Raw genomic sequence first — 57671 nt, 5'->3', positions numbered from 1 at the left:
TGTTCGCAACGACAAAGCTATGAACTTCTAGCGTTTGTGATCCATTTTCGCGGTTTCCATCTTCAAATGGCGCATCCATCGCAACAGTCAACGTCTGCGTCTCTTCCGCCACCACCGCATTAAAAAAGCCCGTTAAGTAGGCCAATTGTCCAAAGGTGTTTTTCTCTTCTCGCTGCGCATGCTCGATCATTTTCTGCTCTAGGCCAATACCTAGGACTAACAATATAAGCCTCTGATTACACTCAGCCGTATCAATACGTTGGCAGTGACCTGCTAGCAATGCTTCACACGCTTTTTCGACTGGTGAGAATTTTGCGCCAACTCCATAGAGCACATGACATAACGCATTGGCGGTTCCGAGCGGAACAATACCGAGTTTGATATCGGTACCTACCAGCTGGCTCGCCACTTCCGTCACTGTGCCATCGCCACCCGCTACGATAATTTGCTTAGCACCACTTTCTTTTGCCTGCAGCGTGAGCTGCTCAGCGCTGAGATTTGTGGTGGTTTGATGAATACTCAAGCGATATTTTTTGGTTAGTTCACGAATCAAGTGCTGTTCGTTTTCCTCCCATTTTCCGCCACCTGCAACAGGGTTAACCACCATCCAAGTGGACTGATCCAGACACAGTACGCCTTTTTCACTTATCGCTCGTAACGTTTTGATCTGCAATTTATTCAATCTCGCGGTACTGCGCACGTCATTGATTTTTTTCATCACAGATTCAACCGTCAGCGACGGATCTTTGCTCAGTAGATACGCCGCAACAACAAACACCGATCGACCACGCCCTAACGCACAATGCACAACCACAGCTCGCGAGCACGAGATTTGCGTATCAATCCAGTTAATCGCATGGCGAAGGCGCTCTAGCGTTGGGGCTTTGTGGTCGAGTACCGGAATCGAAAGGTAATGAAACTGCTTGTCGGTCATCGCACTTTCAAGCCCAGCAAACTCTGCGGTGACATCGACAATACAAGAGATGTCATTGGATTCGAGAAAATCTAAGTCACTCTGAAATAGCCGACGGGAGAGGTATAAATTATCGCTGACTTTTTGGATTGGAGGCACAGTATCGCGCCGTCTTTCCCAGGCATTATACGCTCTAGCGCCCAGCAAAAAGGGGATGAATGCCCAGCGGATCCACCTGACAATCTTACCGTCTTGGTTTTTTCTAAAAATGGAGGGAATGTCGAAAACGTAGGCTACGCTGACTAATGCTAAAGAAAGAGATACCCACAAGAACAACAGGCTAACCATGATTTGGGGAATATAAATAGCGGCCAATAAACTGATCAGAGCGCCAAGAATATAATATTTGATGATAAACATTCGCTCTCCTTGCCTTCAGCGAGTGCGCTTTTTAGTGAAAGTGAGAATAAGCTGGTTCTAGTTTAGGCTAACTAGCTTGGTAAACGCTTTGATTGGGCCCCTTCCCGTGCCGAAATGGCACGAAAAGGACCAATACTCCACCTAACTAGCCATTTCTTCGACGTAGCTATCCGCTAGTTTCATTTTCTGCTGATCGGTCATCACCTTACCGGCCAATTGGAAAAAACGATGCTCTTCTTCTTCGAGGTGGTGCAATACTTTGTGACGCAAAGTTTTCATGAGGTTGAGCCATCCTGGCGAGCTCATGTCGGTTGCATCAAGCTGTGCAATCACTTTATCAATCTCGTGGTGCTCTGCGATGCCATGACGAGTAAGATCGATGGTTTTATCACTCTCGATTAAAGGCGCGTAGAAAAAGCGCTCTTCTGCGGCGGCGTGCTGTTCGAGTTCATCCTTAAGATTGTGATAAAACTCTTCGCGTGCAGGGGAATCTCCAGACGTTTCCATCAGAGCATCGAGTAAAAGGCGTTGCTTTTCATGACTCTCTTTTAGTACATCAAATATGTTTTTCATCTTTGACTCCTCATCTGATTGTAAACACTTGGGATAAAAGGAAGGGCGGTGATTGACCGCCCTTCTCTTACATTGCTGTGAACAAAAAGCTGACCTGACTCGACTAACAATCTTGGTCTTCTGCGTTCAAGTTCTCTTTAATATTTTCACACTCATCTTCAATCGCATTTTGAGTTTCTTCGGCGGCTTCATCTATCTTCTTGCCTGCCTGTTCCATTGGCCCTTCTTCACTACAAGCAGCCAGTGCGAACACCAAACCAAATACTGCGGCGATACGGTAAATTAATGACGTAAGTCGCATGAAATCTCCTATCTATTTACGTTTTTTCTTCCTAGCAGAACAATCACTATTGATACAATTAATGACAATAGGAATAGGTAAAATATCACTTGCGCGATAGAGGCCGCCGCCCCTGCAATACCAGTAAAACCTAGTAGTGCAGAAACCAGTGCCAAAGCCAGAAAAATAAACATCCAACGAACCATAGTGTTACCTCCTAATAAAATTGGGTTAGGTCACTCGGCTCGTTATTATTGAACCACTTCTAGCTTATCAATCACCTTATTTACATCATTGGTATTATTTGCAATTGAAAGTGCAAGATCATGCTCCGCATCTGAATTAACCTTACCTGCCAACGTTACCGTTTTACGTTCCGTCGTTACATCAATGTCCGTACCACTTACATTGGTATCCATCAGTAGGCGCGTTTTAACTATAGTCGTGATTTTAGAGTCGGTCAGTGTGGCTAATGCCTCTGAATCGGTTTCTTTCTTACCTTCATTCACCACTGACAATTCGTTGTTTACTTTTTTCACACCATCAAGACCTGTTACAAGCTCTTCGGCAAGCGATTTTTCAAGGTCATTGTTTACCGAACCAGAAAGGGTAACTACCTGATTTTCAACATCGGTGTTGATATCAAAAGAGTTAAGGTTACTGTTTAGCAGCAGCGTAGTTTCGGCTTTACCATCTAGCCAAGCGTCCATGGATTCTTTTTCCCATTTATCACTCGCTAAGACTGCTGTAGATGAAGTAGCAAGAACTGACGTAAGTACAATTTTAGCTGCGATGTTATTCATGGTAATTCTCCTTTATTGACGTTGTATTTCCATAGGAGCAAACCATGTGCCAAGTTTGTAACTTATTATTTTTAAAGGAATAATAAAAACAAGAGGTAAAAATAAGACGAACAAAAAAATATAAGCATGAATTATTTACACAGAAGAAATGTAATTTTTAATCGTTAATAATTTCGCAATCAATTACATAATACGCCAACAAAAGATGAGACATTATTTCTTCGACTTCACTTAATCGCAGAATTATTATTTAAAGCGTGAGACACCCGAATAAAGAAGCAATATTTATCAGAATTATTACTGATATATACCAAGAGAGGATCAACGACATTAAAATAGCCTACAGCCCCTTAAATCTATGCTGACAATATTTTGTCTTGTGCACTTAGAATAATCCACGTACATTGTTTCTGTCATAGTAAAGAGGACATTTCTATGTCGTTGCCAAGCCTGTTTCTACGAATACAAGACCCGACACTTAAAGATGCTATTGCCTCTTGCCAGGAACTGAACAAATTTCGTCTGCATAATACCGATGCCGCAGATAGTTGGATTGAAGGTTTCCTACAACTCAAGCCGGAAGTTGCGATTGTTGAAGTCGCCCACTTTACTAGCGCAGATTACCAGCGCCTTTCTAATATCGAAGACATCTACGATATGGACTTGATCATAATTAGCTCTGGTGCTCCAAACGAAAATTTGGATAAGCTAATGAACTTAGGTGCAATTTTTCACTACAGAAAACCCGTCGATATTGCCATTTTGACGGACACCCTAAGCGAAGTCAGCCAGTACTATCAGCAAAAACAAGATCAAGGACGTAAAGTGTCCACTAGCGATCTCGACCAATTTGGCCTTTTGGTGGGGTCCTCATCGCCAATGCATCAGCTCTATCGCATGATCCGACGCGTCGCAAAAACAGAAGCCAACGTCCTCATTGTCGGTGAAAGCGGCTCGGGTAAAGAGTTAGTCGCACAGACCATTCATTTAGCTAGCGATCGCAAGCAACAACCCTTTATCGCGATTAACTGTGGTGCGATTAGCCCAGAATTGGTCGATAGTGAACTGTTTGGCCATGAAAAAGGCGCCTTTACCGGAGCGAATAAAACTCACCAAGGTGTATTTAAACAGGCAGAAGGCGGCACGCTGTTTTTAGATGAAATCACCGAGATGCCTATCGAGCATCAAGTGAAGCTATTGCGTGTTTTGGAAACCGGAGAGTATCGCCCAGTGGGCAGTAATACGGTGCATATCGCCAACACTCGCATCATTGCCGCCACCAACCGTGATCCTAAAGTCGCCATTGAAGAGCAGTTCCTGCGTGAAGATCTGTTTTTCCGCTTATCGCACTTTCCATTAACGATACCGCCGCTGCGAGAGCGAGGCGGTGACATCGTCGGTCTGGCTAAGCACTTTATCGCGCACCGCAACGCAAATGAGGCTAAAACCAAAACCATTCTTGATTCTGCCATCCAAAAAATCGCCGTGCACGATTGGCCAGGTAATGTCCGTGAGCTCAAACACACGATCGAGCGTGCATTTATTTTGGCTGATGACACCATCCGAGATGAACACCTGATATTCGATACGCCACCATTGGAAACAGGCACCAGCATCGAAGACCTTGTTCCAGCGGGCGTTTCGCTAGAAGAGCTAGAAAAAGCCGCTATTCTCAATACCCTTGAAGAGAATCAAGGCAATAAAACGGAATCAGCGCAGGAGTTAGGCATTAGCGTTAAAACGCTCTACAACAAACTCGAAAAGTATCAAGACGAGTAACTAGCTGTGGAACTACAAAAAAGAGCACGGAATACGATTCAGTGCTCTTTTTTTATCTTATCTTTTATGCGGATGTGTAGCGTTTGATTACACCCACTGACCCGCGACAAAGCCGCTCGACCAGCACCACTGAAAATTGTAGCCCCCTAACCAGCCAGTCACGTCCATGACTTCACCAATGAAGTACAGCCCTTTGATGTCTTTGCATTCCATGGTTTTCGAAGATAAGTGATCGGTATCCACACCGCCTAGTGTCACTTCCGCGGTTCGGTAGCCTTCAGTGCCATTAGGGGCGATATCCCAATGTTCTAAGCGCGCCACAATCGCCGCAAGCTCCTTTTGATTGAACTGCTTTAGCGGTTTATCGACCAGTTCTTTACGTTCAATCAAGACTTCAACCAAGCGCTTTGGTAGCACTTTAGCGAGCGTATTTTTGAGCGACTGATTCGGGTGCTTTTCACGGCTGCGTTCTAATAACTCGGCAACATCATCATTTGGCACCAGATTAATCGACACCTTTTGCCCCGCTCGCCAGAATGATGAAATCTGTAAAACGGCTGGGCCAGATAAGCCACGATGTGTGAACAACAGGGCTTCTTTGAACATGGTGCCATCTTCAGCTGTAATTTCCGCAGGTACCGCGATACCAGATAACTCAGCAAAGTCTTCTTTGTCTTCTTTATGCAACGTAAATGGCACCAGCCCTGCCGTAGTTGGGATAACTCGAAGACCAAATTGTTCCGCGACTTTATAGCCAAATGGTGTCGCCCCCAGTTTTGGCATCGACAAGCCACCTGTTGCGATAACTAAAGACTCACACTCAACAATCTCAGTGCCAGCATGCAAACGAAAGCCTTCATCGATTTTCTCAATTGAGTGAACATCGCATTGGTAACGCTGCTCGATATTCGGCATATCACATTCAGCCAGCAGCATCTTCACGATGTCTTTCGCCGTAAACGCATCGACACAAAACAGCTGACCGTGATCGCGCTCTTCAAATTCAATACCATGCTTACACACCATCGAGATAAAATCCCAGTTGGTGTATTGAGAAAGCGCCGACTTAACGAAATGCGGGTTTTGGCATAGGTAGTTGCTGGCTGAGACGTCGTAATTAGTGAAGTTACAACGGCCACCGCCTGAGATAAGGATTTTACGTCCTGGCTTTTTAGCATGATCGAGCACCAAAACACGGCGGCCTCGCTTGCCGGCTTCTGCAGCACACATCAAACCCGCTGCACCTGCGCCAATTACAACAACATCAAATTTCTTACTCATCGGTAGCTCTTAGACTGATTGGTATCGAATCGAAATAAAAAAGGATGTGCACATTGCACATCCTTGCTTTCTAGGCGCGACATTCTACCGACAAATCTCGAAGGGGAAAAGCGCTTAAACGGTAAGCGCTATGCATGCCCGTACAATCCTAGGAGATTAACTCACTAGATTATTGATTCTTTAAAGAATGAAGGCCGCGAGTAGGGTAACACCGAGCAAAGCGGTCGATAAAACAAATAGCTCACGCACCCTTTCGCACTTACCAGTAAAAATTTCATCGTGGTGATGGTGATATTCTTTACTTTTGATGTAGTGGAACAAACGCACCTGTTTGGTGACATTTCCATGGGTGGTAAAAAAGCCATTGCCATCAACTTGCTGATATAACAACGGATGCGCTTCACGCATGATGTAAATTAGAGAACGAAGAGCGGTGAGATACCGGATCATGTTGACTCCAGTTACCACCATTAGCGCAAATAAGATTGTGTCTCCACTGATCATCTTTTCCTCCCTACATCTTCAACAATGCTCAAGAGAAAAAGACGATCAATGCTTCGTCTTTACCCGCTACTTATAGCGTCAAAAAACGCGTTTACGCAGCTGGAGCATCCATGATTGAAGATGAACCTTCTTTCGCCATTTGTGCTAGATCTTTGTCGATGAAGAACAATGCTTTACCATCTTCACCTACCAATTCGATCTTATCTAAAATCCCTTTAAACAACTTCTCTTCTTCGTGCTGTTCAGACACGTACCACTGTAGGAAGTTAAACGTTGAGTAGTCTTGGCTAGTAAATGCAACATGTGCCAATTTATTGATTTTTTCCGTGATCATTTGCTCATGTTCGAAGGTCTCGCGGAAAACATCACCTAAGCTAGCAAAATCATGCTTTGGTGCATCAATAGCGCCCAAAATTGGCATTGAGCCAGTTTCACTTACGTAGGTGAATAGGCGTTGCATGTGCTCCATTTCTTCTACGGCGTGAGCGCGTAAAAATTCAGCCGCACCTTCAAAACCTTTGTCTTCACACCAAGCACTCATTTGTAAGTATAGATTGGATGAGAAAAATTCTAGGTTAATTTGCTCATTCAATTGTTCGACCATAGTTTGAGACAGCATGTTAACTCCTATTAATGTGCATGCAATATACCCAAGTAACCTCGAGATAAACGACGCCGCGAGATTGACTTGCTCTACATCAGAGGCAAGGTTTTACTTGAACTATAGTCAGTAACGGAGCGCTGAACTCCGCATCTCAAAGTCACTTGGGTATAACGCCACTATAACATGATTACTGAGACAAGACTTTGTACCTACGACACTGATATGAGATCACTTCAGCAAATTTTTTTGGGGGTTAGTGCTAATCTAAAACTATGACCTTACAAGGAGATAGCAATATGAGTTACAAACACATACTTGTGGCAGTCGACCTGTCAGACGACAGTAAAGTGTTGATTAAAAAAGCCGTATCACTGGCTAAACCTCTGGATGCGAAAGTCTCTTTTATTCACATCGACGTGAACTACGCAGAGCTCTACACCGGGCTTATCGACATCAATATGGCAGAAGCGCAACATCAAGCGATGGAAGCGTCGCGCACACAATTGGCGAATTTCGCAGAATATGCGCAATACCCAATAGCCCATACGTTGGTCGGTAGTGGCGATTTGAGTAATGAGCTGTGCGATACCATTCAAGATTACAGTATCGACTTGGTGGTTTGTGGTCATCACCAAGATTTCTGGAGCAAGATTCTGTCTTCGACTCGACAACTGATTAACTGCTCTCCAGTCGATATGCTGGTCGTACCGCTAAAAGACTGATTGGCGCGACGTTAAAACTTGGTTAGACTGCGGGCACATTTGTTGTTGATAAAGATTCTCATCCATGGCTTATCTATCCGCAGTTACCCTACTTTGGGCATTCTCATTTAGCCTGATCGGCGTTTACCTCGCTGGTCAGGTTGATTCTTGGTTCTCGGTGTTCATGCGCGTGGCACTGGCGAGTCTGGTTTTCATTCCCTTTTTAAAATTCCGCGGCGTTAGCAAATCCCTAATCGCGAAACTGATGACGGTCGGTGGCTTTCAGCTTGGTCTGATGTACTGCTTCTACTACCAATCTTTTTTGCTCCTTTCCGTGCCAGAAGTATTGCTGTTCACCGTATTCACACCCATTTACGTCACGCTGATCTATGACTTCTTGAAAGGTCGCTTTTCACCTTGGTATTTTGTTACCGCGGCGATTGCTGTATTTGGCGCAGCCTGGATTAAGTTTGCAGGCATTAATGAAGACTTCCTGCTGGGCTTTTTGGTCGTACAAGGAGCAAACCTCTGTTTTGCCATTGGTCAGGTAGGCTACAAATACATCATGGAAAGTGAGCCGGTTGATTTGCCACAACACACCGTGTTTGGTTACTTCTACTTAGGTGCGCTTTGTGTAGCAACCGTGGCTTTCGCTCTGATGGGCAACCTCGACAAACTACCCACCACCGCAACGCAATGGGGCATTCTGACGTACCTTGGTTTAATTGCTTCCGGTTTTGGTTACTTCGCGTGGAACAAAGGCGCAACCATGGTAAACGCAGGAGCACTTGCAGTAATGAACAACGCGTTAGTGCCAGCAGGTTTGATTGTGAACATTGTGATTTGGAACCGCGATGTTGACGTCATGCGACTCGCCATTGGCGGTGCGATCATCATGCTATCGCTATGGATTAACGAAACCTGGGTGAAAAAGCGCGTCGAAATGAGCTACGCCAAGAAGTAAAGCGACCGCTCCCAACACACATACCGACAATAAAAAACGCTCTCCAACTGGAGAGCGTTTTTTTGGATTAGATTAATGCACTTTCATTTGCGAACTTGCGCTCATCAACGCCTTGGGCGACGTTGGCAACAACACTTCTAGCTTGGCATTGCGCGCTTCAAGCTTGCGCTGACGCTTAAGTAACTTTTGTTGTTTTTTCGCTACTTTTAACAACTTCTTCTGCTGCTTGTAATGCTTTTTCAGTGCTTTTTTCGCTTTCTTAAGCGATTTTTTATCCGCTAAATCAAACCATACTGGTGCGTCGGTTCTTACTGGCTCCAGGGATTTTTCGGCTTGCTTTTTCTCTTTCACGCGCTCAACAACACGCTTCACAATCGCTGCTTTTTCGTTGCTTTGTTTTGTTGTCACAGGAATCGGTTGTACTGGCAGCGCTTCAGCCAATAAGCCACATGATTGTTGCTCGTTCAATGGCTTGTCTTGGCATTTTTGCGGCGGAATAGCGGCTGGCTTACACAGGGTATCTTTGGCCGCTGAAGAACGTGCGCAAGAGCGACAAACAAACTTTGGTGCGACAACTAAACGATGGATGTCGCCAAGCTCCGCCGCGATCTGTTTACGACTCATTTTACATAAGCGTTTAGCCATTCTACTACTCCAGCTTCCCAATTATCGACCGCATCACAACAAGTGAAATAATAATAATTCTTAGTTAGATATACAATCAGGGAGGAGAATTAGCAAGAGAAAACTATCAGTAACGATTCAGAAAGAGAGGCTTGATCACAGCACGATACACCGTACTGTGACAAGAAAAGTTGAGCGGTCAGGAAGTTATGCCATTGAGGCTTTAACGTAGACATCAAAGCGATTTTTTTTGGTTTCAATCGCCATAGTCGGCTTTTGCTCGTTCAGCCAGTTTGCATAGTCTGGGCGCTTCACCACCACGCGTTTTGTGGCTAACGCCATGGCAGGATCTAGCAAACCATCGGCGTCCAAATCGGCGCCAACCAACGATTGGAAAACGCGCATCTCTTTTTTTACGAGCGCCGATTTCTTCTTGTTTTCTGGGTGCGGATACATAGGGTCGAGATACACCACATCTGGCTGAACAAAGTCTTCATCTTGTGCCAGCTGTTCCAATGCATCATGACTGGAGGCATGGATCAGCGACATACGCTCTGATACCCAAGTTCCAATTTCAGGGTCTTGTTTCGCACGCGCTAAGCCGTCATCCAGCAACGCTGCGACTACCGGGTGTCGCTCCACCATCTGTACCTTACAGCCGAGCGAAGCCAAAACGAATGCGTCACGTCCCAGCCCCGCCGTGCCGTCTAGAACGGTTGGCGTTGCCCCTTTGTTCAAACCTGCGGCTTTTGCGATGGCTTGGCCCTTACCACCACCAAATTTTCGGCGATGTCCCACTGCGCCACCAATTAAATCGACAAAAATAGCGCCCAACTTTGGCTCATCCACTTTACGCAGCTCTAAACGCTCGGTGGTCAGCACCAAAGCAAAATCGCTCTCGTCAGTGTGAGAAAGCTGCCAGCGTGCAGCCAGTTCATCCAGATGAGGTTGTTGAGACGGGTCTTCACAGATCAATTGCAGTTGCAAAAGGAGGCTCCAATAAAAAATCGCGGTAACTGGCGCTGAGTGTATACCTAAGTTACCTCTCAATGCTAGGTTGAGCTTGATATGACAAGACTACTCAGCCGTCAGTCGCTCAACTAACTCAGAAAGCGGTTGAGGATGTCCAATACCGTAGCCTTGGCCATAATCCACACCAAGATCGATCAAATGCTGCATGACTTGTTCGTTTTCGACAAACTCCGCCACCGTCACTTTGCCTAGCTGTTTTGCCAGATCATTGATCGAGCGAACCATTACACGGTCCATTTCATTTACGTTGATATCTCGCACGAAAAGACCATCAATTTTCACGATATCAACAGGAAGTTTCTTTAAGTAACCAAATGAAGACAAGCCCGAACCGAAATCATCCAATGCAATCATACAACCCAACGCTTTGAGCTTGGTGAAGAGCTCAATGGCTTGCTCAAGATTACTCATCGCTGCTGTCTCGGTGATTTCTAGACAGATTTTTTCACACGGCATGGACGAACGTTCCAGTCGTTCCAATAAGAAATCGATAAATTCTTGATTCCCCATAGATTGACCTGAAAGGTTTATCGAACAACGGCCGAGTTTTTCAACCACCTCCGGGCGTTGCTCAAACCATTCTAGCGTTTGAGTAATGACCTGTTTATCAATCCAATGCGCAATGTTGTAGCGCTCGGAGGCAGGAATAAACAATGCAGGAGAAACATAATCACCATATCCATTGCGAATGCGCACTAAAATCTCAAAATACATCTGAGCATCGTGCTTTTGTAAGCTTTTGATCGGTTGAGCAAATAACTCTAAACGCTGATTCGACAATGCCTCATGCACCAGATTGACGCTCTGCATTTCCATCTGGCGACGTTGTAGCTCTTCGTTATCTAAGCTGAACAGATTGTAGCGGTTACGGCCTTGCTCCTTGGCGGCATGACACGCAGAGTCTGCTTGAGCATGCACCATTTGCGGCGTCTCTGCCGTATGGTCGATGATACGAATACCAATAGAACAACTGATGAACAAGCGTGTATCTTCCCAAATAAAGAGATGTTCACTCAACGTCGAGATGATCAGTTTAGCGATATTAATCGCGCCGTATTCGTCGCAATCTTTGAGTAGTACCGCAAACTCATCGCCTCCCATTCGAGCCAAGATGGAATTGTATGGCAACACTTCCTCTAACATGCTGGCGCAAAATTGAATCGCCGCGTCACCCGCATCATGCCCAACCGTATCATTGAGGACTTTTAGCTGATCTAAGTCGAGGTATAGCATGGCGTGGACGCGACGATGGCTGTCCACCTCACGCAGTGCGGTCTTGAGCTCTAGTTCAAAGTGGTTTCGGTTATAAGTCCCTGTCAGCAAGTCATAGCGCGCTTGATATTCCAATTTCTCGGAAAGCTGTTTGGTTTCTGTAATATCTTCACCCACAATCAATAGCTGATCAGATTCACTCAGTGGACGAATGTTCTCGCGTACCCAAACACGATGACCGTTTGCATGGCGATACTCGACTTCACGTCGCCAGACCCCATGCACCTGTTGATTGGGTTGCAATAGCACTTGGCGAGGAAACAGTACCTTGTCATCAAAATAAAACTCCCTTAGGCGGTGTCCGAGCATGTCCATCGGTTTGTAGCCGAGGAGTAGTTGAGCAAATCGATTCACTTCTTGAATGCGGTTATTGCAGTCGAGTGTCACCATCATGACGGGCTGTTGCTCATAATAGTTACGCAGGGTTGATTCGCGTTGATAGAGCTTATCTTCCATCAACTTACGACTAGTGATATCGCGCGCTTCAAACAAGTATTGCTTTTGATTTCCTACTTGCTGAGAAAAAGGCTTGAGTGAAATTTCCAACACCAATGTACCGTGCTCTTTACTCCAAATTTCAGCCTCAAACGTCGACACTTGATGGTGAGGCGCGTGGAAATACGCCTCAAGCAACGCTTGTGCTTTCTCACTCCAATTGGGATGAAACCAAAGTGGTCGGTCTAAACGCAGCCCTTGGTGATACAGCAAAGATTGCAGGTGATCGTTGCCCGATTTAAGTACACCGTTGGCATACAAAATGCCCATATACTGCATGCTCTGATCAAAAATCGATTCTAAGATGGCTTGGCTTTCTCGCGCGGCACTCTCGCTGCGACGCATCCGCTGTAAATAGTAACCCATCAACAAAATGACCACCGACATCACCACAAACAGGCTACCAAACAAGCGAATTTCTTTGGCAAAACGCTCAGAAAACTTCATCGGTTTATTAAAAAATACCGCAGAGACCTCTTGCTCAGCACCCAGCCCCCAGCGCACTACAGCTTGATAATCGAGCTTGATTTCAGAATCACTTTTCTTCACGGCTGGCAGAGCTTGGTCAGGGTTATCCAATACAAACTCAAGTATCTCAGCGCTCTCAATGCCATGCCGATAACCACTTTGGATCACGCCACCAACCGCACCATGCCCTAAGCCAATGTCGTGCACCATAAACAGCGGCGCATTTGAGGCTCTGTTAACGCCAATCCAGTCACGTTCACTGCCAACCACACCCTGTTTATCTCGGTAATAAGTCCAAAACAGGACGACTTTATCTTTATTCAGCTTCGCCACTTGTTGCTTTAAGTCAATGATACTGTCGGGAATAACTTGCACAATTTTGTCGCGATATTGCGGATGTTCATGTACAAAATCGTCGATTTGATAGCGTAATACCTCTCCCGTTACGGAATGGTCACTGACAATAAGAATTTGGGTGTAATCAGGGTGTAGGCGCTCTATGAGGGCTAAATTTGCCTCCAAATCGACATCTTCTGTTACTCCTGTTGCGTTCAGAGATTGGTGCAAAGAAGGATGATAATTGTTGATGCCGTTAAATATAACCGGGGTGTCTTTGATGATTGGTGCCAAACGCTGCATCAGTTCAAGCGCGTTGTTGTCGCTCACTAAAATGGCATCGAATCGTTCTGTGCTTAATTTCGTACGATATAAGGATTCAAGCTGAGCGAAAAACTGCTCACTCTGGTTACGTTTCGAGTCTAAATAGAGCACGCGCATATCCAGCGATCGATCACCCAATTGCTGCTCGATACCTCGCTGTATGGAATCCGTCCAGAAAAAACCTTGATGATAGGAGTGCACGACCAAAACTTTCGGATCTGAGGCCGCGGCAAACGCGCTCCAACATAGCGCGACAATAACCAGAAAACGCTGCACATTATCTCCATAGCTCGGAGTTAACCCGCAGTTACTCCTGCCAAACCTTGTGAATCCTATCCGCTATGAGTATAAAAGGGAGGTAAAACTCTATCCCTAACGGAAATAATAGTATGAATGCGAGCCTGCCGAAACTCGACGACCTTGACCGCGCAATATTAAAAACACTGATGGCTGACGCCAGAACGCCCTACGCAGAAATGGCAAAGCAGTTCGATGTCAGCCCTGCCACTATCCATGTGCGTATTGAGAAGATGAAATCGGCTGATATCATCGAAGGAACGGAGGTGATCGTAAACACCAAAAAGCTCGGCTACGATGTGTGCTGCTTCATTGGAATTAACCTAAACGCAGCTCGTGATTACCATTCCGCGCTAGAAAAACTCAACGCGCTCGACGAAGTCGTTGAAGCTTACTACACCACGGGCGCGTATAACATATTCGTCAAATTGATGTGCAAATCGATTGAAGAACTGCAATTTGTGCTGATTGATAAGCTGCAAGCCATTGATGAGGTTCAGTCTACGGAGACATTAATATCGCTGCAGAACCCAATTAACCGCAGTGTGAATCCGTGAATTTTTTATAAAAAATAGACAAAAAAGGCCAACCGAATGGTTGGCCTTAGTATTTTTGGAAAGACAGCGTGCGCTTACGCTGCAATACCAGAATGGCGCAATAGCGCATCAATTTGTGGTTCACGACCACGGAAGCGCTTAAACAGCTCCATTGGCTCTTCACTGCCACCCATTTCTAGGATGTTATTCAGGAAGCTTTGACCCGTTTCTTTGTTGAAGATGCCTTCTTCTTCAAAGCGAGAATACGCGTCTGACGACAGCACTTCAGCCCACAGATAGCTGTAGTAACCCGCGCTGTAACCACCAGCGAAGATGTGACCAAAGCTGTGCGAGAAGCGCGCCCACTCAACAGCTGGAACCACCGCGACTTTCTCTTTCACTTTCGCCAGCATTTCTAAAACGCGTGCACCCACTTCTGGGTCGTATTCGGTGTGCAGAGTAAAGTCGAACAAACCGAATTCTAGCTGACGCAAAATGCCCATCGCCGACTGGAAGTTCTTCGCCGCGAGCATCTTATCTAGCATCGCTTTTGGCAACGGCTCGCCTGTCTCATAGTGACCAGAAATAAACGCCAGTGCGTCTTCTTCCCAACACCAGTTTTCCAGGAACTGACTTGGCAATTCAACCGCATCCCAAGGTACGCCATTAATGCCTGATACCGCGCCAGTTTCTACTTGAGTCAGCATGTGGTGGATGCCGTGACCAAATTCATGGAAAAGTGTCACAACTTCATCGTGCGTAAACAGTGCTGGCTTGTCGCCCACTGGACGGTTGAAGTTACACGTTAGGTAAGCCACCGGCGTTTGCAGTTCGCCAGAGAGCGTAATACGACGACCACGACAGTCATCCATCCACGCGCCTCCACGTTTGTGCTCACGTGCGTAGAGATCTAAGTAGAAACTGCCACGCAGTGCGCCTTCAGCGTCAAAGATATCGAAGAAACGCACAGATTCGTGCCAAGTGTCCACGCCTTCGCGCTCAGTAACTGTCATGCCAAACACGCGGTTTAGCACTTCAAACAGACCACTGACAACCTTTGATTCTGGGAAGTACGGGCGCAGTTCTTCATCCGAGATTTGGAACAAGTGCTGCTTTTGTTTCTCGCTGTAGTAAGCAATATCCCACACATTCAATTCTTCAACGCCAAACTCACTTTTCGCAAACTGACGCAACTCTTCGACTTCACGTTCACCTTGTGGTTTCGCACGTGTCGCTAGGTCATTCAAGAAGCCCAACACTTGATCTGGCGTTTCGGCCATTTTCGTTGCTAACGATTTCTCGCTGTAAGTATTGAAACCCAACATGCGTGAAATTTCGTGACGCAGTCTCAGTTGCTCAGTAATGATTTCTGAGTTGTCCCACTTACCAGCATTTGGACCGCGATCAGAGGCGCGTGTCACATACGCTTCGTACACTTCTTTACGCAACTCTTGGTTGTCGCAGTACGTCATGACAGGTAGGTAAGATGGGATATCCAGCGTAATGAGGTAACCATCTAGCTCTTTTGCTTCTGCCGCGGCTTTTGCTGCTGCCAGCGCCGATTCTGGCATGCCAGCAAGGTCTTTCTCATCCGTGATGTGCTTGGTCCAACCCATGGTGGCATCCAGTACATTGTTAGAGAATTTAGAGCTGAGCTCAGACATGCGTTTGCTGATTTCGCCGTAACGGTGCTGCTCATCGGATGGCAAACCAATACCCGATAACTCAAAGTCTCGTAGCGCATCGGTGATGGTTTTTTGTTGAGCGCGAGTCAGCGTTGCGAATGCATCACTGGCTTTAATTGCTTTGTACGCTTCGTACAGGCCTTTGTGCTGACCAACCCAAGTGCCGTACTCTGACAAAATTGGCAAACAACTTTCGTACGCCTCACGCAGATCTTCGCTGTTCATCACGGAGTTCATGTGACCCACTGGCGACCAAATGCGGCTTAAGCGGTCATCCGCTTCTTCAATTGGCGCAATCACACTGTCCCAAGTTGGGTGAGCATTATCTTTTAGAACTTCATCGATTTTCGCTCGGCAGTCAGCAATCGCTTGTTCAACAGCAGGCTTGATGTGTTCTGGTTTAATTTGAGAAAACGGAGGTAAGTCCGTAAACGTCAGAAGAGGATTAGACATGAATAATTCCTTTTGTGTTTTGACTCTGTGATTGCCTGTCTATTTTGTGTAGATAGGCCAACTCAATGTACAGACGAGCCAGCAACATGGATTGGGGGAGCTCCGTTCCCTTTCTCTATGCTGCGATGACCATATAGTCAACGAGCGCTACTCTGTCCTTGAGTCTTGTTATACCTAAATGAGATTTCACACTCTTTGAGCACGAGAAACTCACCTAGTTCAATTCGATTACCAATAGTAAGTGTGGGTGACTTAAAGAAATTTCAATAGTGAGCCCCTATTAGAGGAACGGATTTGATTGGAAGTTCTACATCTTTAAGTTACTTGAGTATAATACCGCCATAGAGTGAAAATCACAGACCACACTCAACCAAAGAGTGTTTCGAGAGTTTAATTTGTTAAGTTACCGCCACAGCTTCCACGCCGGCAACCATGCCGACGTGGTCAAACACATCGTTCAAAGCCTCATTCTTGATGCGCTGAAACAAAAAGATAAGCCATTCGTTTATCACGATACCCACTCGGGTGTGGGCCGTTACGATCTGACTCACGAATGGTCTGAAAAAACGGGCGAATACAAGCAAGGCATCGCTCGTATTTGGGATAACCCAAACATTCCTGAAGATATCAAAAGCTACATCGATGCCATCAAAGTACTCAACAACGGCGAGAAGCTGCGTTACTACCCAGGCTCACCACGTGTAGCGCGCGCGCAAGTCCGCCCACAAGATCGCATGGTGCTGACGGAGCTGCACCCAGCCGATCATCCATTGTTGGAGCAAGAATTCCATCGCGATCGCCAAGTGAGCATCTTCAAAGAGGACGGGTTCCAGCGTCTAAAAGCCAGCTTGCCGCCACAAGAGCGTCGTGGTTTGGTACTAATTGACCCACCATACGAGCTCGCGAAAGAGTACCGCGATGTAGTGCGCGCGATTCATCAGAGCCATAAGCGTTGGGCAACCGGTATCTACGCGATTTGGTACCCAGTGGTAAACCGTCACGACATCGAAGATATGATCGAAGGCCTGGAAGCACTAGGCATTCGTAAAATTCTGCAAATCGAGTTAGGTGTCGCACCCGATACCAACGAGCGCGGCATGACGGCATCCGGCATGATTGTGATTAACCCGCCGTGGAAACTGGAAAGCCAGATGAAAGAGATTCTGCCATTCCTGCAAGACGCGATCGCACCAGCCACCGGCCACTGGAAAGTGGACTGGATTGTGCCAGAGTAAGCTAATCTGCACCGAAGCCTCTCAGCGCAACGACATTTTCGTTGCGCTTTTTTATACTCTCAACTTTGCCCTCTCATCGCGCTTATTCTTCTTTTTGTGCCTCTCATCGCTATTTGTCATAAGTAATGTCGCTTTTTCCCATTTAGGAATTCGTTACATTCGATTTATGATAGTGGGATAACGGTGGCATTGAGTTCGGGCAAGGTCATCCCAATCTATCTATGTACCAGATAAAATTTATAAGCTCTTGGAGAAAGTAATGGCGACTCATTTTGACTATATCTGTATCGGTGGCGGCAGTGGCGGCATCGCATCTGCAAACCGTGCGGCGATGTACGGCGCGAAAGTTGCGCTAATCGAAGCTCAAGACCTTGGCGGTACCTGTGTCAACGTAGGTTGTGTACCGAAGAAAGTGATGTGGCACGGCGCACAAATCGCAGAAGCAATGAACCTGTACGCAGAAGATTACGGTTTTGATGTCGACGTGAAAGGTTTCGACTGGAGCAAACTGGTTGAGAGCCGTCAGGCGTACATTGGTCGTATTCACCAATCTTACGATCGCGTTCTTGGCAACAACAAAGTAAACGTGATTAAAGGCTTTGCTAAGTTTGTTGACGAGAAAACCGTAGAAGTAAACGGTGAACATTATACTGCGGATCACATCCTGATCGCGGTGGGTGGTCGTCCTACTATTCCAAACATTCCAGGCGCTGAATACGGCATCGATTCAAACGGCTTCTTCGACCTAGCAGAGCAACCAAAACGCGTTGCGGTTGTCGGCGCTGGCTACATCGCAGTTGAAATTGCTGGCGTGCTGCACGCACTAGGTACAGAAACGCACCTGTTCGTACGTAAAGAGTCACCACTGCGTAGCTTCGATCCAATGATCATCGATACGTTGGTTGAAGTGATGGAAGCAGAAGGCCCAACACTGCACACCCATTCTGTACCAAAAGAAGTGGTAAAAGAAACCGATGGCAGCCTAACTCTGCACCTAGAAAACGGTGAGAGCCAAAACGTTGACCAACTGATTTGGGCAATCGGTCGTCACCCAGCAACAGACGCAATCAACCTAGCGTCAACCGGCGTGGCAACGAACGAAAAAGGCTACATCAAGGTAGACGAATACCAAGAAACCAACGTGAAAGGCATCTACTGTGTGGGTGACATCATGGAAGGCGGTATCGAGCTAACACCAGTAGCAGTGAAAGCGGGTCGTCAACTTTCTGAGCGTTTGTTCAACAATAAACCAAACGCGAAGATGGACTACGATTTGGTTCCAACTGTGGTATTTAGCCACCCACCAATCGGCACTATCGGTCTTACAACGCAAGAAGCGGAAGAGAAGTACGGCAAAGACAACATCAAAGTCTACACATCTGGCTTTACTGCGATGTACACCGCCGTTACTAAGCACCGTCAACCATGTAAGATGAAGCTTGTATGTGCGGGCGAAGAAGAAACGGTTGTTGGTCTGCACGGCATCGGTTTCACGGTAGATGAAATGATCCAAGGCTTCGGCGTAGCAATGAAGATGGGCGCAACCAAAGCAGACTTCGACTCTGTTGTGGCTATCCACCCAACGGGCTCAGAAGAATTCGTAACGATGCGTTAATTGCGCGCTAATCGCATTGCTGATTTCAGCGAATCATTCGAAAAGGTCACCTTAGGGTGACCTTTTTTGTTTGCCCATGCTTAACTCGCATTCTCCAATAACGTGCGAATAAACTCGGCTTTGATAGCACTCTCCTGCTTACCGTCATGAATCAGACACAAGTCTGCACGCAGTGACTCTTTCAGCTTGATAAAACGAATCCCATGCCAATGATGCTGAGAAAACGTCGACGGCACCAACGTCACGGTGTTGCTGTTTGCCACATACGCCATCAAGGTGCTTGGCTCCACCACTTGTTTGCCAATATGGGGTGAAAAGCCTTCTTGCAGACAGGCATTGATGATGAAGTTTGCCGAGGCAGAATTCGCCAAACTCATAAACGCAAACTCACACGTCTTTAAATCTTGGAGCCGCAGCAAAGATTTGCTGGCTAACTCATGTTGCTCCGACACCGCCACCACAAACACATCTTTGCCCAAAGACACCGACTGATACGGATAAATGTTGAGTGCATCGGCAAAACGTACAATGCCCACGTCGATTTTCTTCTCACTCAGATGCTTCTTTTGCGTCTCTGGGTTGAGGTCAAAAATGTCGGCGTGATAAGTGTCATGCTCAGCATGGAAGCCCTGCAACAGACGATCAAATCCGCCCCAAAATGCGCTACTTACCACACCAACTCGCAGGATATTTCTCTGGTTCAAACCCACTTGCTGCACTTGATTGAGCGAGACATCTAAGGTCTGAAAAATCAGTTGGCATTTGGACTCCAACAATCGCCCTGCCTCCGTCAGCATGACGTTTCTTGAATCACGCTCAAACAGTTTGACGTTAAGCACCTCTTCCAACTCTTTGATGCGATTGCTCAACGGCGAATTGGTAATATTGAGGTTCTCGGCGGCCTTAGTGAAATGCTTGGTTTGTGCGACCTCGTAAAAGTAACGCAGCATCTTCAGCGTCACGCGCTCAAATGGTTCTGACTTCATGCATTGAGTCCTAGCGAATTTCATCATCCTCTTTTTAAGGATGATAGTAGCGAATAAAGCAAAGATAACCAGCGCAGAAAGTCACACAATGGAATCAACACACAACCAGAAGGTGACTAACATGAATCACGATCCAGTAATCGGCGCGCTACAAACCATTCGCGAACGCAAACCAAACTTCCAACCTAAAGCGGCGTTTATTTTAGGCTCTGGCTTAGGCGTATTGGCAGACGAGCTACAAGACAAAGTGGTCATTCCATACGAAGAGCTCGAAGGCTTTCCGGTTAGCACCGTGCAAGGCCACTCTGGTGAGTTGGTACTTGGCACCATGGGCGGCGTAGACGTAGTGTGCATGAAAGGTCGCGGTCACTACTACGAACACGGCTCAATGAAGGTCATGACAACACCCGTACGAACCTTTAAAAAGCTGGGCTGTGAGTTTCTGCTCGTCACCAACGCGGCAGGCTCACTTCGCCCTGAGCGTATTGATGTCGGCTCTCTGGTGGTATTTCATGACCACATCAACACCATGCCTGAATCGCCAATGATCGGTCCGAATGATGAAGAGTACGGCCCGAGGTTCTTCAGCCTCGCCAATGCGTACGACAAAGGCCTGCGCGCAGAAGCGTTTGAAGTCGGCAAAGCCAATGGTATTCACCTCAATGAAGGCGTGTTTGTCTCTTACACAGGCCCCAACTTTGAGACCGCAGCTGAAATCCGCATGATGCAAATCATCGGTGGTGATGTGGTGGGCATGTCGGTCGTGCCAGAAGTGATTTCTGCGGCGCATTGCGGCTTACCCGTATTGGCAGTGTGTGCGATCACCAACATGGCAGAAGGCTTGGGAGATGTAGAATTGTCTCACGCCCAAACATTGAAGTGCGCGAAGCTAGCCGAAGCAGATTTTATTCGCTTTATTAAGCGCTTTATGAAGCATCACTTCTAAAGCCGTTTCATTCCAAAAAGCAAAAGGGTCATCAAGTAACTTGATGACCCTTTTTCGTATCACGTTTTCTAACGTTCGGGGGTATTTCGGAGCCGTTTGTGCGTTTTACTTAACTGCGCGCACCAATTCAGCAATGCCTTCCCAATCGCCGTTGTCCATCATTGCGGTTGGCACCATCCAAGTACCGCCACAAGCCACAACCGATTTCAGCGCTAGGTAATCTTCCACGTTGGATGGGCTTACACCACCTGTCGGCATGAATTCCACAGGGTAAACCGCCGTCAGTGCTTTCAGCATGTTTACGCCGCCTGATGGCTCAGCAGGGAAGAACTTCAACGTACGCAGACCCATTTCCATCGCTTGCTCAACCAAGCTTGGGTTGTTTACACCCGGTACGATAGTCACACCACGTTGCTGACAGTATTTCACTGTGGTTGGGTTGAAGCCTGGGCTAACGATAAAGTCCACGCCCGCTTCGATCGCGATATCCACTTGTTCTGTGGTCAGAACGGTGCCCGCGCCAATCAACAATTCTGGGTACGCTTCACGCATGATGCGAATCGATTCCGCCGCCGCTTCGGTGCGGAATGTCACTTCCGCACATGGTAAACCGTTTTCTACCAACACTTTTGCCAGTGGCAGAGCGTGTGCTACGTCGTTGATTGCGATAACTGGGACGATTTTGATTTCTCTTAATCGTTGTTCAAGTGTTGTCATGGGGAACCTCTAAAGAATAAAGCTTAATGTTGCGACGATAATAAACGCGATACCGCCAAGTAACGTTTCCATTACCGTCCAAGTTTTTAATGTGGTTTTCTCATCCATCTCAAGCAGACGAGATACCAACCAGAAACCAGAGTCATTGAAGTGAGACAGTACCGTTGCACCACCCGCAATCGCGATTACGATAAAGCAAAGGTCTAGTTCACTCAAACCTGTTGATGCAGCCACAACTGGCGCGATAAGAGCCGCCGTAGTGGTTAGCGCTACAGTTGCCGAGCCTTGAGCAACACGTAGACAGGTTGAAATCACAAACGCCGCCACAATCACAGGCATACCTGTATCTGTAAGAACGTCAGCCAGTGCATCACCGATGCCGCTTGAGCGCAGTACGCCGCCAAACATGCCACCAGCACCCGTTACTAGGATAACGCCACAGATTGGAGCCAATGACTCACCACACAATTTTTCTAGTTTTGCCATGCCGTAGTCTTTGGCAAACACAGCCAGACAGACAATCAAAGTAATCAGCAACGCGACTGGGGTTTTACCTAGCATACGTAGGAACTCAACCAGTGCCGTTTTGCCATCAATCAAACCTGCAACCGCCAGTGTGTTCAATACCGTATCCAAACAGATTAGCAGGACTGGCAGCACAAGGATGGTCATAACCGTGCCAAATTTTGGTGCGTTGCGCTCATCCACCATTGCTTCGCCATTAAAGAAGGCTTTAGATAGTGGGATATCGAATTTTTTGCCCGCGTACAAACCAAATAGGTAAGCGCCAAGGTACCAAGTTGGAATAGCAACCAAAATACCCACCACCAATAGCAGACCGATGTTTGCGCCAAGGAATTCTGCCGCTGCAACCGGACCTGGGTGTGGTGGAACAAACGCGTGCATAACCGCAAAAGCACCGGCAGCAGGCAACGCGTATTTAATTGGTGAGCCACCAAAACGAGCCGCCACACTTAGGATGATTGGCATCATCACTACAAGGCCAGCATCGAAGAAGATTGGGAAGCCAAACAGTAATGAAGCGACGCCCAAAGCAAATGGTGCGCGCTCTTTACCAAAGCGACCAATCAAAGTGTCTGCCAGCACTTTCGCACCGCCAGTCACTTCAAGAATTTTACCGATCATCGCACCAAGACCAACCAGCAATGCCACGGAAGCCAGTGTGCCACCGAAGCCGCCCATCATGGTCGATACGACTTTCTCAGAAGGAACGCCAGTGGCGATTGCTGTGCCTAAACTCACCATAGTAAGGGAAGCAAAAGCATGGACTTTCAGTTTAATGATCAGAACGAGTAACGCTGCAATGGCAAGGCCTGCAATCGTCAGTAGGAACGTAGGATCTGGGGCTTGGGTTAATTGCTCCATAGGTTCACCTTTAAGAATTATTGTTTGTGTTATGGTTCACATTTATTTCAGTTACCGGTAACATGTTACCGATAACATGAATAAGATAAACCCATATTTTAAAGTGAATTCAAAAATTGAGATCACGCGCAAATTTGGTTATGAGGATAAGTTATGGCTGGTAGTAGTGTCATCGTTATGGGCGTTTGTGCTAGTGGTAAAAGCACAATTGGTGAGCATCTAGCGAAAAAGCTAGGGCGTAAATTCATTGATGGTGATGATCTTCATCCACGAGCGAACATTCAGAAAATGGCATCGGGCCAGCCTCTGAACGATGATGATCGCAAGCCATGGCTAGAACGCATTCGTGATGCGGCGTACAGCCTAGAAAGCAAAAACGAACACGGCATTATTGTCTGTTCAGCACTGAAAAAGATTTACCGCGATCAGATCCGCGAAGGCAACGACAACGTGACCTTCCTGTTCCTTGATGGCGATATGGAGTTGATCCTTAATCGCATGCGTATGCGCAAAGGCCACTTCATGAAAGAAAACATGGTGAAGAGCCAATTCGAGACGCTAGAGCGCCCAGACAACGAGCCTCAAACTCTGATCATCAGTATCGACGGAGACATCAGCGACGTGGTGGAACGCTCTGCCGCTGAGCTAATCAAAATGCAAGCGATCGAGGTGGCGTAATGACTCACTCTGTTGTTCTTGAGGTCACACAACGTTTGACCGAGCGCAGCCGTGAAGCGCGCGCTGCGTTTCTTGCTCGCACCGAAGTGCAAGCCGAAGCTGGCAAAGGCCGTGTTGGTTTATCTTGTGGTAACTTAGCCCATGCAGTCGCCGCTTCTTGCTCTTCTGAAAAGAAAAATATTCTCGATTTTACTCATGCCAATGTCGCGCTGATCAGCGCCTACAACGACATGTTGAGCGCCCACCAGCCGTACCAAGACTACCCAGCGCAAATCAAACAAGTGCTGGCGGACTACGGCCATACGGCGCAAGTCGCAGGTTGTGTGCCAGCGATGTGCGATGGGGTGACTCAAGGTCAAGCAGGCATGGATATGTCGCTGTTTTCGCGAGACTTAATTGCGCAATCAACGGCGTTGTCTTTGAGCCACAATGTCTTTGATGCCACATTGCTGCTTGGCATCTGTGACAAAATCGCCCCGGGGCAACTGATGGGCGCGCTGTCTTACGCGCACCTGCCGACTGCGTTTGTACCAGCGGGTCTGATGGCAACAGGCATCAGCAACGAAGAGAAAGTCGACGTGCGCCAAAAATACGCAGCGGGTGAAGTCGGCAAAGACGCTCTGCTGGATATGGAGTGTCGCGCTTACCACTCTGCGGGTACGTGTACGTTTTACGGCACCGCCAACACCAACCAGTTGGTGTTCGAAGCCATGGGCTTGATGCTGCCAGGTTCGGCATTCATCCATCCCCATACCCAACTGCGTAAAGCGTTAACCGATCACGCGGCTCTGAAAATCGCCTCAATGACGGCGGGTTCTGCACACTTCCGTCCGTTGGCAGAAGTGGTCACAGAAAAGAGCTTGGTCAACGGCATCATCGCTCTACTCGCATCTGGCGGCAGTACCAATCACACCATTCATATGATCGCCGTGGCGCGTGCTGCTGGCATCTTGCTCACGTGGCAAGACATCAGCGATCTGTCGGATGTGGTTCCTTTGTTAGCTCGCGTTTACCCGAACGGCCCAGCCGATATGAACGCGTTCCAAGATGCGGGTGGCGTGCCAGCGTTATTGTACCGCTTGAACGAATCCGAGCTTTTGCATCGCGATGTGAAACCCGTATTTGGTGAATTTGAAGACCAAATGACGCTACCGAGTCTTGTCGATGGACAACTGACTTGGACACCGTGCCAAGGCAGCCAAGACGGTGACGTGATCGCCAAACCGGAGGCCACTTTCCAAGACACTGGCGGCACTCGCGTACTGACTGGCAACTTGGGTAAAGCAGTGGTGAAAGTCTCTGCGGTGAAAGAAGATCAGCGCATCATCGAAGCGCCTGCGAGCGTATTCCAATGCCAACACGAAGTGGAAGCGGCGTACAAACGCGGTGAGCTAAACCAAGATTGCATCGTTGTGGTCACACACAACGGCCCAGCGGCAAACGGCATGCCTGAACTGCACAAGCTGATGCCCATTTTAGGTAACGTGCAAAAAGCGGGCTTTAAAGTGGCGCTGGTTACTGACGGTCGTTTATCTGGCGCGTCAGGTAAAATTCCGTCTGCGATTCATGTTTCTCCAGAAGCCATTCGTGGTGGCGCGATTGGTTTGGTGCGCAACGGTGATTTGATTCGCCTGGATTGCCAAACGGGCGAACTGAACAACTTAAGCGATACCACTGGTCGCGAGTTGATTCATTTCGACACCGAATCTACCCAACAAACATGGGGACGAGGCTTGTTTAGCGTGATCCGCCAAAACGTCTCTAGCGCAGAAGAAGGCGCAAGCTTCATTGTTTAAGGCGAGAAGAAAGACTCGTCATTTCGACAAGCCTAAGCAAGATCAGGAATTTAATATCAACGTGCTGTGAAGCCAGAGAAAACACCTCTGCCACAGCACTTTTTTGTTGGTAGATTCTGAATCACGCTCGTCCCTCGCTGTTCAGAATGACGAGATGTGGGATTGGTCATTTTTCTTTTTTAATAAACGAATTAGTCCGTCATTCCGACGAGCCTAGGCGAGATCAGGAATCTACTATCAACGTGCTGTGAAGCCAGAGAAAACACCTCTGCCACAGCACTTTTTGTTGGTAGGTTCTGAACCTTGCTCGTCCCTCGCGGTTCAGAATGACGAGATGTGGGATTGGTCATTTTTCTTTTTCAATAAACGAATTAGTCCGTCATTCCGACGAGCCTAAGCGAGATCAGGAATCTACTATCAAGGTGCTGTAAAGCTAGAGAAAACAACTCTGTCACAGCACTTTTTGTTGGTAGATTCTGAATCACGCTCGTCCCTCGCTGTTCAGAATGAAGATATCTGGGGTTCAGAGGATTGCATTAAGCGGTTTTCATCACCACGACCGCAGCAATCACCACAAAGATACCAAACCAGCCGATTGGCTTGAGTTTCTGTTTAAACAGCAAGGTTCCACCCACTGCGGTACCCAAGATACCGATCGCGCCCCAAGAGGCGTAAGCAATGGCTAAGTCGATCTCTTTAACCGCTTGCGCCAACAGCGTGAACGCAGCCAGTACCAACACAATCGCGGTAATGCCCCAGCCTTTGTATTTAAAGCCGTGAGAACGTGTGAGCGCCATGTTCGCCACGATGTCGACCAAGGCAGCCATCACGACAAATCCAAATGACATCGTAAAAAATTGACTCATGATTCACACCTTACACTTGTAGAAAATGAACGTTCTTTTGCCAGTTTATCGGCGTTTTTCTTGGTGTTAGATTGACCGTGTGACTCCCCTAAAGTCACACAAACGATGCCGATGACAGCTAACATCAAACCAAGCAGCTCTTGGGTATTTAAGTCAGAATCAAACAACACGATTGAAACGACCGTGATCAATGAGATACCCAACCCTTCCCAAACAGCGTATGCCACGCCGATAGAAATCTTTTTCGCTGCAATCGAGAGGAAGTAGTACGACACCGCAATCAATACGTACATCACGATGTAGCCCAACCATCCATGACCTTGTCCGATAAAAGACATGGTGCTGGTGCCTGCTACTTCGGCAACGATGGCGAGCAATAAAAATAGACGTGCAACTAGCATGATGAATCCTCCATCAGAAATTAAAAAACTGCATAACGGAGAATGGTGAATGTCACGCATCTGTATCGACATTCAAAAAGTTAAAAAGATAAAAATGAGCCACTTCTCCTGACTATTTGAGATAAGGTTAGCGCTGGGTAGGAAAAAGGGACAGGTAATTGAGATATTCATTTTTGAATATCTTAAGAAGTAAGTTGTCGATGTAATCACACAATATTGGCAAGGTTAAAGCATCTACTCTCTCATTCAGCCGATGCCATAAGGTCACGTCATTGCGTAAAAATCAGCGGCGTCTTCAGGGTTTGGCGAACCACTTTATGTAAGTGTCGGTGCAAAGGATGGTTGCGATTGGTTTGTAAGAAACCACCAGAGACGACAAACTGGCTAAACTCACGGTTGACCAAAGGCATCGCGTAAGAGTCCAGCTCCGGCATCAATACTGCTGAGCTTTGGCTGGCATACATAATCGCGTCGGTTTCTTGCAACATTTGGCACGCCACACGCAAATTATAGGATTTAAGTAACACCACAGGCTCATAGCCCATACGACGATATTCGGACTCCACGGTACAAAGTGGTTTATACGAGGCGGGCGCAGGCAGAGACACCAGAGGCAGTTTGGAGACCGTGTCCCAATCATTGCTGACTTTCGACAAAGTCGGGTGGTTTTTACGTGCCAAAATCACCCGTTTTTCAACAAACAACGGACGCATATAAATGTCTTTCGACAGCTCGGTCTCTTGGTCGAGAATGCAGTAATCGTGCTCGCCCTCTAACATTTCATCGTGCGAGTAACTGTTCCAACTGGAAAAGGCAAAGTGCGCTTTGGGAAAGGCTCGATGGCAGCCAGTTAGCAATCGCTGCCCTTGCTCATCCATCAAATAAGGGTCAGTCACAATCGCGATCTGCCCTTGGTATTGCAGTGGGTCGAACACTTCAAACTCTTGCACCACTTTTTCCAGTGGTGCAATCATGTTGTCGAACTCGGCGGCGAGGCGTATCGCCATCGGTGACGGCTCAACCCCATGCGCTTTACGCACAAACAGCGGGTCATCAAACACTTGTTTGAGCTTCATCACGCCGCGACTGGCGCTCGGTTGAGAAATGCCCAGCTGCATCGCGGCCAGCTTGATGCTGCGGTTTTCCACCACTGCCTTTAATAAACGCATTAAGTTGAGATCCAATGCATCCAGCTGATGTGCCATACCCTAACCTGCCAATACCATTGATGAGCGAATACAGAGAGCGGTTAACTGCGAGTTAAACACTCTCTCCTGAGGTAATTTGATACCCCATATCAACCACTTTTTCTTCTTGCGCTTCACCTTTCAGACGCCCGATCAAAAGCTCTGCGCTCTTTTCACCGATTTTGAAACGCGGCGTATCGACACTAGTCAGTTTCGGGCTGATGGTTTGACCGATATCCAGCGCGTTATAGCCCACAACCGCCAACTGCTGCGGAACTTGAATGCCACGTTGTTGCGCGCTCAGCATGGTCCCTATCGCGATGTCATCGTTGGTACAGAATACGCCATCAAGCGTTGGGTGAGTTTCTAGCGCGCGTTCAAGCAAATCATGCGCTAAAGAGAAGCTAGAGTGATCACCCGTTAATACGTGCTTAGGCTCTAGCCCTGCTTCCGTCATCGCGCGATCATAACCTTGCATACGCAGCTTGGTTCGCGTATCCAAACGCGCCCCAAAATAAACGATTGTACGCTTACCTGAATCTAGCATCTGCTTAACCGCCGTGTACGAGGCATCTTCATGATCTAGCCCAACCGCCATATCAATCGGCTTTGGTGGTAGTTCCATGGTTTCCACTACAGGGATCCCTGCATTTTTTATCATTTGCAATGTACGCGGCGTGTGATGGCTTTCAGTTAGAATAAGTCCATCGACCTGATAAGAGAGTAATGACGCGATCTTGCGTTCTTCTTCAAGCTCATCGTAGCTAAAATGCGCTAAAAGCGTCTCATAGCCATTGGCTTTGGTCACCATCTCGATGCCCTGAACAAAGGAAGCAAAAATTTGGTTGGACAATGAGGGCAGTAAAATACCAATGGCTTTACTGGACGACTTTGACAACATAGCGGGGGCGCGGTTTTCGATGTATCCCATCTCTTCAATCGCAGTCGCAATCTTGGCCCGAGTCTTTTCTGCCACCGATTCAGGGTTACGCATATAACGTGAAACCGTCATCTTCGTGACGCCAACTTGGTCTGCGACATCCTGCAATGTCGTGCGAGTTTTCTTATTCTGTTGAGCCATAAATATGTGATTTATCAGTAATGTTACAAGTAACATTATGACGAATAGACTCTCTGTCGACAAGCTCAGTGAAAATAATTCGCAAAATCATGACGTTATTATTCTATTAGCCACCAAATTGCGTTTCATACATTGTGAGTCAAAGCCGAATAAATAAATGACATTTATATCAAAGTTCTTATAAAATGCCGTACCTAAAAGAATAAGACATTAGGCACAGTGCAGTTAGGCTCTAGCGAAACCCAGATTTACTATCACTTGCTTGATCTGGACGACTCCCAAAAGCAGCAATACCTCCAAGCATTGCAACAAAGTCAACCTGAGCTGTATCAACAACTCGTTCCTCTTTTAGCCCACGAGACACCAGAAGAACAACTAACGCAGTTACTTTACTTTGGTGCTCACCAGGCTACGAACCGAGACGTCGATCTAAGCGGAGAAGTCATCAGTAAGTATCGCCTAACTCATGAGTTGGGTCGCGGTGGCATGGGTGTCGTTTACGCCGCCCTACGTGCAGATGAAACGTTCGAACAAGATCTGGCCATCAAGTTTATTCAAAGCAATTTGAGTAATGTGCTGGGACAACGTGCACTCTTCGATGAGGCACAACTGCTCGCGCGCCTAAACCATCCATACATAGCGAAAGTGTTTGATGGCGGCCTTCATCAAGATTCAGTTTACATCGTGATGGAGCGGGTATTTGGTCAAACCTTAGATGAATACCTGTCAGAAAATAAGCTGGAAAAGACAGAAAAACTGCTGCTGTTTAAGCAGATTTGTCAGGCGATGGAGCACGCCCACCAGCATCATGTTTTGCATGCCGATCTAAAACCAGAAAATATACTGATTGATCGTAGCAAACGACCCAAACTGCTCGACTTCAACTTGACTCAAAAAGCGCACTCCACCCGAGAGGGAGCACCCTCGGCACTGATTGCGTTTAGCCAAAATTTTGCCAGCCCTGAGCAGCAGGCAGGACAAGTACTGACAGAGCAAAGCGATGTTTATTCATTGGGCAAAATCCTCGCGTTGATGTTTCCGTCACCAGCGGTTTGGTCTGATGTGTATTGGGTGATAAGACGGGCGACGCGTCCAGCCACCCAAGTGCGATACCCAGATGTGCGAGCGCTACGCATTGATATCGAGCGAATTATCGAATGTCGCCCTATCGAGCAGAAAAAACACTGGCCTTTGTATAGCGCCTTTCGCTTGGTGCAACGGCGCCCTCTTGCTTCTGCATTGTCAGGCATCATCGTGCTATCAGGTGTGCTATTTGGCAGCGCCATGATGCAAAAGAATATCCAACTGCAACAAGAGAAGAAGATTGCAGAAGATATGATGTACGAAATGACTCGCCTTATCTTCCACGCGAAGGGGCAGAATGTCGAACACCTCTCAGTGAGCTCCATGATGGAGTTAACACGAAGGCGGATACTCTCTAATCCAGATATCCCCAAACACATAAAACAAAAAATGTTGTTGGCGATGATGACACCGGTGCCAAAGAAGCACCTAACTACTCCAATGAGTTGTCAGCCAAATTGTGCGTCTGAGGACAGCACCAACCAATGAGGCTTAAAACAAGATGTATACACGTTCAGTGGTATTTTGGCTGTCTGCACTGACGGCTACCTCCACGTTAGCAGCAGACACTTCTGCTGCTACTTCACACCCGCCCACTTCAACCTTGAGGCAAGGCTACTTTATCGATGCGCCAGTGACTGGCTTGTATTACAAAACCAGTTCCAATATCACTGGCGTTACCCAACAAGGGGCATTTCACTACCAACCTGGTGATGTGATTAGCTTCTTCCTTGGCAACGATGATAAAGGTTATCTGCTGACAACCTTATCGAGCCAAGAAGTGCTTACACCGACGATGGCAACAACCAAACCCAGTCGTAGCATCAATATGACGCGCCTGCTGCTCTCTCTCGACAGCACGCCTGAGAATCGTAAGGAAATTGTCTTAGCCAACCGCGTGTTGTCTGATGCTCGCTTTCAAAACCAGCTCAAGGGCCTTGACCTCAATTATCTGGATGACGCCAAACGTCACCTCAATCTCGACTGGGTATCTGTCGATGAGGCAATCGAGCACCTAAACGAAAGCCAGCAGTACATTGAAAAAAACTTTGCCTCAGATGAGATCATCTTTGAACCTCGCGGCATGACGTTCAAAAACATCGTGATCAAAAAGAAAGATTGGCAAGGCCGAGCTTGTGCTTACGACTTACGTTATCAACATCATCCTAAATATCGCCCTCCGTTTGGTGAAACTCGATTCACCATCACCAAAGATTCATTGATTGAGCATCCAAGCATTGGCGATCATTTTCAAGGTTGCTTCCTCTCGATGAAGCGCCCTATCACGGAAGACATTGTCGAGCCGATAAGCAAATTTGCGGATTGGTTTAATATCGTCGGTTGCTCAATCACTGGATGCACCCGCAACGATTTGAATGGCTTCTCTCTTGAAGACTTTGATGATGAAGGCGACTGGAAATACCGCTCCGTTGCACTCAACTTTGATCCCAGTACTGAGCTACTGATGGAAAAAGTACAAGGCCTTGGGCGTAAAAAAAACATCCACCACCACAATCGTACAGAAATGCTGTGGTTTACCTACCCCAACACGAACGAACACGACATCGACTACCTCGGGGTATGGCAGCAGACCCAATACCACCAGCAGTCCATGACACAATCGTGCCTATTGATGCGCCACCAACAAGTCATGCGACTGCCGCACAATGCAGACACCTGTCCAACCGACGCAAGCCTATACACCCAAGATGTCACCCAAGAGTATGCGGACATGTGGTGGGTCAACAATGACGAACCCAAAGCCGAGCTTGCGCAAATGAATGTCATGGTACGTTGGTCAACGACCCCTGCCGAAATCAATTACACCACTTGGGAATATCTGCCCGCTGGCGCAACTTGGGAACAAGGCATTTTATATCGCTATCAACAAGATGTTCTCCGCAACCGAGACGGCTCTGATCGCATTGAAACCCATACCATTTCTGAATTTGTCAAAGTGAGCGAGGATGTATAACCATGGCAACAGCAGTAGCACTGACACAAATCATTCAACAATGGCAATCTGGTGATAAACAAGCTGAGAGTGAGCTCTACCAATTTGCGTATTTGCAGTTACGTAAGATCGCCCAACACGAGCGTGAACGAAACGCGGAAAAGTACGGCACCGACAACAAAGTATTGGCCGATAGCGTCAACAGCACCACAGCATTAATTCATGATGCTTACCTGAAGATGTCCAACTGCGACATGAGTGAAATTGAAACAAAACGTGATTTCTTTTTGATGGCTGCCAAAATGATGCGTCAAATCTTGATCGATAACGCACGCTCTCACCAAGCACAAAAGCGTCAACACATAACATTGATGAGAGATGAAGAAGATCGCTTCGAACAATTGATCATCATGGATAAAGCTCTGGATAACTTCAGTAGCCGTTACCCACGCCAATCAAGAGCACTCAAACTCAAGTATTTAATGGGAATGAAAAACCAAGAAATCAGTGAACTACTCGAGTGCAGCGCGAGCTTAATAGAGAAAGACCTAAAATTCTCTCGCAGTTGGTTGCAATCACGAATGGCGCACGCGTAATGATAAGCAAAAAGTTTTGGATAATCGGCGCCATCTGCGTTGGTTTGCTCGGCGTATACTGCATGTCAGACGAAACCAGCTTAGCATCCGCGGCGAACTCATCAGACAGCACGAGCCAATCAACCGAGCGAACACATCGGCAATATGAACGCACATCTTTAGTTGAAGTAAAGCAAGCGTTGACAGGTTCTGCGTTGGGGAACGCCCACACAAAAGACGGTGATGACGCCTTCAATTCTGCCATTTTAGGACAACCAGGGCCAGTTACGAATCCATTTCATACTACAGAAGACGGCTCTTTTTACGACTCGTCTGTGGGCTATGAAGACAGCCGCTCAAAAGAGGATCCTTCAGAGAATAATAAACCCATCATCAACCTCACGGTGGAACAACAGCTACAAACCATTATTTATGCTTGGGAGCTCAACCAAAACTCTCCGATTAGCTATTCGCTCAATCTTAACCAACTGTTTGAAGACCCGGATGGTGATCTCCTCACCACTCGGATTTGGCTCGAAAACGCCAATGGATTAAGGGTGCTAAACCAAGGACAAATGATGGTGCTAGGTGCACCAGAGAACATTAAAACCACCACATACCTGGCGGTAGCGGCGCGTGATGATTACCACGGCGACAGCGACCATGCGTGGGTCACAACACGTTTTGAGTTGCCTGTTGTCACTCCAGGTCACAATGACACGGAACACCCGTTAATTGGCGACACTGTCTATCGCTTGGAGACGACGCAAAACCTTGGCGGTACCGCGTACGCGTATGAAGTGGTGTATTGCGAAGCGTTTCAGTTTGAGGATGACGAGGTACGTTATGCCGCCTCAAACAACAAACACCAGTGTCCTGAAAAGGGAGACTTAAAAAAGGTGGGTGAGTACAAAATCAGTGATGACTCGTTGATTGTTTATGTCCACGGCGTACGCCAAATTTGGACCACCAAAAAGGTATACGCATCTCAGGTTCATAAAGAGACTCAGAACTATTTCACCACCGTATTTGATGGCAAACAATTCGAAAGCTACACCATGCAAAAAAACAAGCAATCGATGGAAAAACGCATCAATGTCCACACTGGTGAGTACGAATATCAAGGAACGTTGTTTGACTACCTCTTTCCCATTTCAGGAGGAGGTTATATAAACGGGACTGCCAGCAACTACATATTTGATAGAAGTGTTCAGGGTAATGAACCTGTGCACAAACTGGACTCTGATCTTAATATGAAATCAAACCAACATTACCTATTTTGTCATGATTATTTATTTTACTGGTACAGCTCTATCGTAGCGGGGCGAGGAGAGTTTGCCGATATTATCTCTAGCTCAATGGATTTTGACGGCATAACTCCAATACATTGTGCTGAATGGCCAGATGATTACTGGCAACGAACATTTATGTTTTACAACCTTGAATACACAGATTACGACATATTCATTCCAGGCGAAGTCTACAGTTATGTGCTTAAACCTCACCCTCAATTTGCTGATCGCGTTGAGGAATTTAAGATCAACATGATTTATCACGCCCCTGTCCTTAGCGAGACCCAATAAACCTTTCTTTACAGGTGGTTATTTTGACAAAACAATCATCCCCAAAATAAAACTGGAACCGTGATCAAATTATCAATTTTCCATCATAGACAAAAAATAGAAATAAATTTTACGGGTTTTGTGCGGTTTTTCGTGCCTTGTTTTCTCCTCGTTAAAGTCCTACAAAGTGACTCATTTATCAGCTAACTAAACTTTCGTTTTAGTTTTGGCGATTCAAAACAACAGATAACTAACCTTTGAAAAAGGAACATTCAGAATGAAAAAAATGAGTTTGCTAGCAGCGTCAGTGGCTATAGCACTTACTGGTTGTGGCGGTGGTTCAGGTAGCGACAACACATCAACAGCACAAAGTGGCCTAGAGATCACTGCCATTGATGGTTACTTGAAAAATGCCGCTGTATGGGTAGATACCAACGAGAACTTGGTTCTAGACACCGGTGAAGATACGAAACTGGATGTGGTGACCAACGAATACGGCAAGTTTACCCTTCCTGAAGAGTACAAATCGCAAACGGTCTTTATTCAAGCTGTCGCAGGTCAAACGGAAGATACGACTCGCGGTATCGTAACAGAGACCTTCTCGCTGGCGTCTACGTCAGGTTCAAGCGTTGTGAACCCAATGACCAACATGGTGGTTAGCAAGGTTGCTAAGCAGCTAGCCAGCGATCCAACATTGGACGTTGTAGCGGCGAAGAAAGCGGCAAAAGAAGAAGTGGTTGCCAAGTTAACTCAATCAGGCCTTAACGTAGACGCTTCGATGATTTTTGGCGACTACATCGCAAAAGCAGACGAATCGAAAGAAGCTCAAGCGCTAAATGCAATCGGTGAAGCGCTGGTTGATAACGCTGATATCGATGTTGAAAAGCAGCTTGAAGTTGCCGATCTTGTTGCGAAAGAAGCGAACAATATTATCGAAAACAACGGTGATATGACCGATTTTGCACCTGTTATTACTGTACCAAAAGATGACAGCCCTATTGTGGTTGAGAAAAACCATCGCCCAACAAGTTCTCAGGCGGTCGAGCCAATCAAAGTCGTACTAGGTGAGGCTATCACATCGTTCACTGCATCATTTACCGATATTGACGATGATACGCTAACATACGAGCTAAAAGCGCTAAAACTAGCGAATGGACTAAATGGTTTGTCGATTAACTCGACAACTGGCGCGATCAGCGGCACTCCAGAATCTGCAGGCGTATTTACCTACCAAGTGTTTGCGACTGATGAGCATAAAGCGCGCTCTTACCCACTAACCTTCACAGTAACGGTTGAAGCGCCAAACACAGCACCAGTGGTCAACGAAGATGTAAAAGCTCAACTACAAGCCGAAGTCGATGCTTGGTACTGGGTCGAGGGTGAGCAACCTGTTGATACATTGAACATCTCAACGCTATTTGACGATGCAGACTCAGACCTTCTGACATACACAGTAGAGACCTCCATAAGCAAAAATGGTGGTGTAGAGACAGGCTTCCAAGTTCATGTTGATGGCAACGGCAACATCTCATTTGACGGTCCACTGCCGTTCAAAGCAGCCGCTGGCACAGAAAGCCTGTATGTTTATGCTAAAGACAGCATTAACGCTGACGAGCCTCTAGTAGTATTTGCACTGCCAGAGATCATCGAAGGCACACCTGTTGTACCAGAGCCACCTGTCGTTTCAGTTGCCGACCTACAAAATAAATTCCTTCACTTTGTTGAAGTGGGCAGCAACGGCACAAACTACACAAATGCTTGGTGTGACTCGATTTACTTTAATTCAGCATCAAACAAGCTCTACTGGAGCAATCGAACAGACGCTAACAAGCAGTCTTGTGTCGACGAGGACTTAAACAACTTCACTTCAGAGATCACTTACACAATTGAAGATGGTCTGATTAAATCAACTAACTTCGCTCAAGATGGCATTAGTTTCGAACTGGTTGAAAGCTCGATTTATGATGATGACATGTCAAACCATTACCTCGTCAAGTTCAACTACATTGACGATGAGAGTGAAGAGCTTGAATCTGTGACTGAAGTTTACGGTTACTACACTGACAAACGTGAAGTTGAAAAAGAGATTTATCAACCAATCGGTCGTTCAATGGATAATGCACCATGGGTGGTTGGTCTTACACACACTGTGATTGATGGTAAGGTCCAAGAATTTGATGTGAGCGGCATCGTTCAGCAATTTGATTATGAAGGTACGGACGGCCAAGTTCATACCTACACCGCTGCATCTCTGTACGCAGAGGATGCCCATGCGTGTGATGTACTGAAAAACGATTACACAATTCGTGTAATGGGCTCCAACGATGCAGCAGGCTCTCACTTTGTGAACCGAGAGTTCAAAATCGACAACGGTTGTTATTTGAACATGCTTCCGTTCAATCAAGAAGAAGCTATTCCTGCTGGGCTTTACACTATCGAAGCAAAACCTAAACGCCTTGACGAAGGTGAGCGAGTGATCTTCAGCTTTAAGAAGTAACATTGTAAAAAGCCCCGTATCGCGGGGCTCTCTTATTGTACAGAGCCCCCCTGCTAGGCTGGGGATTCCGTAAAGCTTACAGCTATAAATCAGTTATATACCCCTTTCAATTTAATAAAAACGTCTTGTGGTCTGGCAACTGCAAGAGTTAACTAAGAATTGAAGGAGGTCCCAGTGGGGGACGAAAAGAGCTTAGCGCACATGTGATGGAATTGTAAATATCATGTGGTTTTTGCACCAAAGTACCAAAGGCAGGTGCTCTATGGTGAGAAACGAAGGGCAGTAGGCCAGATACTTAGAAAACTATGCGAATGGAAAAGTGTAAATATTGTTGAAGCGGAATGCTGCGCAGATCATATTCATATGCTTTTAGAAATACCACCGAAGATGAGTGTTTCATCATTTATAGGGTATTTGAAAGGAAAAAGTAACCTGATGCTATATGAGCGATTTGAAGTTCAAATACAGGAATCAGAATTTTGGTGTCGAGGGTCTTATGCAGATACGGTAGGAAAAAACACCGGCAAGATACAAAGTTACATAAAGCACCAACTAGAGCAGGATAAAATGGGAGAGCAACAATTGTCGATCCCGTATTCAGGTAGCCCGTTTACGGGTCGCCGGAAATAGTCATATGCAAATGGCACTAAGCGCCTGCTAGGGAGCTGCCGATAGGAGAACCTTATAGGCGTATATGAAAAACCACCAGCTATGCCGGCGGATACTTTTTTCTTTTTGAAAATCGTATTTCGTCCTGAAATGTCTTGAAGTATTAAGGATGAATAACGGTTATTTCACGCACACCACGTTCAATAGTGAGGTTCCGGTGAGCTGGTTTGGCTCACGATCTGCGAACAAACCTTTCTTATCTTTGCCCCAATACGGCAGTTGCAGTGGCCATTGATTTTTTTCCATCACCCCAGACGCCCTCAACACTTTGAATTCTGCAGGGCTGGCTAAGCTCATACCCAGTTGCTGACATACTTTTTGCGAGTTTTCGTAGTTGAGACGATTCCACGGCTTGCCGTATTCCATGTAAAACTGATTGTGGTGGTCGAGTAAATATGGCACCACGTACGTTTTGCCTTGTAAGGAGGTTCTCAACCGAACTTCAATGTCATCATTCCCGCTCACAACTGGCTTCGCTTTGGTCTTAGCAACAGGCTTGGACGAAGAATTATCACGTGTATTTTTTACCTTGGTCTTTGACTTCTCTGCCGGCGCTGTAAAGGCGTCGGTATCAGCTCGCACGGCAGGAACTGGCGCGGATTTCGGCGTCACCGTCGGTGTTGGCTTAACCGAAGATGCGGCTGATTTCGACGGCACAGCGGGTTTAGATGGTGTCGTAGACTGTTTATTCTCTTTTCCAACCACGCGGATGAACGCCTCTTTGTAATTCGACAAGGTTTTGACTCCTCGCAAATCCCCTCTCGCATCAGACAGATCTTTGTAAGGCCCAATCAAACAGCGATAACCTTTGGACTCCGGCTTCATCCACACGTCAGTCGTAATCTTGCTGTAAAGCGGCTTTGCTTTCGCGAGTGACATTGGCTTTGGTAGTAATCCGCATTGAATCCAGTAGAGGTAGTTGCCTCCTTGCGGCACTTTCTTTCCCCATACTCCGTTACCAATTGGGCACGTTTTCTCAAGCATCGGCAGTTCTTTCTCGCTGGCTTGAGTAGCTTGGCAAAGGAACTCCTCCGCCGATACTGGGCTAGAAAACTGGGCGCATACCAGCAACAAGCCGAAAGCTAGGCTTGCTTGGAAGATACGAGATGGGTGTTGTGCCTTCTTCATTTCCATACACTTCACTCTAAATTAGTGGGTAAGGTCATTATGGCGGCAAAGCGCCAAAAAAATGTGAACAAAGAATAACTAGCAAAAAAAGAGCCGGAATTTGCATCCGGCTCTCAGTTTAGGAAGGAATTAAGCGAATTTACAACGCTTGGCGGGAAAATTCTTAACCTTTGTACAGTTTCGGGTTGAATACATCTCGTAACCAGTCACCCAATAAGTTGATAACCAGAACCAGTGTAACCAACACGATGCCTGGGAAGGCAGTAATCCACCACGCACCTGAGAAGATGTAGTTAAAGCCGATGCTGATCAGCGCACCTAGTGACGGCTGATCAACAGGAAGACCCAAACCTAGGAATGACAGTGCAGCTTCCGACATGATCGCATTCGCTACCTGTACCGTCGAGATAACCAAGATTGGTGATAGACAGTTTGGCAGGATGTGACGGAACATGATGCGTGGCGCTTTAAAGCCCATCACTCGTGCCGCTTCTACGTATTCCTTCTTCTTCTCAGCCAGCACTGAAGCACGAATGGTACGTGCGTATTGCGGCCATTCAGCCACACCGATGATCACCACCAGCATCACCACCGCATATTGGCTGTAAAAATCGCTGCCAAAGCTGGCTTTGAAAATGGCCGATACGATGATCGCCACCATCATGGTTGAGAACGATAGTTGAACATCCGCAAAGCGCATCAAGAAGCTATCGATACGAGCACCGAAGTAACCCGCCGACAAACCAATGATGATACCCAAAATCAACTGAAGACCGACGGCTAAAAAGCCGATCGTCAAAGACAGACGAGAACCGTAAAGAATGGTCGATAAAATATCACGGCCTTGCTCATCAGTACCAAGAACAAAACGCTCATCGCCCTCTTCCATCCAAGACGGTGGTAGCTCTGAATCCATGATGTCGATAGACGTCAGATCATACGGGTCAGTCGGAGCTAGAATTGGCGCAGCTAATGCCAACACTAAGAACATCATAAAGACCGTAAAACTTGCCATCGCCACTTTGTCGCGCTTGAAGTAATACAAGAAGTCCGACTCTTTAAAACGCTGCCATGCAGATGGAGCGGCTTCAGGAGCTGGTGTTACATTTGATTGGCTCATGATTAAGCTCCTTTTCCAGTTAAGTTCACAGTTGGGTTGATAATTCCGTACAGCAAATCAACGATGGTATTGGTTACCACGAAAATCAGACCAACAAAGATAACGTAAGCTGTGATCAACGGTGTATCTACACGGTTGATTGCCTCTAGGAAAAGAAAGCCTGTACCCGGCCACTGGAATACGGTTTCGGTTAGGATGGTGTAAGCCACCATGGTACCAATCTGCACGCCACCTACCGTCAGTACTGGCAGCATGGTGTTCTTAAGTGCATGTTGGTAGTAAATCTTTTGTAAGTTCAAACCTTTTGCTTTGGCGAACTTAATGTATTCCGAGCTCAGTACTTCCAGCATTTCTGAACGTACCAGACGGATGAACAACGGCAGCATGATAGACGCTAGCGCAATACACGGCAGGATAAGGTGCTTAATACCATCGATGGTAAAGAAGCCAGATTCCCAACCGAGCACGTTAGCGGTTTCACCTCGCCCGTAGGAAGGCAGCCAGCCGAGTTCGATGGAGAAGACGTACATCAGCATGATTGCGGTTAGGAACACCGGAATCGAGATGCCGACACTACTCATCGCCATAACAAATTTGGTAAAGACACTCTTCGGGTGAATCGCGGAATACACCCCGAGTGGTATAGAGAAAACGATAATGATGAGCGTCGCGCCAAACACGAGCTCTAATGTTGCCACCAGCTTATCGAGGATCACCTCAACCGCAGGTCGCTTGAAAAAGTATGATGTACCCAAATCACCTTGCAGTGCATTACCCACAAAGCGCGTGTACTTTGTGATAAAGGGATCGTTCAGGCCCAATTCGTCACGTAGCGCTTGGCGCTCCGACTCCGAAACCGACTGACCTACAAGCTCACGCAGCGGATCACCCAGGTTGTCCTGAATGGCAAACGCCACCAAACTGATCACAAACATCACTATCAGTGCCTGAAACAGGCGCTTGACCAGAAACGAAAACATTCCTTGCCCCTTAACTATCCATAGATCTCTAAACTTAGAGAGAAAATTCAGTCTGTAAAACTGGCTTAATCCGACTGAAACAAAACCGAGCCAAGTGTCGAAAACAGAGAAGGACTGGCGCCCCTCTCTGTCATGACTAAGTATGATTACTCGACAACTAGGTCGCCAAAGTAAGGCATTACCATTGGGTTCACGATGTCTGCGGCTTTCACGTTAGACTTCGCACCCCACGCTTCACTTTGCCAGTGTAGCGGTACGAATGCAGCATCGTTGTATAGCGTCGCTTCGACACCTTTCAGCATTGCTGCACGTTTCGCAGGGTCCGTCTCTACGTTTGCAGCTTCAACCACTTTGTCCATTTCTGGGTTTGAGTAGTGACCACAGTTGTACTGACCACGACCGGTTTCTTCGTTACGAGTCATGGTTAGGAACTCGTTGAAGTTTGCCGAGTCCTCTGTATCCGAGTGCCAACCAATCATCAGCATGTCTGCCGCACACTTATCAAACTCAGGCCAGTATTGCGCTTTAGGCATGGTTTTCAGATCAACCTTGATGCCAATCTTAGACAACATTGCCGCCGCCGCTTGCGCTACTTTCGCATCGTTTACGTAGCGGTTGTTTGGCGCAATCATAGTTAGCGTCAGGCCGTCTTCGTAACCCGCTTCTTTCATCAGTTGTTTTGCTTTCTTCAGATCGTAGCGAGGTACTAGCTTGTCATCGTGACCAACGTAGCCAGTTGGACTCTGCTGACCAGCTGCAGTAGCGAAGCCTTTCATGATTTTCTTAACGATGCCTTCGTTGTTGATTGCGTGAACAATCGCTTGGCGAACGCGAACATCTTTCAGTGCTTCGTTGCTGTTTTGGTTTAGTTGGAACGTGATGATACGAGTACCTGGTAGCGTGACTAGATCGATGCCGTCTGCGTCTTTCACACGTTTGTGATCGTTTGGTGCTACCGGGTGAATCATGTCAACGCCGCCAGAAAGTAGCGCAGCTACACGAGTCGCGTCTTCTTTGATTGGAACAAGCGTTAGTTTATCAACGTTACCTTTCGACTCTTTGTCCCAGTAATCTTTAAAGCGTTCAAATTCCACTTTTACGCCCTGCTCACGTGATGTCACGATGAACGGACCCGTGCCAGAAACGTTAGTCGATGCGAATGAGTTACCGTGCTTCACTAGTTCAGACTTGTCTTTGCCGTCTGCGGTTTTACCCGTGTAGAACTTGCTATCCATAGGGAAAATGTACGTTGCAGTTTGCAGCACTAGTGGGTAAGGACCTTTGGTTACAAGATCGAACGTGTTGTCGTCCACTTTGACGATTTTCTCGTACGGGTCGAAAATGTTTTTAAAATCAGGAGAACTTTGTAGACGCTCAAACGTCCATACAACGTCGTCAACCGTTAGGGTATTACCAGAGTGGAATTTCACACCTTCACGCAATTTAAAACGAACGGTAGTGTCGTTAATGCGCTCCCAGCTCTCTGCTAGACGAGGTTCGAAATCCATTTTTTGAGTAAAGCGAACCAACGGATCAAATACCATGTGTGACATTTGCAGTGTGCCACCTGATAGCTGCTCATGTGGGTCAAGCGATACTGGGTCAGCTGCGTAGCCAACTTTGATATCTGCTGCCAGTGCATTAAAGCTTAGGCCCGCCGCCATTAGCGCCACTGCTAATTTGCTTTTCATGGTTTTCATTTGCATAACTCCTTCATGCGGGGATACGGATCCCTTGTTGTTGTGTTTGCGTCTTTGTTATGACTAAAGGTTAGCCAAGCGAGGTGCTTGGTTTATGCCGTCTCGATCTCTTCTCGCAAGCCTGTAAATTCAGGCATCAGAGAAATCAATTTTTTGCTGTATTCGTGTTGAGGTGCCGTGAATAACTGTTCTGTTGGTGCCACTTCTAACAGTGTACCCATTTGCATCACACCTACTCGGTCACACATCTGGCGAATAACAGGTAAATCGTGGCTGATAAACAACATAGTCAAGTTCAGCTCACTTTGCAGATCTTTCAGCAAGTTTAGAATTTGTGCCTGTACCGATACGTCCAGTGCCGATGTCGGTTCATCACAAATCAAAAGTCGAGGACGAGTCGCCAACGCACGCGCAATAGAAATACGCTGACGCTGACCACCGGAGAATTCATGAGGGTACTTAAGCCCAGCCATGCGGCCCAAACCAACATGATCGAGAAGGTCATTCACGATTTGGCGAGTTTCCGACTCGTTTTTCGTCAGTTTATGAAAACGGATTGGCTCAGCAATAATATCGAATACCTTCATACGAGGGTTCATTGAGGTATACGGGTTTTGGAACACCATCTGCATTTGACGACGCATTGGGCGGCGTTCTTTCTCAGAGGTTAAAGCTGTCAGGTCAATACCCTCAAACTTCACCTGACCAGAGTTAGGTTGGTATAAACCAGCAATAACTCGCGCAATGGTTGATTTACCAGAGCCAGACTCACCCACCAAACCAAAGGTTTCGCCTTCATGCACTTCAAAGCTCACATTATTGGATGCCTGCACGTATTCGCGACGGCTTTCAAATAAAGAGTCTTTGGTGACAAAGCGTAGATTAACGTTCTTCACGTCTAAAAGCGGGCCAGTGTACTCGCGTTCATCCTGGCTTTGTCCTAGCCAGTGATTCTTAATGTCGAGAGGCTCCATTTCTGCCGCTTCTTCGATGTAGCTGACCAAAGGGAAGCGATCTAGCTTTCTGTCTGAACGTGGAACGGCTGAAATTAGACTGCGAGTATAGGAGTGATCAGGATCGCCCAACACTTTGGCTGTTGGTCCAAACTCCACCAAGTCACCACGATACATTACCGCGACGCGGTCAGTGACGTTGGAGACCACACCCATATCGTGAGTAACCAGCATACAGCCGACATTGTTCTTGATACACAATTCTCGGATCAAGTTGAGGATTTGGTCTTGGATTGATACGTCCAGTGCCGTGGTTGGCTCATCGGCGATGATCAGATCTGGCTCACCAGCCAAAGCAATCGCAATGACGACACGCTGACGCATACCACCAGAGAATTGGTGTGGGTATTGTTTTAAGCGGTTTTCTGGCTGCGGGATGCCAACTTGCTGCATTAGAGAAAGCGCACGCTGATACGCCTCTTCATCAGAGACTTTCATGTTGGCGTGGATCGTCTCTTTCAGCTGCTGCTCAACCGTAAAAAGTGGGTTAAGTGAGGTCATTGGATCTTGGAAAATAAAACCAATCTTCGATCCGCGAACCTTACGCATCTCTTCTGGTGATAAACCAGAAATTTTTTCTCCATCCAAGAAAACATCGCCGCTAGCAACGCGACCTGGAGGGCTAAGCAAATCAATAACGGCGTTACCAACGGTGGATTTACCCGCACCTGATTCGCCAACAACACCCACGATTTCACCACGTTCAATATGAAAAGAAAGTGACTTCACGGCAGCGTGAACGCCGTGTCGGGATGGGTATTCAATACGAAGGTTTTTCACTTCTAATAGTGACATTTCAGACCTCTACTGCCTTGTCTGTGGTATCGAATCGCGCCAAAGGCACCATTCATCACCTGAATGAATCCGTTCAAATTCAGAATAATACTCTGAAATCTTAATGCGGAAACAATTTGGCAAAAATCACACAAAAAAGCAACAATTAAAGTATATTCCGCCGAGAAAACATTAAATAAACGCACAATGAGCGAATAAAAATGCATTAACAAGTATTTAACCATTTTCATATCACACTATTTTTGTGCGCCATGCACCAATAAAACTAGAAAAATGCTCTAAAAATAAGCACGAGCCAACCAGGACCATTAACCATACTATTCATGTGTAATTATTAACATTTAACAAACAATATCGTATGCGAAAAGCAATTTTTCAACATAAAAAACTATTAATAAAATAGTCGGCAAATATAAAAAGCCAAACTTAGAAAGAGAAAGGATAGGCTAAAACGTGAACACAACAGCAAAACCACACAAATCCTCTGTCGACGACGATTATGCGCCGCTTAAGCGGTTTGTTGACTAAACAAAAGAAAGTGCGGTTACCATCAATCTCCCATTGTAGGTGAAACACGTCGGTTTTAACCCTTTACGGAACAATTCAGAGTGGGATAATAGATTATCAATGTTAGAGCCAAGCTGTAAATGAAAGGAGCCCCTGTGCTTAAAGCGATTTTTTTTGATATGGACGAGACTTTATGTGCGACGTCACAAGCCGATAAAGTTGCAGGACAAAAGTTTACGACTTGGATTCATAAGACCTACCCGCAAGTTACCGAACCACAAGCTTTTTTACAGCGCTACTTACAGGGTGTGTACAAGAAGCTGAATGCGGAATTCCCTCACCTTGTGGCTCTGCTACCTGATGAAAACGCGTTCCGTTGTGGCCTGATCCAAAACATATTGGCGGAGCACGGAGTCAGCATTAATGCCGAAGAGGCTCAACAAGCTCAAGACTACTTTGACTCTGCACGTATGGGCGCGTTCACTTTCTTCCCTGGTGTAAAAGAAATGCTCAGCGACCTTCGTCAGCATTATAAACTCGTCGTGATCACTAACGGCCCGATTTTTTCTCAACACCCTAAACTCAGCGCGACACAGATGAGCGACTGGGTGGACCATATTATTGTGGGGGGGGAAGAGCCTGAAGAGAAGCCCGCTGCGAGCATTTTCCAAAAAGCGCTCGACTTGGTCGAAGTAAAACCAGAAGAAGCCCTACACATTGGCGACTCTTTACCAGCAGATATAGCAGGCGCTAACAATATGGGCATTTTGAGTGTGTGGGTAAATGCGACAGGCGCAAGTAACTCAACAGATATAACGCCAAATTTTGAAATCCAAGAAACGGTAGAGCTGAGAGAAATCCTTAAAACACTTGCCCAATAAAAGTAGCGGATTAGAAAAACACAAAACCCCAGACGTCGTTCTGGGGTTTATTTTGTCAGCTCGAAAAGCATTTGGATCATAGGTGGTCAAAAGCCCCTAGAGCTGTACACTTTTGGTGAAATTGAAATCGAATGCAGACTCTTTTAAGAGGATAGATGCAAAAAACCCCAGCCTTTCGACTGGGGCTCTAAATAGCGGTCGGTGAAGAGAGATTCGATCGGACTGGCGTTTCAGCCCACGCCCCTCAGTTCCCTACATTCTAAATTTCAAATGTAAAAAAGCCCCAGTCTTTCGACTGAGGCTTTAAATAGTGGTCGGTGAAGAGGGATTCGAACCCCCGACCCTCTGGTCCCAAACCAGATGCGCTACCAAACTGCGCTATTCACCGAGCATATATTCTTTAAATAAAGAATGGGGTGGCTAACGAGACTTGAACTCGCGACAACCGGAATCACAATCCGGGGCTCTACCAACTGAGCTATAGCCACCATCAAATTGTCATGTTTACCGCTATCTCAGCCATAAACTAAATAGTGGTCGGTGAAGAGGGATTCGAACCCCCGACCCTCTGGTCCCAAACCAGATGCGCTACCAAACTGCGCTATTCACCGACGATGTTTTATCTTGATTAAATCAAGATTGGGAGCAATGCTACCGCATTCAATCTAAAAAAGAAAGAATGGGGTGGCTAACGAGACTTGAACTCGCGACAACCGGAATCACAATCCGGGGCTCTACCAACTGAGCTATAGCCACCACTGATTTTTACCGATGTATCCTCCGAGGCAATGGTACGCCCGAAAGGATTCGAACCTTCGACCTTTGGCTCCGGAGGCCAACGCTCTATCCAACTGAGCTACGGGCGCATGCCCTATCGGCGGAGTGGAATAATACGGATATCACACTATGCCGTCTAGTACTTTTTTTACTTTTTTTATCGTTTGGTCTCTTTTTCGACAGTTATCTTCCTTTAAACTGAATTTTTGATGTGATTCACGCCCTGTCATGGATAACTTGTTGTTTATTGCAACAAGTTATCGGGATATAATCACCCATTATTTACATTGATTTAACAGCTGCAACCAAGTTGTCTAATCATTCTATGCCATTCAGTGGAATTTAGTGATTTCTCTGCTCGGCATTAATACTCTAACTATATAAATAGGTAAGTCACTTACCTCGGGAATGTGAAGTGGGTTTAATGGATATGTCTCGACAAATGATTAGCGTTTTGTTCGCTGCCTTAACGTTTTCTACGGCAGCTTTAGCTTCTGACATCAGCCAAACTGAATACGATGCGATCGCAGAACGCATCCAACCTGTCGGTGATGTTTATCTAGCGGGTTCTGAGCCAGTGAAAGAAGAACCAACCGGTCCACGTGATGGCGCCACAGTTTATGGTACTTTTTGTATTGCTTGTCACGCATCTGGCGTAAACGGCGCACCTAAAACAGGTAATGCCGATGACTGGGCACCGCGTATTGCACAAGGCAAAGATACGTTAGTGAAGCACGCGTTAGAAGGCTTCAATGCGATGCCTGCCAAAGGAACCTGTATGGACTGTTCTGACGATGAAATCATCGCAGCAATCGACCACATGATTGAAGGTCTATAAGTAAAGACATCAACGAAAAAGGCTTGCCAACTGGCAAGCCTTTTTGTTTTCAGTCAGTGAGAACAAGGTTACTCTACTTCTTAAACATTGCTCGAATATTGGCAATGTGTGCCTGACCTTTCGCCATACGCTCTTCTGCTGATACTGGCTTTTTGTTTACTTCCCATTCAACGTCATCAAATGGCAACTCATCCAAAAAGCGGCTTTGCGTCGGTTTGATCAACTCGCCGAACTGTCGACGCTCTTTGCACATAGTGAAAGTCAGTTCACGCTGCGCACGGGTAATGCCAACATACATCAGACGACGCTCTTCTTCGACGTTGTCTTCATCAATACTGGTTTGGTGCGGTAAAATACCTTCTTCAGACCCAATTAAGTATACATATGGGAACTCAAGGCCTTTTGATGCATGCAGCGTCATCAGTTGTACTGCATCGCTGTCTTCATCTTCTTCGCCACGTTCCATCATGTCACGCAAGGTCAAACGTTGAACGACTTCTTTTAACGTTTTCTCTTCTTGATCGTAGTTGTCACCTTCTAGGTCCGCCACTATCCAGGAGTAAAGATCAGAAACGTTCTTCATTCGCATTTCAGCGGCTTTCGGGCTTGCTGAAGTTTCGTATAACCAATCTTCGTAATGGATATCGCGAACCAAGGAGCGAACCGCTTCGACGGTATCGCCACGCTCAGCTTGGTCAGCAATCGCCACTAACCATTGGGTGAAACGACGTAAGTTTTCCAGGCCGCGTCCCGTTAAGTGCTGTTCGAGCCCCATTTCAAAACTCGACTCAAACAGGCTCTTCCCACGCATATTGGCATAACTGCCTAGCTTTTCTAAAGTTACAGGGCCAATTTCACGTCGTGGTGTATTCACAATGCGTAAGAATGCATTGTCGTCATCTGGGTTAACCAAAACGCGCAAATACGCCATGATGTCTTTAATTTCTGCTCGTGCAAAAAACGAGGTGCCACCAGAAATTTTATACGGCACACGGTTTTGCATTAGAGACTTTTCAATTAAGCGTGATTGGTGGTTACCACGGTACAAAATTGCGTAATCACGATAGTCGGTTCGATTCAAGAATTTGTGTGCAATCAACTCCCCCGTGACACGCTCAGCCTCATGCTCTTCATTTTTAGCCAACAACACTTTGAGTTTTTCACCGTCAGGAATTTCTGAAAATAAGGACTTCTCATAGACGTGAGGGTTGTTGGCTATCAAAATGTTGGCCGCACGCAGAATTCGACTCGTAGAGCGGTAGTTTTGCTCCAACTTAATCAATCGCAAATTCGGGTAATCTTCACCCAGCAAGACTAGGTTCTGAGGCTTCGCACCACGCCATGAATAAATGGACTGGTCATCATCTCCTACGACCGTCAATCGCCCACGTTCACCGACGATTAATTTCACCAACTCATATTGACTCGTGTTGGTATCTTGGTACTCATCGACCAACAGATAGCGGATACGATTCTGCCAACGTTGACGAACGTCTTCATGATTGCGCAAGAGTAAGACGGGCATCAAAATTAGGTCATCAAAATCGAGCGCGTTATAGGCTTTCATTTGCTTTTGGTACATATCAAAGCAGAACGCAAACAATTGTTGCTGCTCACCTTGCGCACGCGCTTTGGCTTGCTCTGGCGTCAACATGTCGTTTTTCCAATTGGAAATACAACTCAGAAGCTGACGTAGCAGATCTTTATCACCATCAAGCTGCTTTTCGGTAAGTTCCTTGAGTAGCGCCAGTTGGTCTTGGTCATCAAACAGTGAAAAGCCCGCTTTCAACCCTAAATGCTTGTATTCGCGTTTGATGATGTTTAATCCCAAGGTGTGGAACGTTGATACCATCAAACCTTTAGACTCGGCTTTCCCCAACGTTTGGCCGACACGTTCTTTCATTTCACGCGCCGCTTTGTTGGTAAACGTCACCGCTGCAATATTACGCGCTTTGTAGCCACATTGCTGAACCAGATAAGCGATTTTATTGGTAATAACACGAGTTTTGCCCGAGCCAGCACCAGCTAGCACTAGGCATGGACCAGACACGTATTTCACGGCTTCATCTTGACTAGGGTTCAGCTTCATAGAAATTCTCTGCGGGTGATAAATGTGGCGCCTATGATAAAGGGGTGGCCTCGTGAAAGCTACGCTGATTTCTTGTAATTTTCATACCAACAAGCGCAACATTCTGTTGCATAAAAGGCGGGTATTTGAGCTATAATGAATGAACGTTCATTCACTAGTGGTAGGATTATGAAGGATAACCCTGCTGTAGATAAGCGAGAACAAATCTTAGTCGCTGCAGAGCAACTCATTGCTGAATCGGGCTTTCAAGGGCTTTCCATGCAAAAGCTCGCCAATGAAGCAGGTGTCGCAGCAGGAACGATTTATCGTTATTTCTCAGATAAAGAACATCTTTTGGAGGAGTTACGCCTTAACGTTGCAAAGCGCGTCGCTACGGCTGTGCAACTGGGCGTGAGTGAAGAGATGCCTTTAAAACAGCGATATCGAACCATGTGGCTCAATATTTGGAATCTAGCGAGCTCGAATTTAAATGCGCTCAGCAATCGAGTTCAATATGAATCTCTACCCTGTTCAAATAGTAGCAAAGCTCGGGAACTTGAAAGACAAATGTTTGCCCAAGTAGATCTTCTTTTTAATCAGGGGAAAGAAGAGGGCGTATTCAAGCCTCTCGATAACGAAGTGCTTTCTGGATTGAGTTTTGAGGCAAGTGTTGCACTTGCTAGGAAACACGCTTTGGGATTTTATCAACTGGATAAGGCGGCATTAGAAGCTGCTATTGAAGCCAGTTGGGATGCAATTATTAAACACTAACTTGGAGTTCTTAATAGAATGAAAAAGTGGATTTTGATGCTATCAATTGTTTTATTGCTTTTTGGTAGTGTTGTGACATACAGACTAATTGATATCAAAGACAAAATGGAACAGTTTGCCAATCGCCCTGAACCAGCATTCCCAGTAACCGTAACTGAAGTACAAGCGGTTGATTGGGTTCCTGCTATAGAGGCAATTGGCTTTATTGAACCAAACCAAGGGGTTACCGTTGCTAATGAAACTAGCGGTGTTATCGACAAAATCGCATTTGATTCCGGTACTCAAGTCAAAGCAGGCCAGCCATTAGTACTGCTTGACTCTGACGTTGAGAAAGCGAATTTAAAGAGCTCGCAAGCCAAGTTGCCAGCAGCAGAAGCGAAATACAAACGCTACCAAGGGCTATTTAAAAAAGGCTCTATTTCTAAAGAAGCGTATGACGAAGCAGAAGCGAACTACTTCTCCTTAAAAGCGGACATTGAAAGCTTGAAAGCGACCATCGACCGACGCGAAATCAAAGCGCCATTTGATGGTGTGGTAGGTATTCGTAACGTGTACCTAGGTCAGTACCTACAAGCGGGTACTGATATTGTTCGCCTGGAAGACACCAGCGTGATGCGCTTACGCTTTACCGTGCCGCAAACCGATATTTCACGTATCAACATCGACCAAGAAGTGGATATCTTCGTGGATGCCTACCCAGAACAGCCTTTCAAAGGTTCAATTTCTGCGATTGAGCCTGCGGTTAACGTACAAAGTGGCTTGATTCAGGTTCAAGCAGATATCCCTAACAGTGATGGCAAACTGCGTAGTGGTATGTTCGCACGTGCAAACATCATTCTGCCTAAATTAGAAAATCAGGTCACTCTGCCTCAAACTGCGATCACGTTTACGCTATACGGCGACAATGTTTACATCGTAACGGAAGAAGATGGCGAGAAACGCGTTAAGCAGCATGTGGTAAAAGTTGGCGAACGCTCTAAAGATATCGCACACATTCTAGAAGGCGTGAAGCCAGGTGATGTAGTGGTGACATCGGGTCAAGTCCGTTTAAGTAACCACGCAAAAGTAAGCATTGTCGAAAGCGATGCAACTACCCCACCTGCTGAAACACCAATGCTTTAAGTTGGAGGCATCATGCGCTTTACAGATGTTTTTATAAAACGTCCAGTTTTAGCGGTATCGATCAGTTTTTTGATTGCATTGCTTGGTTTGCAAGCCGTGTTCAAAATGCAAGTTCGTGAATACCCTGAAATGACGAATACAGTGGTCACCGTGACCACCAGTTACTACGGTGCAAGTGCCAACTTGATCCAGGGCTTTATTACTCAGCCATTGGAGCAAGCGGTGGCGCAAGCCGATAATATTGATTATATGACCTCGCAATCGGTGTTAGGTAAATCAACCATTACTGTCAACATGAAGTTGAATACCGACCCGAACGCGGCATTGGCTGACATCTTAGCGAAAACGAACTCGGTACGTTCCCAGCTTCCAAAAGAAGCCGAAGACCCGACCGTAACGATGTCGACCGGTTCTACTACCGCGGTATTGTATATTGGTTTTACCAGTGACGAGTTGTCTTCCAGCCAGATCACCGACTACCTTGAGCGTGTAATCAACCCACAGCTATTCACTGTAAATGGTGTATCAAAAGTCGACCTTTACGGTGGTATGAAATACGCGCTGCGCGTATGGCTAGATCCAGCCAAAATGGGCGCATTAAAGCTGACTGCAACGGATGTGATGAGCGTTCTTAACGCCAACAACTACCAATCTGCGACGGGTCAAGCGACGGGTGAGTTCGTGCTTTATAACGGTAGCGCGGATACTCAGGTATCAAACGTTGCTGAACTTGAAGCGTTGGTCGTAAAAACGGGTGAAGGGGACGTTATTCGCTTAGGTGATATCGCGAAGGTAACACTTGAGAAGAGTCACGACGTTTACCGTGCAAGTGCAAACGGCCAAGAAGCCGTGGTTGCTGCAATCAACGCCGCGCCAAGTGCCAACCCAATCAACATCGCTGCTGATGTGCTTGAATTATTACCTCAACTTGAGCGCAACTTACCAAGTAACATCAAAATGAACGTGATGTACGACTCTACCATTGCGATCAACGAGTCAATTCACGAAGTAGTGAAAACGATTCTTGAAGCGGCAATTATCGTACTTGTAGTGATTACACTGTTCCTAGGTTCGTTCCGTGCGGTCATCATTCCTATCGTCACTATTCCACTCTCTTTGATTGGTGTGGCGATGGTTATGCAGGCAATGGGCTTCTCTTGGAACTTAATGACACTACTAGCGATGGTACTTGCCATCGGCCTGGTGGTGGATGACGCGATCGTGGTGCTAGAAAACGTGGACCGTCATATCAAAGAAGGCGAGTCACCATTCCGTGCAGCAATCATTGGTACGCGCGAAATTGCTGTGCCAGTTATTGCGATGACATTAACGCTAGGTGCGGTATACGCACCAATCGCGTTGATGGGCGGTATTACGGGCTCGTTGTTCAAAGAGTTCGCTTTAACGCTAGCAGGTTCGGTATTTGTGTCCGGTATCATCGCTTTAACGCTATCACCTATGATGTGTTCAAAGATGCTGAAGGCGAACGAAAAGCCGAGCAAGTTTGAGCAAAAAGTTCACCATATCCTTGATGGCATGACTAATCGCTACGCAAATATGTTAAAAGCAGTAATGGCGAGCCGACCAGTGGTGATCGTATTTGCCATTATTGTATTTGCAAGCCTACCTGTTTTATTCAAGTTTATTCCTAGTGAACTAGCTCCTTCTGAAGATAAAGGTGTTGTTGTGCTCATAGGGACCGCACCATCGAATTCGAATTTGGACTACATCCAAAACACCATGGATGATGTGAATAAGATTCTCTCTGATCAACCAGAAGTAGAATACGCTCAGGTATTTAACGGTGTACCGGATTCTAATCAAGCGTTTGGTTTAGCTACACTCAAACCATGGGGCGAACGAGAAGCGAGCCAAGCAGAAATCAAACAGCGTGTTGGTGGGCTTGTTTCGAGCATTCCGGGAATGTCTATTGCTGCCTACGAAATGCCGGAGCTACCAGGTGCTGGTTCAGGCCTTCCTGTACAGTTCGTAATTACAACACCAAACAACTTTGAAAGTTTGTTTACCGTTGCAAATGACATTCTGTCAGAAGTAGCAAGCAGTCCAATGTTTGTCTATTCCGATCTGGATCTGAAATATGATTCTGCAACGATGAAGATCAAGATCGATAAAGACAAAGCGGGTGCCTACGGTGTGACTATGCAAGACATAGGTATCACCCTCAGTACGATGATGGCAGATGGCTATGTAAACCGTATCGACCTAAATGGCCGTTCTTATGAGGTAATTCCTCAGGTTGAGCGTAAATGGCGTCTAAACCCAGAATCGATGAAGAACTACTATGTACGCTCTGTAGATGGTAAAGCGGTTCCATTAGGTAGTCTGATTACCATCGATGTGGTGGCCGAGCCTCGCTCTTTGCCACACTTCAACCAGTTAAACTCAGCGACTGTAGGTGCAGTTACTGGCCCTGGTGTCTCGATGGGAGATGCAGTTAATTGGTTTGAAAATATCGCACAAACCAAACTGCCTGCAGGCTATAACCACGATTACATGGGCGAATCTCGTCAGTTTGTGACAGAAGGTAGTGCCTTGTATGCAACCTTTGGTCTTGCACTTGCGATCATCTTCCTCGTTCTGGCGATTCAATTTGAATCACTCCGCGACCCTATTGTCATCATGGTATCTGTACCGCTAGCAATATGTGGTGCTTTGATCGCGTTGGCGTGGGGTACTGCCTCAATGAACATCTACTCGCAGGTTGGTTTGATCACGCTGGTCGGCCTGATCACCAAGCACGGTATCTTGATCTGTGAAGTAGCCAAAGAAGAGCAGTTACATAATAAACTGTCTCGTATTGATGCTGTGATGGAGGCTGCGAAAGTACGTCTTCGCCCTATCCTAATGACAACCGCAGCAATGATCGCAGGTCTGATCCCGCTGATGTACGCAACAGGTGCAGGTGCCGCGCAACGTTTCAGTATCGGTATCGTAATCGTTGCTGGTCTAGCAATTGGTACATTGTTCACACTATTCGTACTACCTGTGATTTACAGCTACCTAGCAGAAAAACACAAACCACTGCCAGTATTTGTTGAAGACAAAGACTTGGAGAAGTTGGCACGAGTTGATGAAGCGAAAGCAGCCCACCGTGAATTAGCGGATAACAGATAAGCTTTTAAGGCATTCAAAAAGGTCACTTCGGTGACCTTTTTTATTGCCGCTCTCTTTTTTACCATCTAAATGGCGACTTTCACGTATCATTTACTTAAAATGAGGGCAAATCAAAAGGAGTTTTAGCCACTATGTTTGACCCAAAGAAATTAGAGCAAATTGCTAAACAGATTCACGACTCAATGCCTCAACCTGTAAAAGAGTTGGGCTCTGATGTTGATCAGAAGGTTCGCCAAGTAATCCAAGGCCAACTGAATAAGCTAGATGTAGTAAGCCGCGAAGAGTTTGATGTTCAAACTCAAGTTTTACTGCGCACGCGTCAAAAACTGACAGAAATGGAACAGAAATTGGCGGAGCTTGAAGAGAAGCTTGCAGAAAAATAAGTGTTAAAACGCTCCTCACAAAGGAGCGTTTTTCTTATCGGCGCGCAGATAAATCGGCTAAAAACAAAAAGGCTTGGTCAACGGCGACCAAGCCTTTTGATTAGATGTTGTGTTTTATTTTGTATTTACCACTCCAGTCTGCCTGGAGTTCATTTAATATTTTCTCCGCTTTGCAGCAAAGAAAATTAGCCACCAACCGCGATGCGCTTCATATCTGTCATATAACCACGTAGTTCTTCACCGATGTATTCTACAGGGTGGTTGCGGATTGTTTCATTCACAGCGATAAGAGTTGCGTTATCCACTTGGTTAGACGTTTCACCTAGACCTTTACCAATGACGTCTGTACTAACAGAAGGCATGAATTTTTCACGCAGTAGCGGCGTTGCTACATTAGCAAATAGGTAGTTACCATATTCAGCCGTATCAGAGATAACCACGTTCATCTCGTATAAACGCTTACGTGCGATAGTGTTTGCGATAAGTGGCAGCTCGTGTAGAGACTCGTAGTAAGCAGACTCATCGATGATGCCAGATGCCGTCATTGCTTCGAATGCTAGCTCAACACCCGCACGAACCATAGCAACCATCAGGATACCGTTATCGAAGTACTCTTGCTCAGAGATTTCTACGTCAGTTTCTGGGTAGTTTTCGAAAGCAGTTTCACCCGTTTCTGCACGCCAGCCTAGTAGGTTCGCATCGTCGTTTGCCCAGTCAGCCATCATAGTGCTAGAGAAGTGACCTGTGATAATGTCATCCATGTGCTTGTTGTATAGCGGACGCATCAGCTCTTTTAACTCTTCAGAAAGCTCAAATGCTTTCACTTTTGCAGGGTTAGTTAGGCGATCCATCATATGAGTGATACCACCAAACTTCAGAGCTTCCGTGATCGTTTCCCAGCCGTATTGAAGAAGCTTGCCTGCGTAGCCAGGTTCGATACCGTCAGCAATCATCTTCTCGTAACATACGATAGAACCAGCCTGCAACATGCCACAAAGGATAGTTTGCTCACCCATTAGGTCAGATTTCACCTCAGCAACAAAAGAAGACTCTAGACAGCCAGCACGGTGACCACCCGTTGCTGCAGCCCAAGCTTTCGCGATATCCCAACCTTCACCTTTAGGGTCGTTCTCTGGGTGAACAGCGATAAGAGTTGGAACACCGAAACCACGCTTGTATTCTTCACGAACTTCCGTACCCGGACATTTAGGTGCAACCATTACTACCGTTAGGTCTTTACGGATTTGCATGCCTTCTTCAACAACGTTGAAACCGTGAGAGTAACCCAGTGCTGCGCCTTCTTTCATTAGCGGCATTACCGTCTCAACAACGTTTGTGTGCTGCTTATCAGGAGTAAGGTTTACTACTAAGTCAGCTTGTGGAATTAGCGTTTCGTAGCTACCTACCTCAAAACCGTTGTCTTTTGCGTTTTTGAATGACTGGCGTTGCTCATCAATCGCTGCTTGGCGAAGCGCATAAGCAACGTCTAGACCTGAGTCACGCATATTCAGACCTTGGTTAAGACCTTGAGCACCACAACCTACGATGACCACTTTCTTGCCTTTTAAGTAATCAGCTTCTGAAGCAAATTCGCTACGGTCCATAAAGCGACAACGACCTAATTGGTCCAGCTGCTCGCGCAAGTTTAAGGTATTGAAATAATTAGCCATCTGGGTGCTCCTTTGAGATTCTTCCATTGAGGTCGGTAATTGCCTTACCGAATAACTTCATACTAAAACAGACATTAAATTGCTTAAAGTGATATATTCACAATTAGTTATTGCAATTTGTGCAACATGGAAATGAAGATTTAATGAATATCAAAAGCCTGCAACTTTTTATTCATCTGTGTGAGAGTAAAAGTTTCGCTAAGACCGCAGCAGCGATGCATGTGAGTCCTTCAGCCTTGAGCAGACAAATACAAAAGCTAGAGGAAGAAACTGGCCAACAATTATTTTTGCGGGACAATCGCAGCGTTGATTTAACGAGCCAAGGCAAAAAACTGGTTCCTGTCGCCTTAAAAATTCTTGGCGAATGGCAGCAGTACCAAAGTCACCTAAAGGGAGAAGAGGACGAATTGAAAGGAGAAATCCGTCTATTTTGTTCGGTTACTGCAAGCTACAGCCACCTGCCAGAGTTAATCTCTGATTTTCGTCTTCAGCATCCTTTTATCGAATTTAAGCTATCAACCGGCGATCCAGCTCAAGCGATCGACAAAATTTTAGCAGATGAAGCCGATATTGCCATCTCAGCCAAATCTGAGCAGATGCCAAGCAAAATCGCATTTGAAACGATCAGTGAAATACCGCTTTCTGTCATCGCTCCTGTCGGCGTGAGTTCATTTGCGGAAGAGCTACAAAAAGAAAGACCAAACTGGTCAGTCATTCCATTCATTCTCCCAGAAGCAGGGACAGCAAGAGATAGAGCCAATACTTGGCTCAAACAAATGAAAATAAAGCCGAATATCTACGCGCAAACGTCAGGGCATGAAGCCATCGTAAGTATGGTTGCACTAGGATGCGGTGTAGGTATCGCACCTGATGTCGTGATCAACAATAGCCCGGTGAGAGAGAAGATAAATCGCTTAAAAGTATTACCAATTAAGCCGTTTGAACTTGGTGTCTGCTGTACCAAAAATCAGTTAGAGAATCCATTAGTGAAGGCTTTTTGGACAGTAGCAGAGAGTAAATACATTACACCTTAACGATAGAGATAGATGTTTGAGTTTTGAGTGCTTAAGCAATTTTCAGAACCCTGAAACGCAAAAAAGCCCACTCGAAAGAGTGGGCTTTTTTCAAATTTAAAGCCTGGCGATGTCCTACTCTCACATGGGGAAGCCCCACACTACCATCGGCGCTATTTCGTTTCACTTCTG

The 57671-nt window shown here is 46.4% G+C and carries 47 protein-coding genes, 5 tRNA genes and 1 pseudogene (1 of these 53 running past the window's edge); 22 read left to right on the top strand and 31 right to left on the bottom strand.

Annotated elements, in window-relative coordinates; genetic code table 11:
* The 5 genes from ACWYVB_RS13045 to ACWYVB_RS13025 all read right to left on the bottom strand — a co-directional run.
* On the bottom strand, window positions 1-1333 hold the 5' portion of the coding sequence (locus ACWYVB_RS13045) for a diacylglycerol kinase family protein (protein WP_248381433.1). Its footprint begins 326 nt before the window's first position; only the first 1333 of its 1659 coding nucleotides appear in the window; the start codon lies at window positions 1331-1333; its stop codon lies off the left edge, out of view.
* A gap of 141 nt (window positions 1334-1474) precedes the next feature.
* Window positions 1475-1906, bottom strand: a complete 432-nt coding sequence (locus ACWYVB_RS13040) for a hemerythrin domain-containing protein (RefSeq protein WP_193448006.1) — start codon at window positions 1904-1906, stop codon at window positions 1475-1477.
* 103 nt (window positions 1907-2009) lie between these two features.
* On the bottom strand, window positions 2010-2207 hold the full coding sequence (locus ACWYVB_RS13035; RefSeq protein WP_048624594.1) for a hypothetical protein: 198 nt from the start codon (window positions 2205-2207) through the stop codon (window positions 2010-2012).
* Window positions 2208-2215: 8 nt separating this feature from the next.
* Window positions 2216-2392 carry a DUF1328 family protein gene (locus ACWYVB_RS13030; protein WP_012841233.1) on the bottom strand — a complete coding sequence of 59 codons (177 nt, stop codon included), beginning with the start codon at window positions 2390-2392 and terminating at the stop codon, window positions 2216-2218.
* Window positions 2393-2437: 45 nt separating this feature from the next.
* Complete coding sequence (locus tag ACWYVB_RS13025; protein ID WP_012841234.1) at window positions 2438-2989, bottom strand: BON domain-containing protein; 552 nt, start codon at window positions 2987-2989, stop codon at window positions 2438-2440.
* Window positions 2990-3424: 435 nt separating this feature from the next.
* On the opposite strand from ACWYVB_RS13025, the gene ACWYVB_RS13020 reads away from it, so the two are divergent.
* Window positions 3425-4768 carry a sigma-54 interaction domain-containing protein gene (locus ACWYVB_RS13020; protein WP_457529115.1) on the top strand — a complete coding sequence of 448 codons (1344 nt, stop codon included), beginning with the start codon at window positions 3425-3427 and terminating at the stop codon, window positions 4766-4768.
* 87 nt (window positions 4769-4855) lie between these two features.
* Here the strand turns inward: ACWYVB_RS13020 and ACWYVB_RS13015 are convergent, their stop codons facing one another.
* From ACWYVB_RS13015 to ftnA, 3 genes are all read right to left on the bottom strand, one after another.
* Complete coding sequence (locus tag ACWYVB_RS13015) at window positions 4856-6049, bottom strand: BaiN/RdsA family NAD(P)/FAD-dependent oxidoreductase (protein ID WP_006741765.1); 1194 nt, start codon at window positions 6047-6049, stop codon at window positions 4856-4858.
* 180 nt (window positions 6050-6229) lie between these two features.
* A complete protein-coding gene (gene uspB, locus ACWYVB_RS13010) occupies window positions 6230-6553 on the bottom strand; it encodes a universal stress protein UspB (RefSeq protein ID WP_005394407.1) in 324 nt (107 codons plus the stop codon).
* A 91-nt stretch (window positions 6554-6644) separates the two neighbouring features.
* Window positions 6645-7172: a non-heme ferritin gene (ftnA, locus tag ACWYVB_RS13005; protein ID WP_005379167.1), complete on the bottom strand. Its 528-nt coding sequence runs from the start codon at window positions 7170-7172 to the stop codon at window positions 6645-6647.
* 281 nt (window positions 7173-7453) lie between these two features.
* Here ftnA and uspA point away from each other — a divergent pair, with 281 nt between their 5' ends.
* Window positions 7454-7879, top strand: a complete 426-nt coding sequence (gene uspA, locus ACWYVB_RS13000) for a universal stress protein UspA (RefSeq protein WP_005379165.1) — start codon at window positions 7454-7456, stop codon at window positions 7877-7879.
* 64 nt (window positions 7880-7943) lie between these two features.
* Window positions 7944-8822 (top strand): carboxylate/amino acid/amine transporter, encoded by an 879-nt coding sequence (locus ACWYVB_RS12995; RefSeq protein WP_248381432.1) that lies wholly within the window; start codon window positions 7944-7946, stop codon window positions 8820-8822.
* Window positions 8823-8894: 72 nt separating this feature from the next.
* Here ACWYVB_RS12995 and ACWYVB_RS12990 read toward each other — a convergent pair whose 3' ends face one another.
* The 3 genes from ACWYVB_RS12990 to ACWYVB_RS12980 form a co-directional block, all read right to left on the bottom strand.
* The gene (locus ACWYVB_RS12990) at window positions 8895-9467 is read right to left on the bottom strand and encodes a hypothetical protein (protein WP_161445579.1); all 573 of its coding nucleotides are present in this window, start codon (window positions 9465-9467) and stop codon (window positions 8895-8897) included.
* Between the two features lie 186 nt (window positions 9468-9653).
* Window positions 9654-10433 (bottom strand): class I SAM-dependent methyltransferase, encoded by a 780-nt coding sequence (locus ACWYVB_RS12985; RefSeq protein WP_005394395.1) that lies wholly within the window; start codon window positions 10431-10433, stop codon window positions 9654-9656.
* A gap of 90 nt (window positions 10434-10523) precedes the next feature.
* Window positions 10524-13649 carry an EAL domain-containing protein gene (locus tag ACWYVB_RS12980; RefSeq protein ID WP_457529111.1) on the bottom strand — a complete coding sequence of 1042 codons (3126 nt, stop codon included), beginning with the start codon at window positions 13647-13649 and terminating at the stop codon, window positions 10524-10526.
* 113 nt (window positions 13650-13762) lie between these two features.
* On the opposite strand from ACWYVB_RS12980, the gene asnC reads away from it, so the two are divergent.
* Window positions 13763-14227 (top strand): transcriptional regulator AsnC, encoded by a 465-nt coding sequence (gene asnC / locus ACWYVB_RS12975; protein ID WP_005394393.1) that lies wholly within the window; start codon window positions 13763-13765, stop codon window positions 14225-14227.
* A gap of 74 nt (window positions 14228-14301) precedes the next feature.
* Here asnC and prlC read toward each other — a convergent pair whose 3' ends face one another.
* Window positions 14302-16344, bottom strand: coding sequence for an oligopeptidase A (gene prlC, locus ACWYVB_RS12970; RefSeq protein WP_457529109.1), 2043 nt, complete (start codon window positions 16342-16344; stop codon window positions 14302-14304).
* A gap of 395 nt (window positions 16345-16739) precedes the next feature.
* On the opposite strand from prlC, the gene ACWYVB_RS12965 reads away from it, so the two are divergent.
* Window positions 16740-17579, top strand: a complete 840-nt coding sequence (locus ACWYVB_RS12965) for a 23S rRNA (adenine(2030)-N(6))-methyltransferase RlmJ (RefSeq protein WP_012841238.1) — start codon at window positions 16740-16742, stop codon at window positions 17577-17579.
* Between the two features lie 259 nt (window positions 17580-17838).
* Window positions 17839-19194: a glutathione-disulfide reductase gene (gene gorA, locus ACWYVB_RS12960; RefSeq protein ID WP_104974633.1), complete on the top strand. Its 1356-nt coding sequence runs from the start codon at window positions 17839-17841 to the stop codon at window positions 19192-19194.
* An 80-nt stretch (window positions 19195-19274) separates the two neighbouring features.
* Here gorA and ACWYVB_RS12955 read toward each other — a convergent pair whose 3' ends face one another.
* Window positions 19275-20180: a LysR family transcriptional regulator gene (locus tag ACWYVB_RS12955; protein ID WP_025611398.1), complete on the bottom strand. Its 906-nt coding sequence runs from the start codon at window positions 20178-20180 to the stop codon at window positions 19275-19277.
* 121 nt (window positions 20181-20301) lie between these two features.
* Here ACWYVB_RS12955 and xapA point away from each other — a divergent pair, with 121 nt between their 5' ends.
* Window positions 20302-21126, top strand: a complete 825-nt coding sequence (gene xapA, locus ACWYVB_RS12950) for a xanthosine phosphorylase (protein ID WP_248381430.1) — start codon at window positions 20302-20304, stop codon at window positions 21124-21126.
* Between the two features lie 105 nt (window positions 21127-21231).
* On the opposite strand, the gene ACWYVB_RS12945 is transcribed toward xapA, so the two are convergent.
* Together ACWYVB_RS12945 and ACWYVB_RS12940 are read right to left on the bottom strand one after the other, a co-directional pair.
* The gene (locus ACWYVB_RS12945; protein ID WP_005394384.1) at window positions 21232-21843 is read right to left on the bottom strand and encodes a bifunctional 4-hydroxy-2-oxoglutarate aldolase/2-dehydro-3-deoxy-phosphogluconate aldolase; all 612 of its coding nucleotides are present in this window, start codon (window positions 21841-21843) and stop codon (window positions 21232-21234) included.
* A 9-nt stretch (window positions 21844-21852) separates the two neighbouring features.
* Window positions 21853-23229 carry a GntP family permease gene (locus ACWYVB_RS12940; protein ID WP_005478622.1) on the bottom strand — a complete coding sequence of 459 codons (1377 nt, stop codon included), beginning with the start codon at window positions 23227-23229 and terminating at the stop codon, window positions 21853-21855.
* Window positions 23230-23382: 153 nt separating this feature from the next.
* Here ACWYVB_RS12940 and ACWYVB_RS12935 point away from each other — a divergent pair, with 153 nt between their 5' ends.
* The gene (locus ACWYVB_RS12935; protein WP_005478642.1) at window positions 23383-23907 is read left to right on the top strand and encodes a gluconokinase; all 525 of its coding nucleotides are present in this window, start codon (window positions 23383-23385) and stop codon (window positions 23905-23907) included.
* Entirely contained in the window at window positions 23907-25703 is a 1797-nt protein-coding gene (gene edd / locus ACWYVB_RS12930; protein WP_248381428.1) for a phosphogluconate dehydratase, read from the top strand. Before ACWYVB_RS12935 ends, edd begins: the two co-directional genes overlap by 1 nt.
* 536 nt (window positions 25704-26239) lie before the next feature.
* Here the strand turns inward: edd and ACWYVB_RS12925 are convergent.
* The 4 genes from ACWYVB_RS12925 to ACWYVB_RS12910 form a co-directional block, all read right to left on the bottom strand.
* Window positions 26240-26569 carry an SMR family transporter gene (locus ACWYVB_RS12925; RefSeq protein WP_257889431.1) on the bottom strand — a complete coding sequence of 110 codons (330 nt, stop codon included), beginning with the start codon at window positions 26567-26569 and terminating at the stop codon, window positions 26240-26242.
* Window positions 26566-26970, bottom strand: coding sequence for an SMR family transporter (locus ACWYVB_RS12920; protein ID WP_012841241.1), 405 nt, complete (start codon window positions 26968-26970; stop codon window positions 26566-26568). The genes ACWYVB_RS12925 and ACWYVB_RS12920 overlap by 4 nt, the downstream gene beginning before the upstream one ends.
* Before the next feature lie 269 nt (window positions 26971-27239).
* Window positions 27240-28175: a LysR family transcriptional regulator gene (locus ACWYVB_RS12915; protein WP_104971115.1), complete on the bottom strand. Its 936-nt coding sequence runs from the start codon at window positions 28173-28175 to the stop codon at window positions 27240-27242.
* A 55-nt stretch (window positions 28176-28230) separates the two neighbouring features.
* Entirely contained in the window at window positions 28231-29238 is a 1008-nt protein-coding gene (locus tag ACWYVB_RS12910; RefSeq protein ID WP_085343412.1) for a LacI family DNA-binding transcriptional regulator, read from the bottom strand.
* A 219-nt stretch (window positions 29239-29457) separates the two neighbouring features.
* Between ACWYVB_RS12910 and ACWYVB_RS12905 the strand changes: the two genes are divergently transcribed.
* The 6 genes and pseudogenes from ACWYVB_RS12905 to tnpA all read left to right on the top strand — a co-directional run bounded on the left by ACWYVB_RS12905 (window position 29458) and on the right by tnpA (window position 37539).
* Window positions 29458-30810, top strand: coding sequence for a serine/threonine-protein kinase (locus ACWYVB_RS12905; RefSeq protein ID WP_047009360.1), 1353 nt, complete (start codon window positions 29458-29460; stop codon window positions 30808-30810).
* A 13-nt stretch (window positions 30811-30823) separates the two neighbouring features.
* Window positions 30824-32296 (top strand): chromosome partitioning protein ParA, encoded by a 1473-nt coding sequence (locus ACWYVB_RS12900; RefSeq protein WP_109168654.1) that lies wholly within the window; start codon window positions 30824-30826, stop codon window positions 32294-32296.
* Window positions 32297-32298: 2 nt separating this feature from the next.
* On the top strand, window positions 32299-32871 hold the full coding sequence (locus ACWYVB_RS12895; protein WP_457529102.1) for a sigma-70 family RNA polymerase sigma factor: 573 nt from the start codon (window positions 32299-32301) through the stop codon (window positions 32869-32871).
* 2 nt (window positions 32872-32873) lie between these two features.
* On the top strand, window positions 32874-34433 hold the full coding sequence (locus ACWYVB_RS12890) for a hypothetical protein (protein WP_457529201.1): 1560 nt from the start codon (window positions 32874-32876) through the stop codon (window positions 34431-34433).
* Window positions 34434-34689: 256 nt separating this feature from the next.
* The gene (locus ACWYVB_RS12885) at window positions 34690-36909 is read left to right on the top strand and encodes a putative Ig domain-containing protein (protein ID WP_457529100.1); all 2220 of its coding nucleotides are present in this window, start codon (window positions 34690-34692) and stop codon (window positions 36907-36909) included.
* Window positions 36910-37083: 174 nt separating this feature from the next.
* A pseudogene (gene tnpA / locus ACWYVB_RS12880) lies at window positions 37084-37539 on the top strand (IS200/IS605 family transposase).
* A gap of 159 nt (window positions 37540-37698) precedes the next feature.
* On the opposite strand, the gene ACWYVB_RS12875 reads toward tnpA, so the two are convergent.
* The 5 genes from ACWYVB_RS12875 to ACWYVB_RS12855 form a co-directional block, all read right to left on the bottom strand.
* Window positions 37699-38712 (bottom strand): SPOR domain-containing protein, encoded by a 1014-nt coding sequence (locus ACWYVB_RS12875; protein WP_085343344.1) that lies wholly within the window; start codon window positions 38710-38712, stop codon window positions 37699-37701.
* A gap of 157 nt (window positions 38713-38869) precedes the next feature.
* Window positions 38870-39826, bottom strand: a complete 957-nt coding sequence (locus ACWYVB_RS12870) for an ABC transporter permease (RefSeq protein ID WP_457529098.1) — start codon at window positions 39824-39826, stop codon at window positions 38870-38872.
* Window positions 39827-39828: 2 nt separating this feature from the next.
* Window positions 39829-40806, bottom strand: coding sequence for an ABC transporter permease (locus tag ACWYVB_RS12865; RefSeq protein WP_031780394.1), 978 nt, complete (start codon window positions 40804-40806; stop codon window positions 39829-39831).
* Window positions 40807-40952: 146 nt separating this feature from the next.
* Window positions 40953-42506 carry an ABC transporter substrate-binding protein gene (locus tag ACWYVB_RS12860; protein WP_457529096.1) on the bottom strand — a complete coding sequence of 518 codons (1554 nt, stop codon included), beginning with the start codon at window positions 42504-42506 and terminating at the stop codon, window positions 40953-40955.
* 92 nt (window positions 42507-42598) lie between these two features.
* Window positions 42599-44314, bottom strand: a complete 1716-nt coding sequence (locus ACWYVB_RS12855; protein WP_457529095.1) for a dipeptide ABC transporter ATP-binding protein — start codon at window positions 44312-44314, stop codon at window positions 42599-42601.
* Between the two features lie 662 nt (window positions 44315-44976).
* Here ACWYVB_RS12855 and ACWYVB_RS12850 point away from each other — a divergent pair.
* A complete protein-coding gene (locus ACWYVB_RS12850; RefSeq protein WP_005394354.1) occupies window positions 44977-45702 on the top strand; it encodes an HAD family hydrolase in 726 nt (241 codons plus the stop codon).
* A gap of 311 nt (window positions 45703-46013) precedes the next feature.
* Here the strand turns inward: ACWYVB_RS12850 and ACWYVB_RS12845 are convergent.
* The 5 genes from ACWYVB_RS12845 to ACWYVB_RS12825 form a co-directional block, all read right to left on the bottom strand.
* Window positions 46014-46090 (bottom strand) — tRNA-Pro (locus ACWYVB_RS12845).
* Window positions 46091-46114: 24 nt separating this feature from the next.
* A tRNA-His gene (locus ACWYVB_RS12840) sits at window positions 46115-46190 on the bottom strand.
* A gap of 46 nt (window positions 46191-46236) precedes the next feature.
* Window positions 46237-46313, bottom strand: a tRNA-Pro gene (locus tag ACWYVB_RS12835).
* A 69-nt stretch (window positions 46314-46382) separates the two neighbouring features.
* Window positions 46383-46458, bottom strand: a tRNA-His gene (locus ACWYVB_RS12830).
* 33 nt (window positions 46459-46491) lie between these two features.
* Window positions 46492-46568: transfer RNA gene (locus ACWYVB_RS12825), tRNA-Arg, on the bottom strand.
* A 335-nt stretch (window positions 46569-46903) separates the two neighbouring features.
* On the opposite strand from ACWYVB_RS12825, the gene ACWYVB_RS12820 reads away from it, so the two are divergent.
* A complete protein-coding gene (locus ACWYVB_RS12820) occupies window positions 46904-47317 on the top strand; it encodes a c-type cytochrome (RefSeq protein ID WP_005384252.1) in 414 nt (137 codons plus the stop codon).
* A gap of 73 nt (window positions 47318-47390) precedes the next feature.
* Here the strand turns inward: ACWYVB_RS12820 and rep are convergent, their stop codons facing one another.
* Window positions 47391-49406 carry a DNA helicase Rep gene (rep, locus tag ACWYVB_RS12815; RefSeq protein WP_005398170.1) on the bottom strand — a complete coding sequence of 672 codons (2016 nt, stop codon included), beginning with the start codon at window positions 49404-49406 and terminating at the stop codon, window positions 47391-47393.
* 168 nt (window positions 49407-49574) lie between these two features.
* Here rep and ACWYVB_RS12810 point away from each other — a divergent pair, with 168 nt between their 5' ends.
* The 4 genes from ACWYVB_RS12810 (at window position 49575) to ubiK (ending at window position 54796) form a co-directional block, all read left to right on the top strand.
* Window positions 49575-50156: a TetR/AcrR family transcriptional regulator gene (locus ACWYVB_RS12810; protein ID WP_005398171.1), complete on the top strand. Its 582-nt coding sequence runs from the start codon at window positions 49575-49577 to the stop codon at window positions 50154-50156.
* An 18-nt stretch (window positions 50157-50174) separates the two neighbouring features.
* Complete coding sequence (locus ACWYVB_RS12805; RefSeq protein WP_012841250.1) at window positions 50175-51278, top strand: efflux RND transporter periplasmic adaptor subunit; 1104 nt, start codon at window positions 50175-50177, stop codon at window positions 51276-51278.
* Window positions 51279-51290: 12 nt separating this feature from the next.
* Window positions 51291-54413 (top strand): multidrug efflux RND transporter permease subunit VmeD, encoded by a 3123-nt coding sequence (gene vmeD, locus ACWYVB_RS12800; RefSeq protein ID WP_006743289.1) that lies wholly within the window; start codon window positions 51291-51293, stop codon window positions 54411-54413.
* A gap of 131 nt (window positions 54414-54544) precedes the next feature.
* On the top strand, window positions 54545-54796 hold the full coding sequence (gene ubiK, locus ACWYVB_RS12795) for a ubiquinone biosynthesis accessory factor UbiK (protein WP_005398178.1): 252 nt from the start codon (window positions 54545-54547) through the stop codon (window positions 54794-54796).
* 185 nt (window positions 54797-54981) lie between these two features.
* Here the strand turns inward: ubiK and ilvC are convergent, their stop codons facing one another.
* On the bottom strand, window positions 54982-56466 hold the full coding sequence (ilvC, locus tag ACWYVB_RS12790) for a ketol-acid reductoisomerase (protein WP_109168648.1): 1485 nt from the start codon (window positions 56464-56466) through the stop codon (window positions 54982-54984).
* Between the two features lie 143 nt (window positions 56467-56609).
* Between ilvC and ilvY the strand changes: the two genes are divergently transcribed.
* The gene (gene ilvY, locus ACWYVB_RS12785) at window positions 56610-57500 is read left to right on the top strand and encodes an HTH-type transcriptional activator IlvY (protein WP_268979752.1); all 891 of its coding nucleotides are present in this window, start codon (window positions 56610-56612) and stop codon (window positions 57498-57500) included.
* Window positions 57501-57671: the final 171 nt, after the last annotated feature.

The sequence above is a fragment of the Vibrio sp. JZG10 genome (assembly GCF_054064075.1).
The sequence above is the reverse complement of the archived record's forward strand: the minus strand, read 5'-3'. Positions and strand labels throughout refer to the sequence as shown.

Coding starts and splice junctions, on each gene's coding strand:
- ACWYVB_RS13040 (WP_193448006.1), bottom strand. CDS start 1,906: ATGAAAAACATATTTGATGTACTAAAAGAGAGTCATGAAAAGCAACGC.
- ACWYVB_RS13035 (WP_048624594.1), bottom strand. CDS start 2,207: ATGCGACTTACGTCATTAATTTACCGTATCGCCGCAGTATTTGGTTTG.
- ACWYVB_RS13030 (WP_012841233.1), bottom strand. CDS start 2,392: ATGGTTCGTTGGATGTTTATTTTTCTGGCTTTGGCACTGGTTTCTGCA.
- ACWYVB_RS13025 (WP_012841234.1), bottom strand. CDS start 2,989: ATGAATAACATCGCAGCTAAAATTGTACTTACGTCAGTTCTTGCTACT.
- ACWYVB_RS13020 (WP_457529115.1), top strand. CDS start 3,425: ATGTCGTTGCCAAGCCTGTTTCTACGAATACAAGACCCGACACTTAAA.
- ACWYVB_RS13015 (WP_006741765.1), bottom strand. CDS start 6,049: ATGAGTAAGAAATTTGATGTTGTTGTAATTGGCGCAGGTGCAGCGGGT.
- uspB (WP_005394407.1), bottom strand. CDS start 6,553: ATGATCAGTGGAGACACAATCTTATTTGCGCTAATGGTGGTAACTGGA.
- ftnA (WP_005379167.1), bottom strand. CDS start 7,172: ATGCTGTCTCAAACTATGGTCGAACAATTGAATGAGCAAATTAACCTA.
- uspA (WP_005379165.1), top strand. CDS start 7,454: ATGAGTTACAAACACATACTTGTGGCAGTCGACCTGTCAGACGACAGT.
- ACWYVB_RS12995 (WP_248381432.1), top strand. CDS start 7,944: ATGGCTTATCTATCCGCAGTTACCCTACTTTGGGCATTCTCATTTAGC.
- ACWYVB_RS12990 (WP_161445579.1), bottom strand. CDS start 9,467: ATGGCTAAACGCTTATGTAAAATGAGTCGTAAACAGATCGCGGCGGAG.
- asnC (WP_005394393.1), top strand. CDS start 13,763: ATGAATGCGAGCCTGCCGAAACTCGACGACCTTGACCGCGCAATATTA.
- prlC (WP_457529109.1), bottom strand. CDS start 16,344: ATGTCTAATCCTCTTCTGACGTTTACGGACTTACCTCCGTTTTCTCAA.
- gorA (WP_104974633.1), top strand. CDS start 17,839: ATGGCGACTCATTTTGACTATATCTGTATCGGTGGCGGCAGTGGCGGC.
- ACWYVB_RS12955 (WP_025611398.1), bottom strand. CDS start 20,180: ATGAAGTCAGAACCATTTGAGCGCGTGACGCTGAAGATGCTGCGTTAC.
- xapA (WP_248381430.1), top strand. CDS start 20,302: ATGAATCACGATCCAGTAATCGGCGCGCTACAAACCATTCGCGAACGC.
- ACWYVB_RS12945 (WP_005394384.1), bottom strand. CDS start 21,843: ATGACAACACTTGAACAACGATTAAGAGAAATCAAAATCGTCCCAGTT.
- ACWYVB_RS12940 (WP_005478622.1), bottom strand. CDS start 23,229: ATGGAGCAATTAACCCAAGCCCCAGATCCTACGTTCCTACTGACGATT.
- ACWYVB_RS12935 (WP_005478642.1), top strand. CDS start 23,383: ATGGCTGGTAGTAGTGTCATCGTTATGGGCGTTTGTGCTAGTGGTAAA.
- edd (WP_248381428.1), top strand. CDS start 23,907: ATGACTCACTCTGTTGTTCTTGAGGTCACACAACGTTTGACCGAGCGC.
- ACWYVB_RS12925 (WP_257889431.1), bottom strand. CDS start 26,569: ATGAGTCAATTTTTTACGATGTCATTTGGATTTGTCGTGATGGCTGCC.
- ACWYVB_RS12920 (WP_012841241.1), bottom strand. CDS start 26,970: ATGCTAGTTGCACGTCTATTTTTATTGCTCGCCATCGTTGCCGAAGTA.
- ACWYVB_RS12915 (WP_104971115.1), bottom strand. CDS start 28,175: ATGGCACATCAGCTGGATGCATTGGATCTCAACTTAATGCGTTTATTA.
- ACWYVB_RS12910 (WP_085343412.1), bottom strand. CDS start 29,238: ATGGCTCAACAGAATAAGAAAACTCGCACGACATTGCAGGATGTCGCA.
- ACWYVB_RS12900 (WP_109168654.1), top strand. CDS start 30,824: ATGTATACACGTTCAGTGGTATTTTGGCTGTCTGCACTGACGGCTACC.
- ACWYVB_RS12895 (WP_457529102.1), top strand. CDS start 32,299: ATGGCAACAGCAGTAGCACTGACACAAATCATTCAACAATGGCAATCT.
- ACWYVB_RS12885 (WP_457529100.1), top strand. CDS start 34,690: ATGAAAAAAATGAGTTTGCTAGCAGCGTCAGTGGCTATAGCACTTACT.
- ACWYVB_RS12875 (WP_085343344.1), bottom strand. CDS start 38,712: ATGGAAATGAAGAAGGCACAACACCCATCTCGTATCTTCCAAGCAAGC.
- ACWYVB_RS12870 (WP_457529098.1), bottom strand. CDS start 39,826: ATGAGCCAATCAAATGTAACACCAGCTCCTGAAGCCGCTCCATCTGCA.
- ACWYVB_RS12865 (WP_031780394.1), bottom strand. CDS start 40,806: ATGTTTTCGTTTCTGGTCAAGCGCCTGTTTCAGGCACTGATAGTGATG.
- ACWYVB_RS12860 (WP_457529096.1), bottom strand. CDS start 42,506: ATGAAAACCATGAAAAGCAAATTAGCAGTGGCGCTAATGGCGGCGGGC.
- ACWYVB_RS12855 (WP_457529095.1), bottom strand. CDS start 44,314: ATGTCACTATTAGAAGTGAAAAACCTTCGTATTGAATACCCATCCCGA.
- ACWYVB_RS12820 (WP_005384252.1), top strand. CDS start 46,904: ATGGATATGTCTCGACAAATGATTAGCGTTTTGTTCGCTGCCTTAACG.
- rep (WP_005398170.1), bottom strand. CDS start 49,406: ATGAAGCTGAACCCTAGTCAAGATGAAGCCGTGAAATACGTGTCTGGT.
- ACWYVB_RS12810 (WP_005398171.1), top strand. CDS start 49,575: ATGAAGGATAACCCTGCTGTAGATAAGCGAGAACAAATCTTAGTCGCT.
- ACWYVB_RS12805 (WP_012841250.1), top strand. CDS start 50,175: ATGAAAAAGTGGATTTTGATGCTATCAATTGTTTTATTGCTTTTTGGT.
- vmeD (WP_006743289.1), top strand. CDS start 51,291: ATGCGCTTTACAGATGTTTTTATAAAACGTCCAGTTTTAGCGGTATCG.
- ubiK (WP_005398178.1), top strand. CDS start 54,545: ATGTTTGACCCAAAGAAATTAGAGCAAATTGCTAAACAGATTCACGAC.
- ilvC (WP_109168648.1), bottom strand. CDS start 56,466: ATGGCTAATTATTTCAATACCTTAAACTTGCGCGAGCAGCTGGACCAA.
- ilvY (WP_268979752.1), top strand. CDS start 56,610: ATGAATATCAAAAGCCTGCAACTTTTTATTCATCTGTGTGAGAGTAAA.